Origin of the sequence: Desulfovibrio sp. UIB00, assembly GCF_022508225.1 — a bacterium.
GTDB lineage: Bacteria > Desulfobacterota > Desulfovibrionia > Desulfovibrionales > Desulfovibrionaceae > Desulfovibrio.
This window is the reverse complement of record NZ_JAETXJ010000012.1, coordinates 1-57,671: the sequence shown is the minus strand read 5'-3', so window position 1 is coordinate 57,671 and position 57,671 is coordinate 1. Positions and strand designations below refer to the sequence as shown.

The window sequence follows — 57,671 nt, the reverse complement described above, 5'->3', positions numbered from 1 at the left end:
CCTCGCGCAGGTCGCGCGGCACACCGAACAGGGCATCTTCAGACACGGAGCAGATGGTCGGCACGCTCATGAGCGCCAGCACCAGCGAGGCATTGAGCAGATTCAAGCCTGTGGCTGCGTCCAGAAAATCCTGTAGGAAGGGCGCAAGCACCACCATACCCAGAAAACCCAGCACAACCGAGGGCAATGCCGCCAGCAGTTCCACGAAAGGCTTAATGACGCGCCGCACATTGGGGTGAGCGATTTCCGTCAGGTAAACCGCTGTCAGCACCCCCATGGGCACCGCCAGCAGAGACGAAAGCACCGTCACCGCCAGTGAGGCCACCAGCAGGGGGAATATGCCGAACAATCCCGGTTCCTCAGTGGGATACCACAGGTTGCCGAAAAGAAAATTGAGGAAGGGATATTCGCTGAAAAGCGGCAGGCCTTCCATGAAGAGAAAAATGACAATACCAGCCAGAGCCAGCAGCGAGCTGCCTGCCATGGTGGTAAGGGTGACGCGCACCGCTTTTTCCTTGATGTCTCTGGAGCGCATTGCGCTTTCTCCCCGGCGGGTGCGGGAGGCACATGCCGTCCCGCTCCGCCGATGCTGTGGGTGTAACGCGGTAGTATCTACCTACTTGCCCAGGGGCACATAACCCACTTCAAGTACGTTCTTCTGGCCCTTGCCGGGATCCAGGAGGTAATCCACAAAGGCCTTGGCGCCGCCAGCAGGCGCGCCGTTGGTGAAGACAAAAAGTTCGCGGGCGATGGGCCACTGCTTTGAAAGGGCGGTCTGGGCGCTGGCGGTCACATCATTGACCTTGAGGCCCTTGGTGGACTTGTCGAGATAGCCAAGACCAACATAGCCGATGGCGTTCTTGTTCTTGGAAATGGCCTGCACCACAGCGCCGTTGGACGCCTGCATGAGGGCGGCGGGGTTAACGCGCTCTTCCTTCATGATAAGTTCCTGCCAGCATTCAAAGGTGCCGGAGGACGTATCGCGGGAGATGACAACGATCTTGCCGTCCTGACCGCCAATTTCCTTCCAGTTGGTGATCTTGCCAGCGTAAATGTCGCGCAGCTGGGCAGTGGTGAGGGCGGCAACAGGGTTGGCGGGGTTGACCACAGGTACGATGGCGTCAATGGCAACAACAACTCGGTTGGGGGTCACGCCGTTTTTTTTGGCGGCTTCAACTTCTTTTTCCTTGATGTCGCGTGAGCTCATGGCGATGTCGCACTGTTTTTCAATGAGTGCCTTGATGCCGTTGCCGGAACCGCCGCCGGAAATGCTCAGTTCCACATCGGGGTGGGAGGCCATGAAAGCTTCGCCAGCTTTCTGGACCACAGGAAGCACAGTCGTGGAACCGTTGATGACAACCTGTTGGGCAGCCATGGCCGGAGCGCTAAGGCTCAGAACCGTGAGGGCAGTGGCGAGCAGTTTTCCGATAGACATGGATTTTCTCCTTGGTTTCTAATGTTGGTGCCGGGGCGTTTCCCGGTACGTTTCTCTTTTTGCCCGCCTCTGTTACAGAAATATGACGAAACGAAGAAGACTGCGTGAAGCTGCAATCTGCGCAATTAACATGCTGAAATATTGCAGATTGTTTAAAATGTTTTTCGTCACGCAATTGTAACATGCCCTCCATCAGTTTGGCGCACAAAGCCGCTGTACTCTGTTTGCGTCATAGAGGTGAAACATATGAGCCAGCAAATACTGATAGTTGAAGACGAAGCCGATATTCGTGAACTTTTGCGTTTCAATCTTGAGCGCGAGGGATTCACCGTGCATGAAGCAGCCGACGGCACACAGGGTCTGGCCCTTGCCCGGCAGCACACCCCCGACCTGGTGCTCCTTGATGTGATGCTCCCGGGTGTGGATGGATTTGAGGTGTGCCGCCGCCTTGGGGCGCAGGCTGAAACCTCCCACATTCCGGTACTCATGCTCACCGCACGTGGTGAAGAAGTGGACCGGGTGGTGGGACTGAGCCTTGGCGCTGATGATTATGTGGTCAAACCTTTCAGCGTCCGCGAGCTGATGTTGCGCGTCAAGGCCGTGCTGCGGCGCGGCGGGCGCAAGGTTGAAAGCCCCGTGCTTGAACGCCACGGCATACGCCTGCGCACTGAGGCGCATTCCGCCGAAGTGGAAGGCGAGCTGTTGAGCCTCACAGCAACGGAATTCCGGCTGCTTGAAGACCTGCTGCGGCATGCCGGATCAGTCCGTACCCGGGAGCAGCTTCTCAACAACGTTTGGGGGTATTCCTTTGAAGGCTATGCCCGCACCGTGGATACGCATGTGCGCAGGCTGCGCGCCAAGCTGGGCGAGGCAGCTCCCATGCTGGAGACTGTGCGCGGCGTTGGCTACCGCATCAAGGAATAAGGCGCAGCGACGGGAACAGGGCGGTATGCCTGGCTGATGGCCGACAGTGTCATCGTTTGATCGTTTTGAGGTTGCACATCCTTAAAATGTAATTGCCCACGACAGCATGTTACGAGCGAGAAAAACCATGCTTTCTTTCAGAACACGAATTTTTTGCAGCGTGCTTGCCGCAGCGCTCATTGCTTCGGGAATAGCCGTTTATTACGGCAGGGCTTCCTTTGAGCAGAGCCAGGTTGACGCGGCCCGTGAAAGGCTGCTGCGCGAAACTACGCTGTCTGCCGCCATTCTTGACAAGGCAGGGGCGAACCCTGAGGGCCTGCGCGAGCTGGCAGGCATACTGCAAATGCCGCAGGAACGGCTTTCGCTCCTTGACAACAACGGCAACGTGCTGGCCGACACTGCGCCGGGCGCGCAGCCGGTTTCCAAGCTCGACAACCATGCGGACAGGCCGGAGGTACGGGCTGCCATGCAGGGCGGGCAGGGATATTCCGTGCGTTCGAGCGGTACGCTGGGCACAGATATGGCGTATGCCTCGGTGCGCGTGAATGACGCGCGGCTGCTGCGTATTGCCCTGCCGCTGAACAACCTGCAACAGGAAATTGAAAGTCGCGTAGCTGTATTTACCAGAATCGGCATTGTAACGCTGGTGCTCTCGCTGATTCTCGCGGGCCTGCTCTCCGGCGCGCTGCGCAATTCACTTTCACAGATGGTCTCTGTGGTGGAAGCCATTTCACTGGGGAATTTTCAGCGGCGTTTGCGGCGCATTCCCGGCAGGGAATTTGCCCCGCTGGCTGAAGCCGTGAACCGTATGGCCGAGAATATTGAAGACCATGTGCGCACGGCAGCGGAGCAGACGGCCCAGCTTGAAAGCATACTGGAAACCATGAGCGACGGCGTACTGGTGCTGGGCCCGCACGGGCGCATTCGCCGCTGCAACCGCGCGTTGGCTCGTGAATTTCCTGCTGCGGCATCGGCCTTGGGCGCGCAGGTGGTGGAAGTCATTCCTTCGCCGCAGTTGCAGGCCGCTGTGGATGCCGCCATGGCCGCCTGCCCGGTACCCGTTTCTGCGCCAGGTTCTGCGCACAGTTCTGGGGCAACCCCGGCAGACGCGGTACAAAACAGTGGTGCCTTCGCTGCGGAACACGAGAGCGCTTCTACAGGCGAAGATCCAACACTCAATCGGGAGCAGCGGTATCTGCAACTTGAGCTTTCGTCCGGACAGGTCATGTCGGTTTGCATCTCCCGCCCCTGCGGCCTTGAGCATCTGGGCCAGACCGGCGTGGGCGCGGTGGCGGTATTCCACGATATTACCGAGCTTATGCGCCTGGAGCGCGTGCGCCGCGATTTTGTGGCCAATGTGTCGCATGAGCTGCGCACCCCGCTGACAGCCATTCAGGGCTATGCTGAAACCCTTATCAGCTTGGATGCCTCGCCAGAATGTCGCCGCTTTGGCGAAATCATTCTGAAACACGGGGTTTGCCTTAGCCGTATGGTGGATGATCTGCTCACCCTTGCCCGACTGGAGGGCAAGACAGGCAGTCTGGAACTCAGCCCCATGGATCCGCGCGATGCCGTATCGCAGGCAACGGGTATGTGCCGCGAAGTGCTTGAGCGCCGGAAGTGTTCGGTGGTTGTGGATATCCCCGAAGACTGCCGCGTGATGGCAAGCCAGCCGCATCTGGCGCAGGTGTTCAGAAACCTTATTGAAAACGCGGGACGTTACGCGCCGGAAGGCGGCGATGTGCGCATCAGCGCGCGCGTGAGCGGCCCGGATGTGGTCTTTCGCGTGGTGGATGACGGCCCCGGTATTCCCAAGGCCGATCTGGAGCGCATTTTTGAACGTTTTTATCAGGTGGAGCGGCACAGGGGGCAGGCAACTACCGGTCTTGGCCTGGCCATCTGCAAACACATTGTTGAACGGCACGGTGGCCGCATCCGGGCGGAAAGCCCGGCGCAGGACGGCAGCACGGCCCTTGTTTTCACCCTATCTTCCGTTTACGGAGCGGCACTTTCATGAACGAGCATCTGCTGGCACGCAACGTCAGTGTATACTACGGGCAAAACAAGGCCCTGCACGAAGTAAGCCTGAATTTTGAGCCGCGCAGGGTTACGGCCCTGATTGGCCCCTCGGGCTGTGGCAAATCAACCTTTCTGCGCTGTCTGAATCGCATGAACGACCTTGTTCCCGGCGCGCGCGTAGAAGGCGAAATCCTTCTGGATGGTCAGGACGTGAACCGTCCCGATACAGATGTGGTTTCGCTGCGCTGCCGCGTGGGCATGGTCTTTCAGAAGCCCAATCCCTTCCCTAAAACCATTTACGAAAACGTGGCCTACGGCCTGCGCGTCAATGGCCTGCGGGACGAAAGCCTGATTGCTGAAAAAGTGGAACTTTCCCTGCGCCGGGCCGCCATTTTTGAAGAAGTCAAAGACCGCCTGCAAAGCCCGGCGCTTGGGCTTTCCGGCGGGCAGCAGCAGCGCCTGTGCATTGCCCGCGCCCTGGCTGTGGAGCCGGAAGTGCTGCTTATGGACGAACCCGCCAGCGCCCTTGACCCCATCGCCACGCAAAAGATTGAAGAAAGTATCCGCGAATTGCGCGAATCGCTTTCCATCATCATTGTTACGCACAACATGCAACAGGCGGCCCGCGTTTCTGACTACACGGCATTTTTTTACATGGGCAGGCTTATTGAACACAACGCCACGGATGTCATGTTCACCAGACCGGCCAAGAAGCAGACGGAAGATTATATTACAGGCCGTTTTGGCTAACCGCCTGCTCTCGCAGCCGTCAGGCCGTCATGTTCAGGCGCTGCCAGCGCGCACTTGAGAGCGCGGGCAGTTCACATTCAAGCGTAATTGTTCCGGGAGAACGATCATGCAGCAACAGGCCAATTATTTGCAACAACTGCTCGTATCACTGCGCACCAGGCTGCTGGTCATGTGCGCCAGCGTGGGCATTGCCCTGGAAGACGCCGGCAAGGCCATGGCGGCTGGTGATCCGGGCCGCGCGGCATCAGTCATTGAAAACGATGCCGCCATTGACGCTCTGGAAAATGAAATTGACGAGATGGCCCTGCAACTGCTTGCCCGCACACAGCCCGTTGCCGGAGATCTGCGTTTTGTGGTCAGCGCTCTGCGTATGGTGGTTGATCTTGAGCGCATTGGCGACGAAGCCGTGAGCATGGCCGAGCAGGCTATTTTGATGCAGGACAAGCCTGGCTTTGGGGTGATCCCCCATGTGCGCGAAATGTACTACAAGGCCAGCGAGGCTTTTGACCGCGCCGTGCGTGTGTTCCGTGAAAACAATGCGCAAGACGCCCTGCATATGCTGCGCGGTGATGAAGAAGCCGTGCAAAGCGAAGTGCGCATCATCCAGCAGATTATGGAAAGCCTTTCTGACCCTGATGCCTCGCTGGATCCCTATCAGGCCATGCACATCATACTTGTGACCCGCTCGCTTACACGCGTGTGGCGGCGTTCCATCAACATTGCGGAGCAGGTCTACTTTATCAGCCAGGGCGAAAGCGTGAAGCACAAGAGTGAAGAACGCGGCGAAGGGGCGCGCACTGGCGGCGCGGTCCAGTCAGCTGGTATGGCTGACTTCGCGTCCAGTACCTCGTCGGTTTCCGCCATGCACGCGGACGCAGACGATGCGGCTGATGATGCGGCAGACGATACCGCTGGCCCTGAAGACCGCGCCTGATATCAGACTGTTATTGCAGGCTGAACGCAAAAGCCCCCGAACCTGCGAGGCTCGGGGGCTTTGTCATATCTGATGCAACAAGGCTAGATGAGGTTCTGCTGGCGCAGCACTTCAATGAGTTTTTGTTTGGTGCTCTCGGCCATGGGGCACAAGGGCAGGCGGATTTCCGCTTCCATGCGGCCCATGAGCGCAAGGGCCGTCTTGGCCGGAATGGGATTGCTCTCAAAAAACAGGGCATCGTGCAGGGGGAAGAGCGCGTGATGGATGCGCGCAGCTTCCTTGAGGTCGCCCTTGTTGAAGGCATTGCACATGTCTGCTACGCGCCCTGGCACAAGATTTGAGGTAACGGAAATGATACCCTTGCCGCCAAGCGCCATGAGGGGCAGAGCGGTAAAGTCATCGCCGGAGAGAACGCTGAAGTTTTCGGGGCAGCTTTCAAGTACGCGGCTGCCCTGAATCAGGTCGCCGGTGGCTTCCTTGACGCCCACAATGTTGGGAAAGTCGTGCGCCATACGGGCCAGAGTGGCGGGCAGCAGATTGCAACCCGTGCGACCCGGCACGTTGTAGGGCACCAGGGGCATGTCCACTGCCTGGGCAATGGCCTTGAAGTGCTGGTACAGGCCTTCCTGAGTGGGCTTGTTGTAATAGGGGGTGATGAGCAGCGCGCCGTCGGCCCCGGCCTTTTGCGCAAACTTGGTCAGGCGGATGGCTTCCATGGTGTTGTTGGAACCCGCGCCCGCCAGTACCGGAACACGCCCCTTGACCTGATCTATGCATATTTCAATGACCCTTTCGTGTTCCTCATGGGTCAGGGTGGCGGATTCGCCCGTGGTGCCGCAGGGAACCAGACCGTGAATGCCTTCGCTGATCTGGTGTTCAATAAATGCGCGGTATGCTTCTTCGTCCAGAGCGTTGTTCTTGAACGGGGTTACAAGCGCGGTCAATGCACCTGAAAATTGCATTACAGACTCCTGTGTGTCAGCGCGCTGCAAAAAGCGAACAAAAGCCCGCGCGAAGGTTTGGCCCTCGCAGGCAGGCGGCCCCGCACGGGCCTCAGGTTCGGCAGCGCGTTACGGCCTTACTGATTGATAAATTCTTTCAATTCCTTGCCCGCTCGGAAAAAGGGCAGGCGTTTCGATTCAACAACGACGCTTTCGCCGGTTTTAGGATTGCGGCCAGCGTAGCCTTCGTACTCCTTGATTTTGAAGCTGCCGAAGCCGCGTATTTCAATACGCTCTCCGGAAAGCAGAGATTTTTTCATTGCGTCGAAGAAGGTGTTGACCACCAACGACGCGTCGTCCAGAGGAATGTTGGTTTCGTCGGCCAGTGCCTTGATAAGCTCGCTCTTGTTCATCATGCCTCCGTGACCGCGTTACAAGTTTGCCCGACAGGGCGACAACGTCGGGCATTTATTAGTAATTCAACCCTATACCTTTTCTCAGACAAGGTAAACAGTTTGACAAAAAATCTAGTCCTGAACCGGAACCGGCTGCAAAATGTTGCGCGATCCAAGCCAGTCAAGCATTCCCAGCCTGATGCGCTGCAAGCGCGAGGCCATATTCTGCAAATCCAGCGCAGCGGGGCTGCCCGGAGAGTGCATCATCAGCGGCTTTTGCAGGCAGACTGCCTCTGGCAATTTTTTGTCGGAGCGCACATGCCCCAGCAAAACAGGCTCTATGTGCAGAAAATGTTTGCACGCGCCGGAAAGTTTGTCGAATGAAGATTTTGCCTCGGCCTGGGAGGTGGCCTGATTGACCAGCACCATGAAGTCGCGCAGGCCGTAACGGCTGTTGAGCACCTTGATGAGGGCGTAGCTGTCGGTCAGGGACGTAGGCTCGGGCGTGATGACAACAACACGCACCGAGGCCATGGCGGCAAAGGTCTGCACTGTGCCGGAAATGCCTGCGCCGATATCCATGAAAACAAAATCATATTTGTGCAGCACAGGTTCCAGCCGGGAGAGCAGCAGGTCGCGCGCCTCGGGTTGCAGCTCGGTCAGTTCCGGCACACCAGACGCTGCGGGCAGCACGGCAAAATCCTCACCATCAATCTGGCAGAGCACGTCCGATACATCGGCTTCGCCCAAGAGGGCTGTCTGGAGGTTGCCTTCCGGCGTAATGCCAAGCAGCACGTCAAGGTTCGCAAGGCCCAGATCGCAGTCCATCAACAGGGTTTTAAATCCCTGCTGGTGCAGGGCGCAGGCTATATTGAGCGACATGTTTGTTTTGCCCACCCCGCCTTTGCCGCTCAGCAGGGCAACGCTCAATGTCGTATTTGCCATCAGTTTCCCCCAAAGAAGAGAAATCGTTTTTCGCTGGAATGTACAAGGGTGGTTCTGGCGTCAAGGGCTGCACCACCCGCTATGCAAATGTGGCCGTGTTTCTGGGCCAGAGCCTCGTCCGTGGCCTGTGCGGCCTTGCCCAGCAGGGCCTCGGGGGTTGGTCTGCCCCCCTGATCGGCGCAGGCTATGCCCAAGGCGCAATTGGCCTTTGCCGCATGCCTGCTTTTGCTGGCAATGGGAATTTCCGCTACGCGGACAGCAAAGATTTTTTGAATCTGCTCGGCCATCAGGCGTGCGCGCAGCACGCTGACGCCGGGCAAGAGCAGGGCAAAGCGCCCAAGGCCGGTACAGCCAAGGGTGTCGCATTCCTCGCGGCACTGCCGCAGGCAGTCCACAAGCAGGGTTTCCAGCGCCTGAACCGAGGCCTCGTCCAGATGCGCCTTGTCCAAAATAACAGCTTCAATCACCGCCAGATCGCCCCCGGTACGGGAAAGGCGCAAGAGTTCGCGGCTTATCTGTACCGTAAACATCTCGGCCATGAGCAGGTGGGCAAGGTGCCCGGGGGCATTGCTGGGGCCGCCGCCAAGTTCCGGCAAAAGGCCGGGGCTGGCAGGCAGGGCGCACCAGCGCCCTGTGGGGTAGCGGCGCAAAAATTCCTGCCACCTGCTGACGTTGAAACCCGGCAGCAGCCGAGCCACCAGCACAGATTCGCCGCTGCTGCGCGAAGCTGTACCGTCTGCCTGCCGCAAGGCAAGCAGCTCGTTGGCAAGTGCGTCAAAATCAGCGTTGTTGCTCATGGCGGTGCAGCAGGTAATCGTGTTGGAACTGGTCGATCTGACCGTTCAAAACGCCTTCCACATCTCCGGCTTCGGAGCCGGTGCGGTGATCCTTGACCAGCCTGTAGGGCTGCAAGGTGTACGTGCGGATCTGGCTGCCAAAGGCGATGGCGTCCTTGCCAGCGTATTCCGCCTGCCGCTCAGCATCGCGTTTTTGCAGCTCGATGTTGTAGAGGCGGGCGCGCAAAACGCGCATGGCCGTGTCCTTGTTGTGGTGCTGAGATTTTTCGTTCTGGCACTGGGCAGTAACACCTGTGGGAATATGGGTCACGCGCACGGCAGAACTTGTGGTGTTGACGCTCTGCCCGCCGGGGCCGCTGGAGCGGAAAATATCCACGCGGATGTCGGATTCCTTGATGTCCAGCTCAATATCGTTGCCCACGTCGGGGATCACATCCACAGATGCAAAGGAGGTGTGGCGGCGGCCCGATGAATCGAAAGGCGAAATACGGATAAGTCGGTGGATGCCGCGCTCGCTTTTGAGAAAGCCAAAGGCATGCGGCCCGGCAATGCGCAGGGTAACGCTTTTAACGCCCGCCTCGTCGCCCGGCAGGTAGTCCAGCTCTTCCACTGTGTACTTGTGGCGCGCGGCCCAGCGGGTATACATGCGCAGCAGCATTTCGGCCCAGTCCTGCGACTCTGTGCCGCCAGCGCCGGGGTGGATTTCAAGGATGGCGTCCTGATTGTCTTCCTCGCCGGAAAGCAGCATGACAAGCTCGGTTTCGTCCAGCAGGGCGGCAAGATCGCGGTTCTGCTGGTCAAGGGATTCCAGAGCTTCGGGGTCTTCGCTTTCAGAGGCCAGGGCCAGCCATTCGTTCATGTCGTCGTGGCAAGTCTTGAGGCGGCTGAGACGCTCAATTTCTTCTTCAAGACGCCTTTTTTCCTGCAAAACAGGAGTCAGCGCTTCGGGATTGTCCCATGCGCCGGGGCGGGAAATTTCGTGTTCGATGTCCTGCAGGCGCTTCTGGCTGGCGGCAACGTCAAAGACGCCCCCAGAGGGTGGCGAAACGTTGGGAAAGGGGCTGGCATGCGGCGCGCAGATCACTGAGTTGCAACATTGTGGATACTATGGGGGTTAAGGTGAATGGTCTGAGGCGTAAAACCGCGCAACCGGGAGGATGCACCTCCCCATGCGCGCGGCGTTGACCGCGCAAGACCAAAAAATCAGGAACAGCTGGCGGCTTTGTCGCGATCTTTTGCAAACCTGCCGCCGGGGCCGAGCAGCAGCAGGGCCAGAAATGCCAGGGCTGCCCCGGGCATAAGCCAGGGCGAAATACTGTGGAACAGGCTTGGCGCAGTCACAAGCGCCGCCTTGCCCCAGACGGCCTGAGCCTTGAACTGGCCTCCGTGCATGGTCAGCCGGGCGCGCGGGTCCACCACAACAGAAATACCCGTGTTGGTGCCGCGCAATATCCAGCGGTTCTGCTCCACGGCCCGCAAGGCAGTGAGGTAGAGATGCTGCCGTGCCGCCGGAGTGTTGCCAAACCAGCCGTCATTGCTGATATCTACAAGAATATTTGCCCCATCCGCCACGCGGTTCTGGGCAAGCCACGGGAATATTCCCTCATAGCAGATGAGCATTCCCAGAGCAAGATTGTCCTGCCGCAGCGGGGCGACAGCGGTGCCAGTCTGGTACACGCCAACCCCTTGCAGCAATGCTTCCAGAAATCCCCAGTTGAGCCATTCCGGCAGATATTCGCCAAAGGGAACCAGATGTTCCTTGTCGTAATATCCGACAGTATCGCCCTTGGGGTTCAGTAAAAAGGCCCGGTTGAAAACATCGGGATCTTTTTTGCCTGGGTGGCGCTCGAGGCCCGGCGCACCAAACAGCAGAGGGCTACCGCTGCGGGCCGCCAGCTCGCGAATGCGCGGGGCATGCAGGGCATTAACCTCAAAAAAGAAAGGCATGGCTGTTTCCGGCCACACAATGAGGGGGCGGGCATCGGGTTTTTGCGCAAGGCCCTGATACGTCAGGCCCAGATACAGATCCACAGTCTGCCGCTGAAAAGCGGGAACCCACTTCTGGTTCTGGTCAACGTTGCCTTCCACATAGAGCACATCCACGCTGTCCGGCCCGGTAGGCTCTGTGACCATCGGGTTGGCGTAAAGCCGCCAGCCACCGTAGCACAGCAGGGCAATCGTGAGCACAAGGCCGGGGATCAGGCTTGCGCGGTCGGGGCAGAAGCGCCGGGGCCCGCAGGCAAAGGCAAGGCCGCACAGCAGGGCCGCCATGCTCCACACTCCAGTAAGGGCGTAACCGCCCACCATGTCCGCAGCCTGCACCAGTATGGGCCAGGGGGACAAAGCCCCGGCCATGTCCAGCCAGGGGAATCCCAGGGCAAGGGCATAGATTGCTTCAAGCAGATACCACAAGAGGCCAAGCAGTACGGCCTGCACCCAGGCGGGCCTGTGGCGGAACATATGAGCCGCGAGGGCAAACAGGCCGCCGGCACTGCCAATGCAGGTCACGATGAACAGCGCGCAGGGAACGGCCAGCAGCCAGGGCAGGCCGCCCACGTTGTGTACGGGCAGGGTGAGCCAGTAGAGCGCTGCCATGCCGCCCGCAATGGTGCCAATCCAGCCCATGCGCAAGGCAATGGCGCGGCTTGCGGCCTCCCGGCCAAGCAATGCCAGCGCCACAGGCCACAGGAACACCAGTGGAGGAAAGTTGATAAGATCGTTGGGAAAACCCAGCCACAGACCTAGTGCGGCAGCAAGGCACAAGACCCAGCCGCGCTGCGTGGCCCCTGGCGCTTCAGGACGGAACAGCTTCATGCTTTTGCCGCTTCTTCCTCTTCCGTGGCCGGAGCGGGCGCGGCGTGGTCAGCAGGTTCCATGCGCAGGCGGATAATAAGCTTCCTGTCAGCTTCAAGTACGGTAAAGGCCCAGCCGCGCAGGGTAAAGCGCTCGCCGGGGCCGGGGACGTGCCCCGCCTCCATGCTCAGGTAGCCGCCGATGGTGTCCACCTCGTCAGAATCCAGATCAACGCCCAAGTCTTCAATGTCTTCCAGCAGGGCGCGGCCTGTGAGTTCGTAAACGTTTTCACCGAGGGGGCGGATGTCTTCCTGACGCGGGGCATCGTGTTCGTCTTCAATATCACCCACGATTTCTTCCAGCACATCCTCGATGGTAATAAGGCCGGATGTGCCGCCGTATTCGTCAAGCGCAATGGCAATGTGCTGTTTGCGTGCGCGAAATTCCTGCAGCAGGGTGCGGATGGACTTGGTCTCGGGCACAAAGAAAGGCTCGCGCATGACCCGCGAAACAGCGGGGGCGTGATCCCCCTGATCCAGCAGGCTGCTGAGAACATCCTTGGCGTGGAGAATGCCCACGATATTGTCGCGGGTGTCCTTGTATACGGGAATGCGCGAATGACCAGAGCGCACAATGATGCGCGCCACTTCCTGAAGCGGCATGTCATCGGGAACGCAGTCTATATCGGTGCGGGGGATCATGGTGTCCTGCACCTGAAGATCGTTGAAGCGCAGGATGCCAAGGAGCATGGATTCCTCGTAGGGTTCCACCTCGCCGTCGGCTCGTGCTTCCAGAATGGCTTTTTCGAGAGATTCCTGATCGTCGTGCCCGAACAGTCTGCTCAGGCGCGACCAGATGGTACTGTGACCTTCCGTGCCGCCGTCCAAAATAACCTCCTAGGTTGGCGTACTCACTACGCGCCGCGCGCGTTTGCCTGCGGTGCAACCGCCACGGCAGAATTTTCCTGCTAACGTATTTTCACGTTTTTACTGTCAATATGCCTTAGCCAGTCAGCTTGCGCTGCTGGATATCCATTTGCATCACCCACTGGGTAATGGGCGAAACACCGCTTTTGGGGGTGCTGTGGAACCAGTTGATATCGGCCTTGCCCTGTTCCAGAACCGCCCAGTTGCTGAATTCTGTCCCCAGAACCAGAGCCGGGGTGGGTTCTTTCTGCATGCGGATATTGAGCACGTCACAGGTGCACCAGAATGTGACCACGCGGTCTTCCTTGCTCATCTGATAGATGATGAGACAAAGTAACTGGGAACCTTTGTCGAGGTCAACTGGCTTGTCTTCCAGCGATTCGGTGGGAAAGCGCAGGGCCATGCCTGTGGCGGAAATGTCGGCCACCTGCACAAGCTCGTTTTCCATGCCGGATTTGTAATGCAGCAGGGGTCTGCCGATTTCAGCCGTGTTGCGGGGCATGGGCTTGGCGGGATCCATCTCCCACACGCCGATAACGCGCACCAGATCCTTGGGTGGTTTTACGCGGATGAAATGGCGCTTTTGCCCGGCGTCTATATCCTTTGGCATGGCAAGGAGAAGGCGCGATTTGTCGTACGCGCCCTTCACTTGGACAATCTGGGTCTGGAATTTAAAAAAGGAAGGACCTTCGGGCAGGGTGGCGCGAAAGAATACTTCCACCGGGGTGCCTTCAAGCTCACGTGATACGTAGGAAAGAACTTCCATCTCAAGCTGGGTGGAAAGTATCCTGGCGAGGGTGCCAGCCATGCCCTTGCTGTTGTGGAGTTCCTCAACGTTAAGGTCGAATATTTCGTTCTGTTCCTGCGCAGTCTCAAGCATGCGGCGGATGATTTCCGCACGCTTTGCCGCGTGGCGCATGCTCTGCAACCGGCCTTTGACCGAGACGAGCGTGGCGCAAAGCGCCGCAAGCAGAATGCCGACAACAATAAGAAGTTGGGTGCCCGTCATAGATTCACCGATGTCAACAGTTGTGTGGCGTCATCCCTCACTGCGGGGATGCAGCAGCGCCATTGGGGTATTTTTCAGGGCGCAGCAATCCAAGTTTGTGGAGGTGAACCTCCAGGCATGCAACCGCCGCAGGGGTTACGCCGGATATCCGTCCGGCCTGCCCGAGGCTGCAAGGGCGCACCCTGTCCAGTTTTTCTACCACTTCATGGGATAACCCAGCTACTTTGGCATAATCGAGTTGCGGGGGCAAGGCCGTTGCCTCAAGCTTGGCCGAGCGGGCGATAAGTTCACGCTGACGTGCCAGATAGCCCTCATACTTGATTTCTGTCTGCACGCTCTCACAGGCGCCGGTTCCGGCGGCAGCTCTGGCCGCAGCCAGATCAGCCCCGGTCTCGGCCAGCGCTTCGTGTTGGGTCGCGGTCAGCATGGCTTCAAGCGAGTCCAGGTCAACATCCGGGCGTTTCAGGGCTTCTGCCAGAGTCTTGCCCACAGGCAACTGCGCCTCGGGTGCATCCTCGGGCAATTTGTGCCCGGGTATGCGCTTTTTGCCCAGATATTCCCTGAAACGTTCGGCGGCCTCCTGTTTTATGCAAAACGCGCGCCACTGTTCGTCGCTCACAAGCCCAAGTTCACGGCCAATCCGGGTCAGCCGCGTATCGGCATTGTCTTCGCGCAGCAGCAGCCTGTGCTCCGCGCGCGAGGTGAACATGCGGTAGGGTTCCTGAGTGCCGAGCGTAACCAAATCATCAACAAGCACAGCCATATAGGCCTGATCACGCCCCGGCGTAAAAGGGGCAAGACCACGCATGGCGCACGAGATGTTCAGCGCGGCCCACAGGCCCTGCGCTGCGGCTTCCTCGTAGCCGGACGTGCCGTTGATCTGCCCCGCAAGCCACAATCCCGGCACGGCCTTGGTTTCAAGGGTGGGGCGCAACTGGATGGGGTTGGCGTAGTCATATTCAATGGCGTAACCGGGGCGCAGCACTACTGCGTTTTCCAGCCCTTTGAGGGCGTGAACCATATCGAGCTGCACATCGAGGGGCAGGCTGGTGGGAATGCCGTTGGCGTACACCTCTGAGCTGTTGAGTCCCTCAGGCTCCAGAAAAATCTGGTGCCGCTCCCGGTGCGGAAAACGGGCCACCTTGTCTTCAATGGAAGGGCAGTAGCGCGCCCCGGTGCCCTTGATGACGCCCGTGAACATGGGCGAGCGGTCAAAGCCGCTGCGGATGATTTCGTGCGCGCGTTCGTTTGTCCACGTCACATGGCACGACACCTGTTCCAGAGCTGGGCCGGGGCCGTGAAAGCTGAAGCCCGGAGGCGGCGTGTCGCCCGGCTGTTCCTCGAGCTGCGAATAGTCGATGGATGATTTGAGAATGCGGGGCGTGGTTCCGGTTTTCAGGCGGCCAAGGGTGAGGCCGAGGCTGCGCAGGCTGTCTGAGAGGCCCAGCGCCGGAGCATCGCCCAATCTGCCGCCGGGCAGATTGGTAAGGCCCATGTGGATGCGCCCGTCCAGAAAGGTGCCCGTTGTCAGCAGCACATGGCGCGCTGCAAAGGTCAGCCCCTGGGCTGTGCGCACGCCAGTGACGCAACCGTCATTGGTGGTCACGTCCACCACGGAATCCTGCCAGATGCGCAGGCCGGGCGTGTTGTAGAGCGTTTTTTTGAGCACGCGCTGGTAGGCCTCGCGGTCGATCTGGGCGCGTGTGGCCCGCACCGCAGGCCCCTTGCTCATGTTCAGCACGCGAAACTGTATGCCCGCAGCATCAGCCCACAGGCCCATCATGCCGCCAAGGGCGTCAATTTCGCGCACCATGTGGCCCTTGGCCAGACCACCAATGGCGGGGTTGCACGAGAGGTAGCCCAGCCGGTCGAGGTTGCCGCTGATAAGCAGCACTCTATGCCCCATGCGGGCGAGGGCCACGGCGGCTTCGCTGCCAGCGTGGCCGCCGCCAGCGACAATGCAGTCAAATATGGAATCAGACATGGGCTGCGTTCATGAGGATGTGGGCAAACACCTGCGAATCCTTGATGGTAGCGGTGATGGAGGAGCGTTCGTCCGGTTGGTGGCAGGTGTTTTCAAGACAGCCCCACACGGCGGCGGGCAGGCCCTTTTGCCGCAAAAAAGCAGCAACGGTTGCCCCGCCTATGCCCACGGCCTGTGCCTGAACGCCGTAAATGCGGGCGATGGCGGCCTTGAGCGCAGTAACAACGGTGCCGGTTTGCGGTATGGCCGTGGCGTCCTGCCGCTGCACCACGCTCACTTGTATCTGCACCGTGTGCTTTTCCGCCACTTCGGCGGCCACTTCGCGCATCTTTGCAAGCACGTTGTCCATATCCACATGGGGCAGGAGGCGGCAGTCAATGTAAAAAACATCATTGCCGGGAACGGTGTTGATGTTCGGCACATTGGCCTCATGCTTGCCCGGCACAAAGGTGGAATAGGGCGGGTCAAACAGGGGGTTGGCATCGGCAAAGGCGGAGCGCAGAGCATTATGGCACGAGAGGGCCATGTCCGCCCCCGCCAGAAAAGCGTTGCGGCCCTTTTGCGGCGTGGAGCCGTGGCACTGGATGCCCGTGGTCTGCACCTTGAGCCAGAGCTGGCTTTTTTCTGCGATTTCAATGACATCGCCTTTGGACGAACCGGCGTCCGGCACGATGTAGAGATCGTCGGGATTAAAAAAATGCGGGGCTGTGTTGAGCAGGTGCTCCAGGCCGTAAAGGCTGCCGGTTTCTTCGTCTGCCATGAAAACAAGACCAAGTGAAAGCTCGGGGGTAATGCCCTGAGAGAGCACTTCTTCCGCCAGCAGCAGCATACTGACTATGGCCTGCTGGTTATCTTCCACGCCGCGTCCGTACAGAAAATCACCTTCGCGGCGCACCTGCCAGGGATTGCTGCTCCAGGCTGCGAGGTCGCCCGGAGGCACCACGTCCGTATGCCCGAAAAGCCAGAGGGTGCGGCTGCTTTTGCCGGGGATGCGGGCCACAAGGTTGGGACGCTGACCATCGGTAACGCGCGGGTCCGGCGCGTCAACGCGTGAAAGGGCGGTTACGCCGCAGGCTTTGAGCCAGTTGGTGATGCAGCGCACCTTTTCCATTTCGCCCTGGCCGCCGTTGTCCGGGCCAAGAGCCTGGCATGCCGTAAGAACGGCCTGAAGCTCCGCAACGCGGTCTTCCCGCCCGGCCAGCCCGCGCAACAATGTGTCGAGTGTCTTGAACATGGGTTTTCCCGTATGGCGTTACAACGCGCAAGAGGCTGCTCGCGCAGCCCCTTGAAAAAGTCTTCAGCCCCGGCATGACCGTTGTTGAACCGGCCTGTAGCGATAGGATCGCAAACTGACCGCCAGCGGCATGTCGGAACCGATGTAAGCCTGGTTGGCCTAGCGGCCACCCTTGGCGGCGCGCTTGGACGCCTTCAAAGGGTTGACCTTGGCGGCAGCGGCAACAGAGGCCTTCACGTGCGTGGCAAAGTTGCAACGGCCAGCAGTCCACTTTTTGGCAGGGACAGGGTAGCTGGAGCAGAACTCTTCGCCTTCAAATTCGCGCACGCGGTCACAGCCAGAACACTGTTCAACCACCGGGGAAAGAACAAAACCGTTGACCACCACGCCTTCAGCGGTTTTGGTGGCTTTTTCCAGAGGGGTCATAGCAAAACCTCCATGCGCAGCAGCGCCGTATTGCTAAAATAACGGCGGAATGGCCGCCGCGTTGGAATGGAAAAATATAGTTGAAAGCAATTTTCTGTCAAGTAAAAGAAGTGAAAAATTTTTCAGCCGGGCTGCGGCGCGTGAATCTCGTTCTTCTGCGGGCTGTTGTAAAAAAGCAACCGCTCCGTCTGATCTAACCGCCCAGATAAGCCTCGCGTACGCTGGCATTGGCAAGGAGGTTTTCGGCCCGGTCTTCCATAACAACGCTCCCCACTTCAAGCACATAGCCGCGCGTGGCAAGCTTGAGCGCTGCACGGGCGTTCTGTTCCACCAGCAGCACCGTCACGCCTTTCTTGTTGATGGCCCGCACGGTTTCAAAGATGGAGCGCACCAGCAGCGGGGCAAGGCCCAGCGATGGTTCATCCAACAGCAGGAGGCGCGGCTCGGCCATGAGGGCGCGGCCTATGGCGAGCATTTGCTGCTCGCCGCCGGAGAGCGTACCCGCGAGCTGATCCTTGCGCTCGTGCAAACGCGGAAAAAGATCAAAAATCCATTCCAGCGTGCGCTCGCGGCGAGCCTTGTCTTCAATGCAGAATGCCCCTAGGCGCAGATTTTCCAGAACGCTCATGATGCCGAAAACACGCCGCCCTTCGGGCGACTGGGCAATGCCAAGCCCCACGACCCTGTGGCTCGGCAGGCGCAGCAGGTTTTGTCCTTCAAAAAGGATTTCGCCTTCAAAGGGGCGCACCAGCCCGCTGATGGACAGCAAGGTGGTGCTTTTGCCCGCACCGTTGGCCCCAAGAATGGTGACGATTTCGCCTTCGTCCACCCTCAGGTCGATGCCGTGCAGTACTTCAACACTGCCGTAGCGCACGCGCACATTAGACAATTGCAACAGGGACATGGCTTACCACTTTTCGTCGTCTGCGCCCAGATAGGCCTCAATGACGGCGGGATCCTGCCGCACGTCTTCGGGCTTGCCCTGGGCAATCATGGTGCCGTGTTCCAGCACCACCAGTTTTTCGCAAATTTTCATCACCAGGCGCATGTCGTGCTCAATGAGCAGCACGGTGATACCCCTGTCGCGGATGGCCCGGATGGTATGCACCAGAGCGGCTGTCTCCTGATCGTTCATGCCGCCTGCGGGCTCGTCCAGAATCACGAGGCGGGGGTCGGAGGCCAGGGCGCGGGCTACCTCAAGCAAACGCTGGTTGCCGTACGAAAGGCCGCCAGCGGCCTCGGTGTAGCGATCGGCAAGACCCACAAATTCCAGCTCTTCCATACAGCGGGCAACGGCGGCTCTTTCTTCCTTACGCTGGCCCGGAGTGTGCAGCATGCACGATATCAGGCCGGATTTCATGCGGCAGTGCCGCCCGGCAAGCACGTTCTCCAGCACAGAAAGGCGACCGAAGAGGCGGATGGTCTGGAACGTGCGGGCGATGCCCAGTTCCACCACCTTGTGCGGGCGCAGCCCGGCAATGGATTTGCCGTCAAAAAAGATACGGCCCGATTCCGGCGTATAGTTGCCGGTTATGCAGTTGAACACGGTAGTCTTGCCGGCGCCGTTGGGGCCGATAAGGCCTACAATGCTGCCAGCGTCCACGTCAAAGGTAAGATCATTCAGGGCAATCAGGCCGCCGAACATCTTGCTCATTTCTTCAAGGCGCAGCAGGGTCATGCGGGCCTCCCGTCGCTGGCAGCTGCAGGCGGCACATCCACCTTGTAGCGTCGCTGCCTCGGGGGCAATAATCCCTGAGGCCGCCAGACCATCATAACCATCATGGCAAGGCCGAAAATGAGCATGCGCGCATTGGAAAATTCGCGCAGCACTTCGGGCAGGCCGATGAAAAGAAACGCGCTGATAAGCACGCCAAGCTGGCTGCCGCCGGAAAGAATGACCACCGCAAAGATGATCACGGATTCCATGAAGTTAAACGATTCCGGCGCAATGGTCGTCATTTTTGCGGCATAGAGCGTACCAGCCATGCCCGCCCAGAACGCGCCCAGCACAAAGGCCGCCAGCTTGTAATGGGTGACGTTGACCCCGCAGCCTTCTGCGGCCACGTCGTCTTCCTTGATGAAGTTCAGCGCGCGGCCAAAGCGGGAATGCCACAGGCCGTAGAACAGCAGCAGGCTCGCGCCCACCATGCCCCAGACCAGAAAATAGAACTGCATGCTCTTGACGATCTTGAAGCCAAAAAACATGGGCCGACTGATGCCGAAAATGCCGTTGGCGCCGCCCGTGAGGCCGAAAACATCGTTGATAAGCGCAATGCGCACAATTTCCACAATGCCGATGGTGACGATCAGCAGATAGTCGCCGCGCAGGTGGATGATGGGGCGGGCCACAATGAGGGCGAATATGGCCGCTGCCGCGCCGGAGAGCGGCATGACCCATAGTACAGGCCAATGGCAGACCGTGTTGAGAATGGCGGTGGTGTAGGCGCCCACGGCAAAAAAGGCGGCGTGCCCCATGTGGAATATGCCCGCCTGCCCCAGAATAACGTTGAGCGAAAGGGCCAGCAGGGCGTAGAGGCCAATGCTCACGCACACGTCAAGCCAGTAGGCATTGCAAAAGAGCGGCAACGCGCACAAAAAGAGGCCCGCAGCCGCATACACGGCGAAGTTGCACGGAAGTTTTTTCATAGTTTGTCCGCCGTGCGCTCGCCCAGAATGCCGGTGGGTCGGATAATCAGAATAAGAATGAGCACCAGAAAGGCGATGGCGTCCTTCCAGGCAATGGCTATGTAGCCTGCGGCAAGGGCTTCGATAACGCCGAGCAAAAGCCCGCCCAGCATGGCGCCGGGGATGTTGCCGATGCCACCCAGGATTGCGGCGGTAAAGGCCTTGAGGCCGTACGACCAGCCCATGGTAAAGTCGATCTGCCCGTAATAGATGCCCACCATCAGGCCCGCCGCGCCGCCAAGGCCGGGGCCGATAAGAAAGACCAGCGAGATGATGCGGTCAACGTTGATGCCCATAAGCTGTGCAGCGCCGGGGTCGATGGCCACGGCGCGAATGGCCGCGCCTGTGCGGGTGCGCTGGATAAAGGCCCAGAGGCCGAGCATCAGCACAACGCTGGCGGCAATGACCAGCAGCCGCACGCCGGGCACTTCAAGGCCGAGCATCCTCACCGTAAAGTCGGGGCGCAGATAGTCGGGGTACACGTAGAAGCGCGCGCCGTAGATCAGCATGACCGCGTTCTGGAAAAATATGGAAGCGCCAAGGGCGGAAACCACGGCGGAGAGGCGATTGGCGTTGCGCAGGGGGCGGTATGCCGTGCGCTCAAGCAAAAAGCCAATAATCGCCACCAGCAGGGCCACCATGACAAAAACGGCGGCTACCGCCAAAAACGGATTGAGCGCGCCTGCCATATTGCAGCTGACAAGCAGGGTAAGCCCCAGATAGGCGCCAATGGTAAACAGGTCGCCGTGGGCAAAGTTGATGAGCTTGAGCACGCCGTACACCATGGTGTAGCCCAGCGCCACAAGCGCGTAGATGCCGCCCACGGCCAGGCCGTTCAAAAGCTGTTGGAGAAATTGTTCCATAATGTTCGGCGTTGGTACTCGGCATTTGGCGGGCGACCGGGATACCGGTCGCCCGCCGTAATGAACGCGTCCTCGAGGGGATTGCGCTTTTCGCCGGGGTATTTATGCCCCGGGCGTGTATCTGTGCAACATGGGCGCGGCTAATGACCGCGCCGCATTACTTGGGCTGCAAAACGAAGTTGCCCGTGGCGTCAACCTTGTAGGTGCGGTAGAACTCGCCCACGCGGTCGCCCTTGGCGTCAAAACCAAGGTTGCCGGAAAGACCGGGCATGCCCTTGAGTTCCTTGAGCCATGCGGCCATTTCCTTGGGAGTGTCCTTGCCGGCTTCAAGCGCGCCTTCGATAACCTTGAAAGCATCGCCAGCCAGCACGGCCCACACGGAAACAGGCACGGTATTGTACTTGGCCTTGAAGGCCTTGAGGAATTCCTTGGCTTCAGGCGTGTCCATATCCTGCGGCAGCGGCGGGCTGATGAAGAAATAGCCCGTGGCGGCTTCGTTACCGGCGATCTTGACCAGATCCTGATGGTTTGCGGCATCGCCGCCCATCATGGGAACGTTCCAGCCCATTTCTCTTTTCTGCCGCAACAGCATGCCGGTTTCAGGGTAGTAACCGGTAAAGAACACAAGGTCGGGATTGGCAGCCTTAAGCTTGGTCAGAATGGCGGTGTAGTCGCGCTCTCCGGGGGTAAGAGCATCGTAAAACACCACTTTCATACCGTCTTTTTCAAGCACTGCCTTGGTTTCTTCCGCCAGGCCCTTGGCATACGAAGAATTGTCGTGCAGTAGGGCCACTGCCTTGTAGCCGCCCTTCTTGATGGCTTCGGCGGCAGATTTGCCCTGCGCGTCGTCACGCGGGCAGGTGCGGAAAAAGAGCTTCAAGCCTTTTTCCGTAAGGCGCACGCTGGTGGAGCCAGTGCCGATCTGCACCAGTTCAGCCTCGTCCAGAATGCTCTGACTGGCCTCGGTCACGGCGGAGCCGTAGGTGCCGATAACGGCCACAACACCGGCGGAAGCAAGCTTCTGCGCGGCCAGAGCGGCGGTGCGCGGGTCGCCCGCGTCGTCCTCGACAACCAGCTGAACCTTGCGGCCCTTGATGCCGCCCTTGGCATTCACATCGTCAACCAGCAGGGTAACGATGTTTTTCATATCCAGGCCTTCGGAAGCCCATTTGCCCGTAAGCGGGCACATAAGGCCAACCTTGATGTCACCAGCCAGCGCCGCAACAGGCACAAGCAGGGTAAGGGCCAGAGCCCCAAGCCAACGACCAAGTGCTTTCATGAACTACCCCCGTCAGGTATGCAAATATTGTGAGCAACGAACAAGCTTACCCTAAAAATGAAGAAAGAAAAAGCCCCCAGTATTGCCGGGCCGCGCATTGGCGCAAACAGACGCAACCCGGCAAGGGCAATAAGGCTGCGTTATAACCATGCGGCCTTGCGCGGCAGTTGTAATCAGCTATGAGTACTTGCGGCTGGTTTATACAGCAAAGCAGTGTGAACATTCTCAGGTCGTCACGATAAATTGGACGATTGTAACACGATGCTCACACGATTATTTCAGATTGGTCAAATTCTTCATGTATTATTAGCAAACTAACAAATATGTCGCATTTTGCTCATCGTTAAGACGATAAACCTGAAAACAAAAGTGACACGCGCTCGACAGCCAAAAAATAATGGGATAAGGTAAAACTGTAAAAACAGAGAAGACCTTTATTTTCTTAAATGTTTTTCTGTTGCGGTTTTCGCGGTCAGAGGTTCGGCTGTTTCAGTTTCTCTCTGCGCCCTTTCCGCCGTACCTTCCTGCAAGCATTGCCGCAACTTGGGCCGCCCAGCACTGTCTGGCGGTCAGGCGGCGATTGCGCCCTTCGTCTTTCCGCAGCATTCGCCGTCGCGCTCCATAATGGGCGCCAAGGAGGCCGTATGCGGTTCAGCTTTGACAAGGCAGCTTGCCAGAACACACGCAGGGCGCTGCACCGGGAGTGGCTGCTCGCCAACGAAAGGGGCGACTGCTCCGGCAGCAGCATTTTGTGCTGCAACACGCGCAAATATCACGGCCTGCTTATCGTCAACACGCCGCATGGTCGGCATGTGCTGCTCTCTGCCCTTGAGGAATCGGTGTGCGGCGGCGACAGGGAATTCTTTTTTTCCACCCGTCAGCATCCCGGCACGCTCTATCCCAACGGGCACGAGTATCTTGAAGCCTTTCAGCTCGATCAGTGGCCGCAGAGTACCTATCGGGTGGGCGAAGTCAGCCTGAGCCGCGAGATGCTGCTTGCGCGGGATAAAAGCCTGCTGTTGGTGCGCTATGAACTGCGCGGGCCGGAGGACATCCCCCCGCTTACTCTGCGCCTCAAGCCCTTGCTTGCCTACCGCAATATCCACGCGCTCACGCGGGCTAACCCGGCCCTGCGGGCTGATACCATTGCCGTGCCCGGTGGTTTTTCCATCCGTCCGTATGAGAGCTTGCCGCCCCTGTATATTCAGGCCGCCGGAGATTCAGGCAAGGCTTGCTCGATGGCTGTGAATGCCGAGGGCGCGACGACCAGCGAAAAATGCAGGCAGCATGCCTCCGCCAGTTTTGTGGCCGAGCCGGACTGGTGCCGCAATGTGGAATATTTTGAAGAGCGCGAGCGTGGCTTTGACGACAGCGAAGACCTCTTCATGCCCGGCACGCTTGAAATAGCTCTGCCGTCGTTGCCTCAGGGCGGTTACGTGTATGTGGCGGCTGGCACGGAGGCCTGCGGAGAAAACCTGCGCGCCCTGTGGGAGACGGAAAGCCGCGCCCACACAGATGCCCATCTTGCAGGCGGCGGCCTTGCCGGGCAACTGGCGCAAGCTGGCGGCCAGTTCTGCATAACGACGCCTTCTGGTCGATCCACCGTGATTGCCGGGTATCCCTGGTTTGACGATTGGGGGCGCGACACGCTCATCAGTCTGCCGGGGCTGGCCTTTTACGCCGGACGCGAAGAATTTGGTCTGCGCGTTCTGGCCGAGGTGGGGCGGCATATCCGCAATGGCCTTGTGCCCAACATGTTTTCGGAGTCGGGCGAGCATGCCTACAACACAGTAGACGCATCCTTGTGGTATGCCTTTGCCCTGCAACAGGCGATTGCCATTGTTCCCGATGGTCTGGCCTGGGCGCGGCAACATGCCTGGGATGCCCTGAAAGCCATCATCAAGGGCTACCGCAAGGGGCCGGGCATGGGCATCTTTGTGGATGCCGAGGGCCTGCTGCATGCGGGCGACGCCCACACCCAGCTCACCTGGATGGATGCCCAGGTGAACGGCTGCCCGGTCACGCCCCGGCACGGTTGCCCCGTGGAAATCAACGCCCTCTGGTACAACACTCTTGCCTTTGCCGACAGCCTTGCCGCCGCATTTCAGGAGCCGCTGCTCACGGGCGAGCGGCAGCGAGCCGTCATGCGCGATGCATTTTTGCTCCGCTTCTGGGCAACCGAGGAGGGCGGCTATCTGGGTGACGTGTGGCGCGACGGACAGCTCGACCGGAGCGTGCGTCCCAATCAGATATTTGCCGTGTCCCTGCCGCATGCCGTGCTTGCGGACGATTTTCAACCGCAAGTTGTGGAATGCGTGCGCAACAGGCTGCTCACGCCTTTTGGCCTGCGCACCCTTGCCCCTGACGCAGCCGCATACAAAGGCAGGTACGAAGGCAATGGCGAGAGCCGCGATGCCGCCTACCATCAGGGCACGGCCTGGCCGTGGCTGCTGGGCCATTACACAGATGCGCTGCTGCACACTGCCTGGGATCTGGACGGTGCTGTTCAGGGGTTGCTTGATATGGTTACGCCCCTGTTTTGCCAGCATCTCTGCGAAGCCGGACTTGGCAGCATTTCAGAAGTTTTTGACGGCTCCCCGCCTTATAATCCCGGCGGCTGCACCGCCCAGGCCTGGAGCGTGGCCGAGTGCCTGCGCATGCTCAAAAAACTGCAAAAGGCCGCGCCGGATGTTTACGCCCAATGGGAGCAAAGGGTGGCGCATTGTCTGGCCCATCCCGCATCCGGCGACAAAACCGGCGTATGCAGGGCAACCATGACTCTGGGCGTGTCCGCGCCCGGCAGTGAAGAATAAGGGTTTCGCCATGCGAGTGCTTATGTTTGGCTGGGAATTTCCGCCCCACATCAGCGGTGGCCTGGGAACGGCATGCTTTGGCATGACGCAGGCTCTGGCAAAAAAAGGGGCGGAGATTATTTTTGTACTGCCACGAGTGGAAGGCGGCAGCGGGCAGAACAGCTTTTTGCGTCTGCGGGGGGCCTCCGGAACTCCGGTTGCGGCCCATATTGCGGAAAGTATGACGCAGGCCGGGCATGAACTCTGGGCCAGCAGCATCCGCTGCCTGCCGGTGGAAAGTCCGCTTGTTCCCTACCTCACGCCGAAGGGCTATGCCGAAGCGCTGGAAAATCTGCGGCATGAGCCAGGCAATGCGGCCAGTACGCGCGCCTTTGCACCGCATGCGGGCCATGCCGCCTGCAAAGGCGAAATCACGTTTGAACTGCACGGCGGTTACGGGCCTGACCTCATGGCCGAGGTGCAGCGTTACAGCCGTCTTGCCGGGGCCATTGCCGTGCAGGAGCAGTTTGACGTCATCCACGTGCACGACTGGATGACCTATCCTGCGGGCATGATGGCCAGGGCGCTGACTGGCAAACCGTTGGTGGCGCACATCCACGCTACGGAATACGACCGCAGTGGCCTGAACATCAACGAACAGGTGGCGGGCATAGAGCGCGCCGGGCTGAACGCAGCCGATGTGGTGGTGGCCGTAAGCCGCCTGACCCGCAAAACCGTCATTGACCGCTACGGTGTAGCGCCCGAAAAGGTGGTGGTGGTGCACAATGCCGTTGCGCGGCATGAGGCCGGGCGCTGCTATCTTGTGCCGCAACGCATACGGCATGAAAAGCGCGTGTTGTTCCTCGGCCGGGTGACATTCCAGAAAGGGCCGGAATACTTTATGGAAGCGGCCCGCCTTGTGCTGCAAAAAATCCCCAATGTCCGCTTTTTCATGGCTGGCAGCGGCGACATGCTGCCAGCGTTGATCCGCAGGGCAGGGCAGTTGCGCATGGGGCGGCGCTTCCATTTTGCCGGATTTTTGCGCGGCGAGGATGTGGACCGCATGTTCGCCCTCAGCGATCTTTACGTCATGCCTTCAGTTTCCGAGCCTTTCGGCATAACGCCGCTGGAGGCCATGCTTTACGATGTGCCGGTGCTGCTTTCGCGCCAGTCGGGCGTTTCAGAAGTGCTGGAGCACGCCCTCAAGGCCGATTTTTGGGATACGCGCGACATGGCCGACAAAATCTGCGCCGTGCTGCGTTATCCCTGCCTTGCCGCCGAGCTGGTGAAAAACTGTCGCGAAGAAATGAAATCCATCAGATGGGAAAATGCCGCTGACCAATTGCTGACCATTTACCGGGATGTCCTTGGAGGTCACTGATGCCTGCGCTATGTCTGTGTTTCAATATACATGAACCGTACCAGTTCCGCCGCTACACGGTTTTCGATATGGGGCAGAGCTCCGTTTACGAAGACGATGACCGCAACTGCGAAACCATGCTGCGCGCGGCGCGCCTGTGTTATTTGCCAGCCGCAGAAATGCTGCTCAGGCTTGTGCGCCGCCATGAAGGGGCGTTTGCGGTGTCGTTGTGCGTTTCGGGCACCGCCCTGGATCTTTTTGAGCAGTACGCCCCTGAAGTGACAGAAAGCCTGTGCGCCCTTGCGGCTACGGGCTGCGTGGAATTTGTCGCTGAAACTTCGGCGCATTCGCTGGCCTTTCTGTATTCACGCGAGGAATTTGACAGGCAGGTCAAGGCGCAAAGCGCGCGCATCAAAAAACTGTTTGGCAAAAAGCCCACCACCTTCATGCATACTGAATGCGTGTTCAACAATGACCTTGCCGCCGCCTTGCAGCAGCATGGTTTTAAAACCGCCCTGGCCGAGGGTGCGGATCAGGTGCTTGGCTGGCGCAGCCCCAATTGGGTGTACCGCCCGGTTTCCGCCCCCAAGATGAATCTTTTGCTTCGCAATACGTCCCTTTCCGACGACATGGGGCTGCGCTTTGGCGACAGGGGGTGGAACGACTGGCCGCTCACTGCCGACAAGTTCGCCTCGTGGTGCCACAGCTTGGGCGAAAAAGCGGATGTGATCAATATTTACAATGATTTTCATATATTCGGTCTGCGGCATGGGCAGGATTCGGGCATCTTCGATTTTATGTCGGCCCTGCCCGAGGCCCTGCTGCGCGACAGTCGCTTCAGGTTTGCCACGCCCGGCTCCATTGCCGGAAAGCGCGCTCCAGCCGGAGAAGTGGACGTGCCCCAGTTCGTGTCGTGGGAAGAAAGCGGCCACGACCTGACATCGTGGCTTGGCAACGACATGCAGAAAGACGCCATCCATACGCTTTACAGCCTGGCCGCCAGGGTGAGCGCCAGCGGCGACAAGATGCTGCTGCACGACTACGAGCGCCTGCAAACCGCCGACCATTTCCGGCACATGTCCACCAAGTGGTTTTCCGGCCCAAGGCAGGACAGGCCCAGCCCCTTTGATAGCCCCTATGACGCCTATATTACCTATATGAATGTGCTGGCAGATTTTGAGCTGCGACTTGAAGCCGCAGAACTGGCAGGCAAGGAACTCAAGCCCCGCAGAGCACGCAAGAGCAATGTCCGTTCCGGCACTGGTGCGTCCGTTTAAGCCAATCGGCCTTTCCATAAGGAGAAAACATGAATTTCGATAACAGCACCGTCACGTTGTTTGAGGTCAGTTGGGAAGTCTGCAACAAGGTGGGGGGCATTTACTCTGTGGTCAGCAGCAAGGCATTGCAGGCTGTAGAGCAGTTTGGCGAGGACTATTTTCTCCTTGGCCCGTCCCTGGCTGAAAATGTGGGTTTTGAAGAAACGGACGAGAATATATGGGATTCGCTTCGCCTGGCATTTGCCACAAAGGATCTCAAATGCCGCATGGGCCGCTGGAATATTCCCGGTCGCCCCAAGGCCATTCTGGTGGATTTTGCCAAGCGTTATTCCAGCAACCAGCTTTTGTATGATCTGTGGAAAAATTACGGTGTGGATTCGCTTTCCGGCGGGTGGGACTATATTGAACCCGTCATGTTCGCCACGGCTTGCAGTGCGGTTATTGCGGCCATTCATGAAAGCCGGGTCGAACCCCTTGAAGGACGCAGCGTTGCCCTGTTCCACGAATGGATGTGCGGCGCTGGCCTGCTTTCGCTCAAAAAACTGTCTCCCGGCATAGGCACGGTGTTCACTACCCACGCCACCATGCTCGGGCGCGCCATGGCCGGAACCGGGCGGGATATCTATTCCAACCTGCGCAGCATCAACCCCGCCAACGAGGCCGCAGCCCTGAACATCACGGCCAAGTGGTCGCTTGAGGGGGCCAGCGCCCGCGAAGCGGACGTTTTTACCACCGTCAGCCCCATCACCGGCGAGGAATCCACGGTGCTGCTGGGGCGGCAGCCCGATGTCATCACCACCAATGGTCTGGATATGCGGGTTATCCCCGATTATTCCGTAGAACGCTCCCGCCCGGAGGAACACCGGGCGCGCATAGTGGAGGCCGCCAACCGCTTTCTGCGTTGCGAACTGCCCGCCAACACACGCATTTTCGCCATTTCTGGCCGCTATGAAATGCACAACAAGGGCGTGGACATCTTTCTTGATGCCCTGGCAAAACTTGAGCAGAGCCTGGCTGGCACGGACGCTTCCATTCTGGCCCTGTGCCTTGTCATGGGCGGGCATACGGGCGTTAATACCGCTGCGGTTTCTGGCGACCCCGAGGCCAACGACAACGGTCTGCCCTTTATCTGCACCCATTTTGCCTGGAATGCGCCACAAGATCCCATACTCAATGCCTGCCATCGGTTGGGCCTGAACAACAGGCCGGAAAACAGGGTCAAGGTCATCTTTGTGCCAGCCATGCTCAATGGAGAAGACGGCTTTTTGAATATGCCCTACGATGAAGTCATGTCGGCCTGCGATGTGGGATGTTTCCCCTCCTGGTACGAGCCATGGGGGTATACGCCGCAGGAAAGCGCGGCCTGGGCCGTGCCCACCCTTACCACGGATCTTTCCGGTTTTGGCATGTGGGCGCGCACGCAGTTGCAGGAAGGGGCCGCAGCGTTCAAGGGCGTGTGCGTCATGCCACGCCGGGGCATGAACTTTGAGCAAAGCGCCACAGTGCTGCACGAGCATCTGATCCGCGCCGCCACTTGCGCAGTGGATGATTTGCCCCAATGGCGCGCGGAAGCGCGCGCGCTGGCAGAAAAATCATCGTGGCAGTTCTTTTTTGAAAACTACGTCAGGGCTTTTGAGATAGCTTTCAAAAAGGCCTCCACCCGGATTAACTGTGACTGCGGGCATGCGGCGCTTGCGCGGGTGCTTTCCACATCGTGTTCCGCCACGCCATTTTTGCGGCCCATCATGGCCGTTGCCGAGGTGCCGGAAGAGCTTTCCCGCCTGCGCGACATTGCCCACAATGTGTGGTGGTGCTGGCACGACAAGGCCAAGGCACTGTTCATGGCCCTGAGCCCCTCCCATTGGGAAAGCTGGCGTAATCCGCTCAAGATGCTTGAGCAGGCCGACCCGGAGCGCTTCCGCGATCTGCTGGAAAACGAAGACTACATGAATCTTTACCGTGAGGTCGTCGCCAAGTTTGACGCCTACATGGCCGAACCCATCCGCTCACTCAGCACGGATGTGACGCCAGAAGCCCCCATTGCCTATTTTTCTACAGAATACGGCCTGAGCGAATCCATCCCCATTTATTCCGGCGGGCTGGGCGTCCTCTCTGGCGATCATCTCAAGTCTGCTTCGGACATGGCCATTCCTCTGGTGGGCGTTGGCCTTTTATACAAAAACGGCTACTTCCGGCAGGATATAGACGCAGATGGGCGACAGGTGGCCCAGTATCCCGTCAACAACTTCGGCCTCATGCCGATTTCGATGGTGTACGATGCGGACAACCAGCCAATCTATGTGCAGCTTGAACTGCCGGGACGTCTGTTGTTTGCAAGGGTGTGGAAGCTGGCTGTGGGCCGCATAAACCTGTACCTCATGGATACGGACACCCGCCGCAATACGGACGAAGACCGCCGCATTACCGACAAGCTCTACGAGGCAAACCGCGAGGTGCGCCTGCTGCAGGAAATGCTGCTGGGCATGGGCGGTATGCGGCTGCTGCGCACGATGCACATAATGCCAAGCGTTTTTCATATGAATGAAGGGCATTCGGCTTTTATGGCCATGGAACGCCTTCAGGAATGCCTGAGCATGGGCATGAACTATACTGAGGCAACTGTGCGGGTGCGCTCCAACACGGTGTTTACCACGCATACCCCTGTGCCTGCTGGCAACGAATCGTTTTCTCTGGAGCTGATGGAACGGTATTTCAGCGGAATTGCGGCCAACCTTGGTTTGTCCTGGCAGCAGTTTGTGCAGCTTGGGCAGATAGAGGGCGGCAACAGCAATTCCTTTGAAATGACGGTTCTGGCTCTGCGGCATTCGTGCTGGGCCAACGGTGTGAGCCGTTTGCACGGCGTTGTTTCGCGCCACATGTGGAACAACCTCTGGAAGAGCCTGCCTGTGGCGGAAACGCCCATCGGGCACGTTACCAACGGTATTCACGTGCCGTCCTACGTGGGCAGCTGGATGCATGAACTGCTGCACCAGTATCTTGGTTCTGGCTGGATGCAGTCGCCTCCCGGCTCCGGCGTATGGGACAAGGTGGACCATATCCCTGACGAGGCCTTCTGGGCGGCCCGCATGCACCAGAAGGAAGCCCTGCTTGACGACCTGCGCCGCCGGATTCCGGAATTTATCCAGAAGTTCCATCTGTCATCGGATGAACGCAAGCGCATGGAATCCATGCTCAAACCAGATACCCTCATCATTGGTTTTGCCCGCAGATTCGCCCCCTACAAGCGCGCCACGCTGATTTTTGCAGACCCGGACAGGCTGGCCCGCATACTCAGCAATACCAACCGCCCTGTGGTGCTGGTATTTTCCGGCAAGGCGCATCCTGCGGACGAGGCGGGCATCAACATGATTCAGGAAGTGCTGCGCATGTGCCGGGACGAGCGCTTTCTGGGCCGCATCTTCTTTGTGGAAAACTACAGCCTGGCTGTGTCGCGCATTATGGCGCAAGGCTGCGACGTTTGGCTGAACACGCCGCGCAGGCCGCACGAGGCCTCGGGCACCAGCGGTATGAAACTGCCAGTCAACGGCGGCATCAACCTGAGCATTTCTGACGGCTGGTGGTGCGAGGGCTACAACCGACAGAACGGCTGGACCATTGGCCCTGTGGTTTCCACAGAACTGCCCAGCAGCGAGCAGAATGACTACGCCGATGCCGAGGCCCTCTATTCACTGCTGGAAAATGCGGTTGTCCCCCTGTATTTTGAGCGCAATGCAGAAGGTCTGCCCCTGGAATGGGTTGCCACGGCCAAGCGTTCGCTCAAAAGCCTCACGGCCATGTACAGCAGCAACCGCATGCTCAACGATTATATCCGTCAGTTTTATCTGCGGGCGGCGCGCCGGCGCAACATGCTGCGCGATAACAACTGGGAGGCCTGCCGTGCGCTTGCCGCCTGGCAGAATGATTTGCCTGCGCGTTTTGGCACGGTCAAGGTGGACGAACTGACCATCAGCGGTGTGGAAAACAACACCATGGTCTGCGGCGAACCGGTGAGTGTGCAACTGCGCATGCATCTTGGCGAAATGAAGCCGCAGGAAATACTGGTGCAGCTTGTGATCGGGCAGGCGCTCATCAACGGCAGCTTCCGCGACAAGCCGGAAATCCTGCGTCTCGAGCCAAGAGCAGAAGAAAACTGCAAGGAATGCATGCGCTATACCGCAAGCTACATTCCAACATTCAGCGGGCATTACCGATACGGCGTGCGCATCATGCCCGTGCATCCGGCGCAGGCTTCGCCACTGGAAACGGATAATATTCTCTGGGCCTAGTGTGTTACCGCTCTTTGCGGGATGAAAGCGCAGTTCTGCCGCGCTCCGTGTTTGATACGGGGCGCGGCAGTTTTTATCAGGCGGAGCAAAGGGGTGGCAACAAGCCTTATTGCAGAGGGTCGCCCTGCTCTGCATCGCCAGTCATTTCTTTATAAAAAACGCACCTGTTTCTGCCCAGTTTTTTTGCCGCATAGGTGGCCTTGTCTGCCTTATTGAACAGTTCTGCATAGGTTGTGCCGTCCCGTGGACTGCACGCCACGCCAACGCTGGCGGTCAGGGTGAGGCATGAGTGCTGGTCGCAGCACTGGGTGTGCAGCTGTTCCACAAGTATGTGGGCACGCTCGCGTATGCCAAGCAGCGACATTTTTTCTGTACAGAAAACCAGAAACTCATCGCCGCCGATGCGTCCCACAATATCCACGCCACGGAAATTACGGCGGATGATCTGGGCCATGTCAAAGAGGGCCTTGTCACCCATGGCATGGCCGAATCGGTCATTGACGCCCTTGAAATTGTCAAAATCAACCATGAACATGGCGTAGAATTGCGGCAGGGGGGATTCGTGCGTTTCCAGAAATTGCGATACGGCTTTCTCCGTAGATATTTTGTTGCGCATGCCGGTGCCGCCGTCGCGTGTGGCCTGGGTGCGTAATTGCAGCTCCAGAGATTTTTGCTTGTCGATATCAGTAATAATGCCAATAGAATAGATAGGGGAACCCTGGGTATTGGCTATGTTGGAGGCCTCAATGCGAAACCAGCGGTATTCCCCATCAGCATCACGTAACCTTGCCTCAAGAGTGCATTTATGTTGGTGCGGCGCAAGGCGCACTTCTTTTTGAAAAGCCACCAGGCGTTCCTGATCGTCAGGAAACAACGGGATGGCCGGGTCGTTCTCCAGGATATTGAAAACAGCGCCAAAGGTGTGCAACCATTGGGCCGAACAGGAAAAATAGCCGTTGACCAGATTTTGCTCAAAAATGTTGATGTCGTGCTGCTCCAGAATGAACTGGTACCGTTCATCGGATATGCGCTTGGAAAGCGCCGCTTCTTTATTGCGGGTAATGTCAAAGACAATGCTTTGTATGTACGATCGGCCGTGCTCAATGTTGACCACAGACCCTTTGTGGTACAGCCAGATCAAGGCTCCGCTCTTGGTGCGGGTGCGGTATTCCACGTCTATGGGCTGGCTGTTTTTCATCTGCTTGCGCATGGTGCGCAGCGTTGTTTCACGGTCTTGCTCATATACTGTGGCGGCAAAACTGTTGCCGTATGTTTTTTTAAATTCTGCCTCTGTAAATCCGAGCATTTTTACATAATTGGGGCTGACAAAAAGGAATGTGCCGTCAGGGCTGAAAAATTTGAGCACACCGCCGGACATGCTGGTGATGATGGAGCGGTAATCCTCTTGCTGGCGGCGCAGCTTGCGGGAGGAGTTGCGCTCAAGCAACAGCAGGAATGTAAGGATTATGCCAGCCAGAATCACCAGCCGCCAGACAAGTTCGTTGGTGATGAGCGATTGTTTTGAAGCAGCCGCATTGCCTGCTTGCTGCGGGACAAGGGAGACCATGCGCCAGCCAAAACGTTCAACAGGCGTTGTGGCGATGAAAAGCCCCGTGGCTTTGTCAAAAAAAGTCACGGACTGCTGTGCGCCGTCTGCAAATTTTTGCCGCAGTATGTCCGTAACGCTCGAGGGAATCCCACATGTGGTGAACGAAACAAAGAGGTCATCCATGACCTTGCCGGGGGGCGGCGACCAGAAGAGGGGCTGGCCTGATTCGTCAAAAACCATGTTGTAGGTGTTGTTGCTGAACGCCCACGTTTCCATATTGCTTTCTATGGCTTCTGCCGGGAATTCGCTGATAAGAACCGCCTGTACGTTGCCGTGGGCAACCAGCGGATTGCCAATGACCAGAAGACGCGGGCTGGTGGTGCCGCCAGCGGTGGCAACATGGGTCAGGCCCAGACGGGTGCGTAAAAAGATCGGGTCATTGCTGTAGTCTGCCTGGGCGCCTCCGCCGTCAAAACCCTTGCCTTCTGCATCGACAATGCTGAAACGCCGCACGCCGTGGGCGTAAAACAAGGGGGCAAGTCCAAGCACGTATTCTCTGCTGACGTGATATTCCTGCTGCGCCAGATACTTGGTCATGCCGCTCATTTCCATCATGCTGTTACGAACAGCCTGATAAAAATTGTTGCCCGCGCGGGTGTTCACTTCGGCAAGGCGCGTAAGCGTAGTGGAAGAGATGTTTGATGTAACATCGCTTGCGTAATCATGAATAAAAAAAATGGGGGCAAGGAACAGGAGAACAAGAACGGCAAATGATATGAGAGGCTTGGAGGTATCTGACATGTCTCATTATCCGTGGTGTTTGAACCCGGGTAGGCCGTTGAGACGAAAGAACCCCTGGGCATTGCCCGGGAGTTTGTATCTGCACGGTGCGGCAAAAGAGCCGCTGAGTATCAGTTGCTGCCGCTCCAGCTGTATCGGGGGAGTCTCTGTATCACTACTAAAGGCTGGGAAAGGGAAATTTCTGCTGTCTGTACTTTTTCTGTTATGCGTAAGGAAAGTGCAGCCAATATCAGTAGTCATGATATTTTCTACAGTTTACGTGCGGTTTCCAGATGTTGTCAATATATATAGTCTGGATAATGTTGTTTATTTGTGCCGATTTGTAACATGATGGATTAACAGTTTAAAATATTGTTGAGACCCCATTTGCAATGGCGGGATGCGTCTACCCCATGTGCGGTAATCACATGTCAGCCTGGCAAAAACAGCAAAAGGCCCTGCAAAAGCAGGGCCTTTTCTATGCATAACCACTTACAGCAAGATGTTTGCCCGGCAGACCGCCGAAGCAGGTGCTCCTGGCTGCAGAATTGCAAATTAGGCGAGCTTGGAGAGCAGGGTTTCCTTGATGGAATCAATGCTGCCTTCGCCATTCAGTTCGATGTATTTGGTCTTGCCAGCGCCGGCGAGGTCTTTGTAGAAGTACGCGGCGGCAAGGGTGCCATCGGTGGTGTTGTAGTAAATGTCATGACGCTTGTTGATGGCGCCTTCGTCCTGGTCGTCGGAGCGGCTGGAAAGCGCGCCGCCACAGACGCGGCAGACATCGCCGTTGGGCTTGATGGCGTCAATAAAGATGTTGTTGGGGTGGTTGTTGTTATTCTTGCAGAGGCGGCGGCCCATGATGCGGTTTTTGGCCACTTCGCGGGGCAGAAGAATCTCAACCACGTAGTCAAGCTGCATGCCTTCTTTCTGGAGGGCGTCCCACAGCTTCTGGGCCTGCACGGTATTGCGGGGGAAGCCATCAAGCAGCCAGCCCTGCTGACCCTTGGTCTTCAGGGTTTCCAGCACCATGGGAATGGTGATGTCATCGGGCACGAGATCGCCGCGATCGATGTAAGCCTTGGCTTTTTTGCCCAGCTCGGTGCCGCCGCCGATGTGTTCACGGAAGATGGCCCCGGATTCGATGTGGGCGAGGTTGTACTTCTGCTTGATCAGGTCACCCTGAGTGCCTTTGCCGCTGCCGTTGGGGCCAAAAATAAGGATATTCACTGGTACTCTCCTTGCCGGAACCGAGTTAGTTTGTGCAAAAAAGAACACAACTGGCACCCTATCCCCTAAAATAGGCCCTGTCAACGGGTGCTGGGAAGAATGCTCGACATGTTGCAGCCCACGGGCCGCTGCCTACCGAAAGAGCTTCCAGGTGCCTTCCACCACGCCGCCAAGCACATCAACAAATCCCTGGGTGATGCCACCAATGGTGTTGAGCAGCAGCTTGCCAGCGCCAATGGATGTTTTGCTGTTGTCCAGGCTGCCATAAAGACGCATGGGGAATTCTGGAAGATTCTTCATGTTTACGGTAAAGTTACAGTCTAGAGTCTCACTGTTGAGGTCTATCCATCCACCGCCGGTAACAGTGAGGTCCTGCCCCTTGAGATAAAAATCACCACTTTTTGCAATGCCGTTGGTGATTGCGCCGGAGCTGCCCGCAGCGTCAAAGCGGGTGGGTTTGCCCTTGAGCTGACCGTCTTTGTCGCGCGACTGATAAAAGCCGTTATGAACGTTGAAGCGCCATTTGCCGTTCAGCCGCGAGGGCAACTGGTTTGCCCCTGTCAGCTCCGCATCAACCTCGGAGCTAATGCTCGCGCGCCCGCCAAGGGCCGCGCTGCCACCGCGATCCTTGCTTGCTGCGGCAAGGTCAAAGCCCTCGATGGACAGGGCATTGGCAAACCCCATCCCCTTGTTGAAACGCATTTCACCATGCGCAGACACGGGCGAGCCATAAAATTTGCCGCCCTGACTTTCATAGCGCAGGGTTCCGTTCTCCATTTTGGCTTTAAGGCGCAGGTCATCGGTGCGCAGTTTCCACAGGGTGAGCTGGCCAACGTGCGCTTCGCCCTCAGCGGAAAATGCCCGCATGAAGCGCAGATCCCACGGTTTGCTGTCGGTCTTTTTTTTGCTTTTGCCGCCGTCCGCCTGCCCGGCGGCCTTGTCGCCCACGTAGCGGTCAAGATCAATTTGCGGAGCGGAGAGCTTGAATCGCAGGGCCAGTTCCTTGCGCCAGTCAAGGCTGATGCTGCCGGAAATATCGTTTTGATCCACCTTGGCGCGGAACTCTGACAGCGCCAGGGATCCGCTATCGCCCTTGAAGGCAGTGTCCAGCTCGATCCTGCGCAGAGGTTGCGGCACATTGGGGTTGGCAGCGCCAAGCAGGCGCAGCGTTTTTGTGCTGTCCGGGATAAAGGCGGAAACCTTGCCCTGCCAGACCATGCCGTCCTTGCCCATGCCCAGTTGCCCCGCGCCGGAAATGTCCGCCCCAAGGGCGTTCATGTGCATGTCTGTGGCCGAAAGCTGGTTGCGCGCAGCCTGACAACTGAATTTGCCGCTGATTTGCGTTTGCAGACCCTCTGGCTGAAAGGATTTTTCCGGGCTGAGGCTCAGGCTGATGGTGCCGGGCAGGTTTTGAAAATCCATGTTGCCGCCGCCCTGACCATCGCCGCTGAACCAGAGCCTGCCGTTAAGGCCCACGCTGGCGTCAATGCCTTCATCTTCAATGGTGGCGGTCCACTGGCCTTCAAGGCCCAGGCGGCTTTGCTCCCAGGCCGCCGTGCGGGCTTTAAGGCTCAAATCAAGCGCTTTAAAGCCCACTGCGCCGGGGGAGGCCTTGCCTGGGATATTGTTCGGCGGGCGCAACTGGCCTTTTTCAGCCCGGGCGCTTACCGTGCCGCGCAATTTGCCCAGAAAAACATCCAGCTCCCGCCCCTGGCTCATAACGTCCACATCACCGCGCAGCTTGCCACCGCTCACGGGCATGACCGGGAGGTCTTTTGCCAGATTCTCGCCGTTAACGTCGCGCATGTGCAGGCGGATGGCGTAGGGGGTATCCGGGTGACCGCCCATGATGGTGTCGCCCTTGACGCTGCCGCCGTAAAGAGTGCCGTCAACAATCAGCAGCGTGTCTTCAAAGTGGGTGACCTGGTCAACCAGCCCCTGCTTGATGACGACCAGCGCATCATTGATTACGATGGGGCCGTAGTTCACCCGGGTTGCAGCCAGCCGGATGTTGTAATCAAGCCCGATTTCGCCGGGCACCACAGGCTTGCCGGGCATGGGAGTGAGTGGCCCGTGGCCGTATCGCGGTTCGGCAGGCAATACCCCCACCGATTCAGGGATGGCGCGCCCCAGATTCACAGTCTCGGCCTTGAGATCCAGCAGCAGTTCAGGCCTGGCCCAGCTCGCAACGCCGCCGGAACCCAAAAAGCGGCTGCCAGCGGCGGTTACGTCAATATGCGGAACGCGCAGCCCTTTGCCGTTCACTGAAAAATCAAGGGTGCCCAAGGTTACTTCGTCCAGCGCAACCTGAAGGCCGGGCGCCAGATTACGGGCAAAGCCCAGCCATTCCGTCAGGCTTGCGCGCTGCAGTTGCAGACGTCCTTCAATACTGAAAGTGTCCGGTCCGCCCAGAAGCAGCAGGCCGTTGACGGTCACATCATCCTGCCCAAGCCGCAGGCGCAGATTTTCTAGGTTGATGCCTTGATCTTCCTTGCTGCGTTGGGCCACAGTGCCGGTAACGTGGGCAGGCAGCAGCACTTCATCCTTGCGCAGTTCGCCTTCAAGGTCGCTGGTCAGGCTCCAGCCATTGGCATCAGCCTTGAGGCCGAGCGCAAAGTTGAGGCGGGCCAGCCAGTTGGGCAGCTGCACGGTGCCCTTGACCGCCAGTTGCGGCGTTTTTGCCAGGGGGGCCGAGAGGTCAGTCTTGCCTTCCAGATTGAGGTGCTCAACCTTGGCTGGCGTTTGACCTTCTGGCTGTAGAACCGCTGTGGTGCAAAAAAAGTTGCCCTCAAGGCGTGTGCCCGAGGCGGTTTCCAGGTCGCATTGCAACCCGTTGGCCGTCACTTGCGTTTTGTCCGCGCCGATGATGTCCACTTCGCCCTGTGAAACAGCCAGTCTGAACCGACCCGGCAAAATGCCCGGCAACAGAGCCGCGCCTCCAGTGTTGTCCCCGGCAAGCCGGGACAGCCATGATTGTATGGAATTCTGCGCAGGGGGCAGCTCTTGCGCGGCAGCGCTTTGCGAGGGAACCGCCGCATCTGTTGCGGCTGGGATCGCTGCTTCCTGCGTCGGCGGTGTGCTGGCCTTTGCCGCAGAGGCTGCGGTAGGCTGAGGGACGGATTTTGGGGACGCTTTTTTGGGGGATGCGCTCCTTTCTGGCGCGGCCTGAGCTGCAACGGGCTGGGCGGCTTCGGCATTGTCAGGGAACAGAAAGGGCAGGCTGAGAGCCACGGGCAGTTCGCCCTTGAGGCGGGGGCGCAGCAGGGTGATATTGCGGGGCAGCAGTTCGCCGCGCAGCAGCGCCAGAAAGTCGGGCCGGAGTGTGGCGTAGGCAACGGTAAAACTAAAGCTCTTGCCCTCAACGCTGGCATTGCTGACAGCCAGGGATGGCAGCGGCAAAAGAGCCACATTGACCGATTCAACGGTAATATTCAGGCCGGTGCTGGCGGCAATCTGTTCAATATAATGTTGCGCCAGCGCCTCGGGATTGCGTTGCAAAAGCCAAAAGACCGCCGCCGACATAGCCGACAGGGTTAACAGAAGCGCCAAAAAAATGCGCGTGATAAGGCGAAGTCGGCCAGGGTTGAGCAGCATGTGCATTCTCGCGTCTTGACGCCTTGGGGCGTCGAGGCTAGGTTTTGAACCTATTGCAAATCGGGCCTGTTGGCAACTGTCAGGCAGGAGATGCCAAGCACCGTGCGCAGTTAGCGCAAAACCACATTACTGTTGCCGGGGGCGCATGAAGCGGCTTTTGTGGATAGGCAGTCCTTTTTTCAGCGACGCCCTTTCTTCCTGCGGCTGGGATGCTGTGGCCCGGCACAATTTTGAGCATGCCGCCGTGTTTGGCTGGCATGATCTGGTGCGTATTGCGGGTTTTGAGCCAGACGTGCTGGTAGTTGCCGACAAAAGCCGTGCTCCCTATGTGCTTGGCGTAGAGGATTTTCCGTGCCTCACTGTGTTCTACAGCGTGGATTCTCACATCCATTCGTGGCAACCGTATTACGCCCAGGCTTTTGATGTCTGCATTGCGTCTTTGCGCGATCATTTGCCGCGTTTTGCAGGGGCGTATCTGCCCGCAGATCGGGTGTGGTGGTCTCCTGCCTTTGCCTGGGCTCAGGATGCGCCCGAGCCTCAGACTGCCAAGGATATGGACTGCGTGTTTGTTGGTACGGTCAATGCCAATCTGCCGTGCCGCACGGCCTTTCTGGAAAAGTGCCGCAGCGGATTGCCGGAATTGCAGATTGTAACCGGCTCCTACCGCCATTTATATGCAAGGGCGCGGGTGGTGCTGAACCACTGCGAGCACGGCGACCTGAATTTTCGGGTTTTTGAGGCCTTGGGCTGCGGCAGTTGCCTTGTGACTCCACGTATCGGGCACGGGCTGACGGATATTTTTGCCGAGGGCGAGCACATGCTCTGCTATGGGGCGGATACGGCGGACAATGGCAGTACTGTGGACGCTGCAACCGCTGCTGGCGAGGCCGTGGCGCAGGTGCGCTATCTGCTTGAGCATCCGGATGTTGCTGCGCGCATGAGGCAGGCCGCGCTGGCCTGCATAGACGGAGGCCACAGGGCGGTGCACCGCGCAAGAGCTTTCAGCGACAGAGTGCGCGCCCTCCTGACCAGCGACCCTCAGTGCGTTGCGCGCCGCAGGGGCAGGGCCGTAGCCATCCGCAAGGATTCCCTGAGGTTGCCCTATCTGCATTGGGCCGAGGAGTTGCGCAGTACCGGATTGAGCGAGGCCTATCTTGCGGCTGCCAAGGGAGAATTCGGGCTGACGGGGCGGGAATGAGCAATAAAAAACGTTGAGAACGGGTATTCTCAACGTTGATGAGCTTTAATTTCTGCTGTTTCTTCCTGAAGAAGCGGGAATACCCACTGCCGGGTCAAAGTGCAGATCCAGCGCCGGATCTACATCGGGTGCAATGCTGACGTTCTGGGCGGGTTCATCAAAGCTCAGATGCAGCAGGGGGTCTTGCGCTGGCTGCGGGGCAGGGCGGGGCGCAAGATGGGCGGCTCCCCTGGGGGAGAACGCAGCCTCGGCTGGTTCCGTCACGTCCAGCGCGTCAAGGCGCGATTCCAGCGAGCGCAGCAGCACACGCATCTGTGCGTGTTCTTCGTGCAGCGATCTGCAAAGTTTTTCCTGGCTGCGCAGCATGTGGTACAGCACAGCCAGTATTCCGAAGAAGCACAAAAAAATGAAAAGCATGATGGAAAACATGGCAGGCCTCCAAAAATACGGGCCGGGAAGGCCCGGCCAGCAGTTTTTATATACGTTCAACACTTCTTGGGCAAGGAGCTTTTATGGCCGCGCAACACATTGAACCGCATCTTGTAATGGCAGACGAGCGCGGCAATATCTATGACGATCCCGATCTGCTCATGGTCTGTCGGCGAGGCGCGCAGTGGGGGCTGCCGCGTCCGGACGAACTGATTCCCCTGCCGGAGGAAAGCGAGTTCTTTCTGTTGCCTGGCAGGCAGGCAGTGGGCCTTGACCCCGAAACCGGGCACATCGCGCCTCCTGAAGGCGAGGCCCAGCTTGCCGTGGCGGCCTTTGCCGCACCCGGCTATACGCTTTCGGCCCATCCAGCCTATGAAAGCGGCGAAAACGCACCCATGTTGCCATTGTTTGCTTACGGGGCCGTGGGCTTCGCCAGAGGGCGTTTCTATATCTGCGCCCGCAGGGTGGATACCGAACCACGGCAGATTTTCAGCAATATTCCGCGCGGACGCATTGAACAGGGTGCCCGCGCCCTGCTGCGCGATTACCCCAAGAACAGGCTTATCCGGCATATCATGGATAACTGCGTGGCGCGCTACGATTGCCCTGCGGCCCGCAACTTTGCTCTGGGCCGTTACGAGGCCCCGCTGCCATCGTCCCGCGCTTGCAACGCCAGCTGTATTGGCTGTATTTCAGCGCAGGAGAAGGACTCGCCCATTCAGTCAACGCCGCAGTGCCGCCTTGCCTTTACGCCCAGCCCCGAAGAACTGGCCGAGGTCATGCGCGTTCATTCCGGGCGCGAAACCCGTACCCCCATTTATTCCTTTGGGCAGGGCTGCGAGGGCGATCCGCTCATGAATCCTGATCTGCTGGTGGAGAGCGTGCGCCAGTTCCGCGCGGGCGAAGGGCCCGGCACTGTCAACTGCAACACCAACGCCTCCCGGCCCGAGGCTGTGATCCGCCTTGCCGAAGCCGGGCTGACCAGCATGCGCGTGAGCCTGAACAGCGCTCGGAGCGGCCTTTATGATCGCTATTACAGGCCATCCGGCTATTCCTTTGACGATGTGCGCGCTTCCATTCGCGAGGCCCGCAGCCGTGGCATATGGGTTTCTCTGAATCTGTTGGTCTTCCCCGGCGTTACGGATACGGAAGAAGAACTGGACGCCCTGGCGCGTCTGGTGGGCGATAACGGCGTGAGCATGATCCAGTGGCGCAACCTCAATATTGATCCCGAATGGTACTTCAAGCTCATGAGCGGTGGCGAAGGGCAACAGAAGCTGGAACTCTCGCCCAGCATGGGGCTGACATCGTTCATGAAGCGCCTCAAAAAGCTTTGCCCTTGGCTGCGTTACGGCTATTTTAACCCCTATCTTGGGGAAAAGGCCGAACTTGCCGCGCCTATGCCGGGAGAGTGGAGCATGCCAGCCCCGCGCGCCAGAGAAGCGGCGACGGAAGATGGTCTGGACGCCGGGGCGGATGAGGACTCGCACAACGGAGCAGACAGCGAATAGTTTGCGTAATCTGACAGACAACATTTTCGGAACCCTGCGAGTTGCGCGGGGTTCCGATTTTTTTTCATCTTTTTTCATTTTTGTGATCAATGTCACTTCTTTTCCTTGCTGGCAGTGCTGAGGTTAAGTTGCGCAGGGTGTGATTTCTGCACAATCTGCTCGAAAAATGCCGGACGTGGCCAGCAGGGATGCAGCAAAAAAAGTCTTGGTGATTCTTTCCCTTGACAGGCGAATCGAACATCCCTATCCATTTAGAAAATGAATTTCATTTTTAAATAAGACGCAACGAAGGAGAATGTCATGAGTAAGGTACTGATTGTTTTTGGTTCCAGCACCGGCAATACGGAAAGCATCGCCCAGAAGCTTGAAGAACTGATTGCTGCTGGCGGGCACGAAGTCAAGCTGCTCAACGCGGCGGACGCCTCGGCAGAAAACCTGGCAGACGGTTACGATGCCGTGCTGTTTGGTTGCTCGGCCTGGGGCATGGAAGACCTGGAAATGCAGGACGACTTTTTGTCCCTGTTTGAGGAATTTGACCGCATCGGGCTGGCTGGCCGCAAGGTAGCCGCATTTGCCTCCGGCGATCAGGAATACGAACATTTTTGCGGCGCGGTACCTGCCATTGAAGAGCGCGCCAAGGAACTGGGCGCGAACATCATTGCAGAAGGGCTCAAGATGGAAGGCGATGCCTCCAACGACCCCGAAGCCGTGGCCTCGTTTGCCGAGGATGTGCTCAAGCAGCTGTAAAAGTCTGCTGCGCACGGCGTTAAGCCTTTCGGCTGCGTCATATGGGCCCGCTGTGTTTCAGGTCAGTGTCATGTCTGCGCCTGAGGCCAGCGGGCTTTGCAACTCTCCGCCGTGTCCCATGCTCAGGTTGCACTGGTGCACAGACAACGCATTGTACCTCTTGCCAAATCCTTACGTCGAGTGCACAATTATTGTTCGCAAAAGCGAAACGTAACGGACAAGCGAGGAGTTCATGGCAATTCTTGTTTGCGGCGGTGCCGGATATATTGGTTCCCACAATGTGCGCGCCCTTTTGGAACGTGGCGAAACGCCTGTGGTACTCGACAATTTTCTTACGGGGCACCGTGGTTCCGTTCCGCAGGATGTGCGTCTTTATTCCGGCGACATGCGTGATCCGGCATTGCTTGATGCCGTATTTTCAGAGCAACCCATTGAGGCCGTGCTGCACTTTGCCGCCTGCTCTCTGGTGGGTGAGAGCATGGAGCAGCCGCTCAAGTATTTTCAGAACAACATACATGGTATGATGGTACTGCTTGAAGCCATGGCGCGGCATGGGGTGGACAAGATCGTGTTTTCGTCCACGGCTTCGGTCTATGGCGAACCTGATGTCGTTCCCATACCCGAGCACGCGCCTCTGCGGCCCACCAATCCCTATGGCGAAAGCAAGCTCGCCATGGAGCGCATGATGCACTGGGTGGGTAGGGCGCACGGCATACGGTCTGTCATTTTGCGTTATTTCAACGTTGCTGGCGCATGGCCTCAGGGCCTTATTGGTGAGGATCACAGGCCGGAAAGTCACCTTATCCCCATCATTCTACAGGTGCCGCTGGGCAAAAGGCCACATGTCACCATTTTTGGCGATGATTATCCCACGCCGGACGGTACCTGTATTCGTGACTATCTGGACGTGATGGAACTGGCCGATGCGCACCTGCGCGCCGTGGATTACCTGCGTGGTGGTGGCGGCAGCGAAGTGTGCAACCTGGGCAACGGCACGGGATTTTCTGTGCGGCAGATGGTAGAAGCCGCGCGCCGTGTGACCGGACGCGACATTGCCGTCAGCATCGGCGCGCGCCGCCCCGGTGATCCGGCGCGGCTCATTGCCTCCGCCGAGCGCGCCGCCGAGGTGCTGGGCTGGACAGCCCGCGCTGATATCGACAGCATCATTGCCTCGGCCTGGAGCTGGCATTCGCGCAATCCCGAGGGGTTTGCCGAATAAGGTGCCTGTTTGCGCTGCAATTGTTTTGCGCCTGTCCGCTCTGCGGGTGGGCGTTTTTTTGTAGGGCGCATCGAAGGCAGGCCGTGCATCCCCCTCGACATGCCTGGTCTTGTGCTTATGTAAAATGCATGCGCTGCCTGCGCCGGGAGGAACCCATGCCCAGATCCGGACGAACGAGTTGTCTCCTCATTTGTACATTTATGCTGTTGGCTCTGCTGCCGGGTCTGCCGCTGGCGGCCTTTGGAGCTTCGCCTACAGCTCCGGAGGTTTCGATGCAAAACACGTATCCCATGCCGCCGCTTTCAGGACTGGAGGCGGATGTGCTGTTGCGCAAGGCCACAGAGCCGCCCTATACGGGCAAATATGTTAACAACCATGAGGCGGGCACCTATATCTGCCGCCAGTGCGGCATGCCGCTCTACCATTCGGACGACAAGTTCGAGTCCGGCTGCGGCTGGCCCAGCTTTGATACGGCTGTGCCGGGCGCGGTGCGCCGTGTGCCCGATGCAGACGGTCGCAGGGTTGAGATTATTTGCGCCAACTGCGGCGGGCATCTGGGACATGTGTTTGAGGGGGAAGGATTCACCGAAAAGAACACGCGCCATTGCGTCAATTCGCTGTCCATGAGTTTTGCCCCTGCGGGCAGCGATGCGGAAAAAGCGGCTCTGGCGCGGCTGGCAGCAAAAAAGGAAACCTCCGCTGCCGGGGGCGTTCCGCTGGCGGCTACAGGCGCTTCAGGCCAGAATGCGGCCTCTGGAGGATGCACGGCCACAGCCATTGTGGCTGGCGGCTGCTTCTGGGGGGTGGAAGACGCTTTTCAGAAAATACCGGGCGTGTGCGAGGCGATTTCTGGTTATACGGGCGGTCACACGGTCAACCCCAGTTATGAAGACGTGTGCCGGGGCGATACCGGCCATGCGGAGGCCGTGCTGGTGCGCTATGATCCCTCGCGCGTGAGTTACGAGCAGATTTTGCGCCGTTTTTTTGAAATCCACGATCCCACACAGCTCAACAGGCAAGGGCCGGACTGGGGCGAGCAGTATCGTTCAGCGGTCTTTTATCAGGGCGCGGAACAAAAGGCCGTGGTCGAAAAGCTGGTGACGCACCTGCGCGAGCTTGGCTACAGGGTGGTTACGCAGATTGCGCCCGCAGGGCCTTTTTATGAGGCAGAGGCCTACCATCAGGATTTTGCCCGCCGCACAGGGCGGGGCGTGTGCCATATGTCTGTGCCGCGCTTTTCGCAACGAGTGGATGGAACTCCGGTTAAATAAAAGGTTCAGCTGAACGTAGCGGCCCGCCATTTTCACCCGTTGTACACAGACAGGCCCGTTTCAGGTGGCGGAGCGTTTGCTCTCCCTGAAACGGGCCTGAATTTTTTTGAATCGTCGCAGCTAGCGCAGAATCTGGGCTGTGGAGGCGCAGGGCAGGCCAAAGGCTTCGGCCACGCCAGCAAAGGTGCACTGTCCATCAACCGTATTCAGGCCGCGCTCAAGGGCGATATTGTCGCGGCAGGCGTTTTTCCAACCTTTGTCCGCCAGTTCCAGGGCAAAGGGCAGAGTGGCGTTGGTCAAGGCATAGGTTGACGTGACCGGCACGGCCCCAGGAATGTTGGCAACGGCATAGTGGATGACGCCGTGTTTTTCATAGGTGGGTTCGTGGTGGGTTGTGGGCCTGCCCGCCGTGGTTTCAAACGAACCGCCCTGGTCAATGGCCACGTCCACCACCACGCTGCCGGGGCGCATGGTTTTGATCATGGCTTCTGTCACCAGTTTGGGGGCCATGGCGCCGGGAATAAGCACGGAGCCGATAACAAGGTCGGACTCCTGAACTGCCCCGGCGATATTGTATTCGTTGGAAGCAAGGGTCTGGACGCGGGAAGAGAAAATGTCGCCCAGATAGCGCAGGCGGTTCAGGTTGTTGTCCAGAATGGTAACTTCCGCGCCAAGGCCCATGGCCATTTTGGCGGCTTCCGTACCCACGGTGCCGCCGCCCACAATGGCGACCCTGGCGCGCTGCACGCCAGCCACGCCGCCCAGCAGCATACCCGCGCCGCCTGCCTGTTTGGTCAGAATGTAGGAACCCATCTGCACGGCCATACGGCCCGCAACTTCAGACATGGGGGCCAGCAGCGGCAGGCTGCGATCCTTGGGCTGCACGGTTTCGTAGGCAAGGCCCACCACCCCGGAATTAAGCAGGGCGTCGGTGAGTTCCTTGTCCGCCGCAAGATGCAGGTAGGTAAAGAGCAGTAGGCCGGGGCGAAAATATTTGTATTCGCTGGGCAGTGGCTCCTTGACCTTCATGATCATTTCAGCCTTGGCCCATACATCTTCCACTGGCAGCATACTTGCGCCAGCCTTGGCAAATTCGTCATCGCCAATACGGCTGCCAAGCCCTGCGCCGCTTTCTACCAGAACCTTGTGCCCGTGGTCAGTGAACGCCTTGACCCCGGCGGGCGTGATGCCCACACGGTATTCATCGGCCTTGATCTCCTTGGTGACGCCAATAATCATGGATAGTCCTCGCAAGCTTATGGTTGTGGCGTAATCGGCAATACCGGTCACGCTGGGGGCATGCTTCTTCCATGGTCTGGGGCGCAGGGGGGATGACGCCTTGCGGGCGGCCTGATCCGCCCGATATGAAACCGTATATTTTTTCCCGTTTATCAGCAATAAAATTGCGATGTTTTGCGGAGTCTTCTTACAGACAATCGCACAAGGTGCGTTCGCGCAATGATTTGAGCCGGATGCCGCCGTTGAGGATTTCGCCCCGCAGTTCGCGCAGGCGGCGATCCATATCCGGGGCAAGATTCTTGCCAGCCCCAGCCTTGAAAGGCTCCATGGACGTAATGTCCACACCGCCGTTTTGCAGGTCGCGCACCATGATTTCCTTGCCTGCAAAGTGGCCGGAGGCCGCAGCGGCTATGATGTCGTAGGCGGCCGTGTTTGGGTGCTTGAGAATGGAGGTGAGCACATGGCCGGGCAGCAGGTTGTCCTTGTCGGTGTCCAGCCCCACGGCATATGCGTTGCGCGCCTTAACCTCCTGCAAGGCCGGGCCGTTGCCCATACCACATGCCAGAACCAGAATGTCCGCACCCTGGTCGAGCAGATTTTTCGCTGCGGCGCGGCCAGCCTCCGCATTGGCAAATGAACCTGTAACCACGTTGACGACACGTACTTCTGGATCAATCACGCGCGCGCCCTCGGTGAATCCTCCCAGCAGGGAGCGCATGGCGGGGCAGTCTTCACCCGTTATCCAGCCGATAATTTTGCGTCCGCTTATGCCGGGCATGTCGGTCTGGCGGGCAAGCATGGCCGCAGCCGCCCCGGCAAGATAGGCCGCCTGCTCATCGGCAAATGTTACGGACATTATATTTGGCGCGCGGATGCCGGCATCAATGCAGCCAAACATGGTGCGGCGAAAGTTGGCGGCGTTGTTGCGCAGCACTTCGTGCAGACCGTTGGAAGCCACCAGCACCAGATCATTGTTGCCCGCAGCAGTTCGGAACATTTCCTGAAGCGCCGCCTCGTCATGCCCTGGCTGGGCGGTAATCACAGAAGCCTTTATGCCCAGCTCGCGCTCGGCCTGCCTCAGGCCGTCCACAAGACTGTCGTTCCAGTCGTTATCGCCCGTGGGCGTTTCCAGCAGAAGGGCCACGCGCAGGGGGCCTTGGGGTTTTTCGGCGCAATGGGCTGGCTGGGCAAAGCCAAGGCAAAGGAAGAGCAAAAAAGCCAGCATAAGGGAAACAGGGCGGAGTGAGAACATGGATTTTCCTTGAAGTGGATGTGCGGGCAGAGGAATCTATTTTTTTAGGTTTTTGGCAGGCTGAGTGCCCTTTTTTTGCCATGCGCAATATATCTCTGTGGCTTTTGCGGCGCAAGAGCATCTGCTGGCAGGCACTGCGCAAATAAATACAAAAATTTTTTATGTGTTTAATTTTGGTCGCAGGAGGAGAGCGCTTTTTCTATCTTGTCAGTTTCATTTAGCTTATTTTTCAGGCAACAGCCCAATTTATAGTTTGATTAATCAAACAAGTGCGTGTACACACCTTGACTTGCGAATGTGAAATAAATAACGTGTTGCTTGTGAACAAAGTAACATGAAGTGCAGGATTGTTATTGCGATGATCCTGCTGAAATTATTGAAAATTATTGCAAGGAAGGTTCCCATGTCTGTTGATGCACAGCCCCGCTGGTTTGATGCCCAGGCCATTGGCACAGCTCTGGAAAGGGAAACAGCACCTGACGCCGCAGAGCTTCGGGATATCCTCAACAAGTCGCTTGAATTGCAGCCTTTAACCTTGGCGGAAACGGTCGCCCTCATGCGCGTGCAGGACGGCGTGGGCGTTGGCCGCATTATGGCTGCCGCCGATGAAGTCAAGCAAAAGGTTTACGGGGACCGTATTGTACTTTCCGCCCCCCTGCACATCTCCAACCACTGCGGCAGCGAATGCCTGTATTGCGCCAACCGCAAAAGCAACAAGGCCGTTGAGCGCAAGTACATGACCTCGCCTGAAATGCGCGAGGCAGCCCTCAAGCTCATTCGGCAGGGTCACAAACGTATTTTTCTTGTCAGCGGTCAGTTGCCCAATGCGGATATTGAATATCTGGCCGAGGCCATCAGCATTCTGTACACGGCTTTTGACGGCGTGGGCGAGGTACACAGCGTCAACGTGAACGTGGGTGCTCTCGAATCACATGAATATGCCGCCCTGCTTGAATCGTATGTGGGCACCGTGCTGATCTATCAGGACACCTACCACGAGGCCAGCTATCGCGCGGCTCACATCTCTGGCCCCAAGAGTGATTACTACGCCCGGCTGAACGCCGCCGATGTCGCCTTTCAGGCGGGTGTGCCGGACGTGGGCGGCGGCCTGATGCTGGGCCTTGGTCCCTGGCAGTATGATCTGCTGGGTATTGTGCAGCATCAGGCGCATTTGCTGCGGGCCTATGATACCGGTTGCCGCACCCTGAGCCTGCACCGCATGCGTTGCGCCCCCGGCAGCAACATGCAAACGCCCCATCCCGTGAGCGACGCCGACTACCTGCGGTGCGTGGCTATTGCCCGGCTGGCGGTTCCCTACGCGGGCATTATCCTCACCACCAAGGAACCTGCGGGCCTGTGGCGCGATGGCTGTAGCGCGGGCGCTTCGCAGCTGCTCACTGGCAGCGTTGCCAACCCCTACGGCAACTGGATCGACAATCCCGAGCACAAGGTTCCCTTCCCCATTGGCGAAGACTGCCATGTGGATGAGGTGGTGCGTTTTCTGTTGGAAGAAGCCCGCCATCTGCCGTCATTTTGCGCGGCCTGCCCCCGGTTGGGGCGCACGGGCGAGGAGTTCCTTTCCATGGTGCGCGAATGCGGCATGAAAAACCAGTGCGGCCCCAACTCTGCGGCATCGTTCCTGGAATTTCTGCTGCACTACGCTACGCCCTACACGCGCTTGATTGGCGAACAGCTGTTGGCCGAAAAAATGGAAAGGATGACCACGGGTGAGCTTGGCGCGGCCAAAAGGTTGCTGACCAAGGTGCGCGCTGGCCGTATTGACGAATTCATCTAACAGAGCGCTTGCAGATAAAACCCTCAACGGCAAGCGTACTCTGTTGTTAACGCAAAAAGGCGGGCTTTATGCCCGCCTTTTTGCGTGTTGACAGCGTCAACACAGTCGGAAATCAGGAGCCGGTTGCGGCTTTGCCGCACCGATAGCGACTGGTTTCCGTGTATTCCGCCCGGCGGCTTTGCTGACGCTGGCGGCGCAAATGCCGCAAAGCGGCGTTTGATCAGTATCAGTCGGGCTTTATGCCCGCCTTTTTGCGTGTTGACAGCGTCAACACAGTCGGAAATCAGGAGCCGATTGCGGCTTTGCCGCACCGATAGCGACTGGTTTCCGTGTATTCCGCCCGGCGGCTTTGCTGACGCTGGCGGCGCAAATGCCGCAAAGCGGCGTTTGATCAGTATCAGTCGGGCTTTATGCCCGCCTTTTTGCGTGTTGGCGTTGTCAGGTTGTGTCAGCCGTCTGCTCAACTCCGGCCAGTCAGCCACCTAAGTGAAGAAAAACCAGGTCAACAGAGCGAACAGCGGCACAAGGATGCAGACCGACCACAAAATGTAGCCAAAAAATCCAGGCATACGCACGCCCTGATCTTCCGCGATGGCCCGCACCATAAAGTTTGGCGCGTTGCCTATGTAGCTGCATGCGCCCATAAAGACTGCGCCAGCGGAAATGGCCGCCAGAGTTTCGGGCATATGGTACATGAGCGTTTGCGCATCACCACCAGCGGTATTGAAAAAGACCATGTAGGTCGGGGCGTTATCCAGAAAACTGGAAAGAACGCCCGTCAGCCAGAAGTACATGGCATTGACAGGCTGCCCATCGCGCGAGACCAGTTCCACCAGCGGGGCCAGCGCGCCGGAGGTCCCTGCCTTGAGAATGGCCATGGCCGGGATCATGCTGACAAAAATACCAAAGAACAGTTGGGCCACTTCTTCAATGGGCCCCCACGTAAAGCCGTTCAGTTCGCGGCATCTGCGGCTGGTATAGCGCATGGAAAGCCACGCCAGGCAGAGCAGGGCGGCATCGCGCAGCACGTTTTGGGCTTCCAGCGGCACGCCGCCCACCGTGGCTATGGTTCCCAGCGGGAACAGGCCGGAAAGCAGCACGGCAGTCACCACGCCCAGCAGGAACAGCAGGTTGATCTTGCCGTCAAGTCCGAGTTTTTCCTGGCTGTGCATTGCCTGCCCCGGTCTTGCGGGCGCGGCTTCAGCAGGGTTGATCGGCGGTACGGGGCGGCCTTCTTTGTTATAGAGCACCATGTCCAGAACAAAATAGATTGCCAGCAGGGCGGTGGAAAGGCTCAGGGTCTTCAAAAACAGGTGCGAGGTTGTCCAGAAAAAGTCCACGCCCTTCAAAAAACCCAGAAACAGCGGCGGGTCGCCCAGCGGCGAGAGTGAGCCGCCGATGTTTGCCACCAGAAAAATGAAAAATACCACAGAATGCACGCGGTATTTGCGGTGCGCATTGGCCCGCAGCAGTGGGCGCACAAGCAGCATGGCTGCCCCTGTGGTGCCCATCCAGCTTGCCAGCACAGTTCCTATGGCAAGAATGCCCAGATTCACTGGCGGCGTGCCTGTGAGCGAACCTTTAAGGCGCACTCCACCTGCAACCGTGTACAGCGAAAAAAGGAGTACAAGGAAGGGCACGTAATCCAGCAGGATGATGTGGCAGAATTCATAGAAGGTCACGCCTGGGCCATAGACAGCTAGGCATGGCACAAGAAAGGTGAGCGCCCAGAAAATGGAAATCTTGCCCCGGTGATGTTCCCAGAAAATATGGGCGGTCAGCGGCAGTATGGCTATGGAAAGCAGCATGCCCGCAAAAGGGATGATCCACCATGCGGAGAGGGTGCCGGGAACTGTAAGATGGTCGGCGGCGGCAAGAGCCGTGTAGGGAGTAAGCAGCAGTGCGCTCAGAGCATATGCAGAGAGGCGGAGTAGATTCATGTTGCTCCTGAAAAAAAGTGAATGGATTGCAGGCCGATAAGAAAAATCGACCAAGACTGGTGTGCTAAATATACCCTAATTGGCATTGTCCGTCCATCCCGGCAGATCGGCGCACTTGCCTGAAAGGCCGTTTTCTGCCACACAAGGGCAGCAATCAATTACAATGTGTAAGGAATCAGCCATGCCCAAAGAACCCACGGCACGGCGCAAGGCCCGCTTTCTGGAAGTGCTGAGTCACCGCCAGCCGGACCTTACGCTGGTGCTTGCCAATATCCACGACCCGCACAACGTTTCGGCCATTTACCGTTCGTGCGATGCCTTTGGCGTCAGCCGCGTGCACCTGTATTATACCAACACGGCATTTCCCGCTTTGGGGCGCAAAACATCGGCCTCGGCCCGCAAATGGGTAGAAACCGAGCGCCACAAAACCTGCGAAGGCATGATGGCAGAGCTGCGCGGTCAGGGGATGCAGGTGCTTGCCACCTCGTTTACAGAAAAGGCCCGCCCCATGCGGGAATGGGATTTTACCCGCCCCACGGCTGTGATTATGGGCAACGAGCACAGCGGCGTTGAGCCGGAACTGCTCGCTGCCGCAGATGGCGAGCTGTACATTCCCATGTACGGCATGATCCAGAGCTTCAACGTGTCTGTGGCTTCAGCCATCATTCTTGCAGAAGCAGCACGCCAGCGCGAGGCCGCAGGCATGTACGCCACCCCTCGCTTTGATGAGGCAACTCTCGCAACCCGTCTTGGAGAGTGGCTGGAAAAATAGCGATAGCCCGAACTGGCCGATATCCGGCCACGAAAGCCCGGGCCGCCCGCGCGGCGTTTGCGGGCGATACTTGGGGTTTCCGCAGCATGTAACTATTCGCCAAGAATAGTCATGAACAATCCCGCGCTGATCTGTCAGGCCTATGCCTTTGCCACTGTTGTACTGTGGTCGACCGCCTATGTGTACACCAAGGTTGCGCTGGCATTTTTTACTCCGGGGCCGCTGGGCCTTTTGCGCTGCGCTGTGGCGTCGCTGGCCTTTGTTGGCATCTTGCTGGCAAGGGGCAGGGCGCGCGGGGGATTTTTTGTTCCTTCTGCCCGGCATCTGCCCCTGTTTGCGGCAGCAGGGCTGAGCGGCTTTACACTGTATCTGCTGGCCTTCAATGAGGGTTCCATTACCCTCAACCCCACCACCAACTGCATTGTCATTTCCACGGCTCCCATTCTGACGGCGGCGTTGGCGCGTCTGTTCTTCAGCGAGCGTTTGCCCGTGCTGCGCTGGCTTGCGCTTGCGCTGGCATTTGGCGGCGTGGTGGTAATGAACGGCGGCGGGCAGGGATTTATGCTGGCCCCCGGCATGGGCTGGGTGCTGGTGGCCGCAGTGCTCATAAGCCTGTACAATATTACGCAGCGCGCCTTGTCGCGGCACTACGGCTCCATGGAAATCGCCGCCTGGAGTTTTTTTGCGGGTACGCTGTTTTTGCTGTACTGCCTGCCGCAAACCATTGCCCAGGTGCAGGCTGCGCCCGCCAGAGCGCTGTGGCTTGCGCTTTTTCTGGGGATTTTCCCCAGCGCCGCAGCATACCTGCTCTGGACAAGAGCCCTTGCCCTGGCCCCGCGCACAAGCCTTGTGACCAACTACATGTTCCTGACGCCCTTTTTGTCCATGCTGCTTGATTTTGCGGTGACGGGCGGGCTGCCTGATGCCTCCACCTTTGCGGGCGGCGCGATCATCATGGGGGCTTTGTTGCTGTTCAGCCTTGCGGGCAAGCGGGGCTAAACGGTTCTTTTACTTTCTGGCTGTCTTGGAGAATAAAATAGCTATGTAAGCTGTTGCCGCCACGCTGACTTTTTACACAAAAACAAGGCCCGTTTCCGCAGGAGATCTCCGGCAGAAACGGGCCTTTCCCTTGCGGGAACCCAACCCTGATTTTTATGCTGGGCCGCTAATCGGTGTGCGGCTGCACCAGCTTTTCAAAACTTTTGCCGTTCCACTGAAAGCTTACGTCATTGTCTACCGGAACATGGGCCATGCCCGTACTGGTCCAGAACATGGGCTGCGCCTTGAGGCCGCCAAGGCCAAGGCAGATCATGACCGTAGCCTGAACATCGGGCGGCATTTTGCGCCCGGGGGCAAAAAAGACGCTTATGTCCGGCTCTTGCGGGGTGTCCACCGGCACGGCGCGGCCGGAGGCGTCAACCCGCCATAGCTCAAGGGTGCACACAGCGCCGCCCAGAGTGCCGAATGCGGCAAGTACGGAGCCGTCCGTAGCGTTGCGGAACAGGCGCAGGGCAACGGCTGTATCCCTGAACGGCATGGAGGCGAACACCAGAACGTCTTCCGTTTCTCCGGCGATCTCCCAAAATTCCGAATGCCCGGCGGAAAGCAGTTTTTGTTTTTCCTGCGGGCTCAGGCCTTCAGGAGTGTTTTCAAAAATACTTTCGGGCAGCAGTGCAAAGATACTGCGGGCAGTGACTTCGCTTTCGGCGGCCTGCACAGAATCCGACAGTGCGGCAAGCAACAGAACAATCAGTAAACAATGTATATGACGCGGCATACATCCTCCCGCAGACAGATGGTTGCAGAAACAGACGTGCTGTAAAAATTTTTATACCGCTTTCGGCAAGGCTTGTCCATGCACGCAGGCAAAGGATTGCGCGATACGGGGTGGTTGGGGGCTGAGGGTGCATTTTGCAGCGGAGGGGGCGCGCAAAAATACGCAGGCTCTGCCCTTGCCAATGCCCCTTGGGCCGCTTACATATGCTTTCATGAACACAAGCAAGCCCTGCATCCACATCGAAAAGGCCCGCCAGCACAATCTCAAAAACATAAGCCTGGACATCCCCCGCGATGAGCTGGTGGTGATTTGCGGCCCGTCAGGTTCCGGCAAATCAACGCTGGCGTTCGACATCGTGTACGCCGAAGGCCAGCGCCGCTATGTGGAATCGCTGTCTGCCTACGCCCGCCAGTTTTTGCCCCAGATGGACAAGCCGGACGTGGAAAAGATCGAGGGGCTTTCGCCCGCCATATCGCTTGAGCAGCAGAGCGTTTCGCGCAACCCGCGTTCAACCGTGGGAACAGTCACGGAAATTTACGACTTTCTGCGCGTGTTTTTTGCCCGGCTTGGGCGCATGTATTGCCCCCAGTGCGGGCGGCCCATCGAGGCGCGCGCCGCTGATGAAATCATTGGCGATATCATGGCTCTGCCGCAGGGCACCAAGTTTATGGTCATGGCTCCGCTGGTGGAACTTCAGAAGGGCACGCATCAGGACAAGTTCAAAAAGCTCAAGGCCGAAGGCTTTGCCCGTGTGCGCGTCAACGGCGAGTTTTACACCTTGGACGATGTGCCCACGCTGGACAAGAACAAGAAGCACTCCATTGATCTGGTGGTTGACCGCCTGGTGAACAAGGAGGGCATTCGCGGGCGTCTGGCGGATTCTGTTGAGCTGGCCCTGCGCTATGGCGAAGGGCGTCTTGTGCTGCACGAGCCGGACAAGGCCGCCGCAGGGCAGGAGGCAGACACAGTGCACTCCACCACCTCGGTATGTGCGCACTGCCGTATTTCGCTGCCCGCACCCAGCCCGCAGCTGTTTTCGTTCAACGGGCCGCAGGGCGCCTGCCCGCGCTGCGTAGGCCTTGGCGGCGTGGATTATTTTGAACCCCGCCTCATTGCGCCCAATATGGGGCTTTCGCTGAATACGGGCGCGCTGTTGCCCTGGGCCACGGACAAGATGTTCAGCCGCTATGAGGACGCCCTCAAGGCTCTGGGCAAGCGCTTCAAATTTCAGCTTTCCACGCCGCTGGAGCAGTTTAGCGAAGACGCGCTTTCCGCCCTTTTTTACGGCGAGGATGAACAGGGCCGCCCCGCGCGCGCCTCGTTGGGCCTGCGCCGTAACTGGATGGGCGGCAGCGTGGCCCTTGGCGCTGGCGGCGATTATCAGAGCGAGCATTTTTCTGACGCACTGCGCGCGCAGGGGCAGGTGGGCGTGAGCGAAAAACGCTGGCCCGGCGTTATTCCTCTGCTTGAAAGCGGCATGCAGTATGGCGATGCATGGCGCGAGGCGCTTTCGCGTTTTCGGCAGACCATGGACTGCCCCGACTGCCACGGAGCGCGGCTGAACACCAACGCGCTCTCCGTGCGGGTGGACGATCTGAATATCGCGCAGTTCTGCAACCTTTCGGTCGAGCGCGCGCTGGAATGGCTTGAAAAACGGGAATTTACGGGACGACATGTGGTCATTGCCGAGCCGCTTATGAAGGAACTGACCCACCGCCTGTCGTTCATGCGCAGCGTGGGGCTTGAGTATCTTTCGCTGGGGCGCTCCATGTCCACTCTTTCCGGCGGCGAGGCCCAGCGCATCCGTCTGGCATCGCAACTCGGTTCAGGCCTTGTGGGCGTCACCTACGTGCTGGACGAACCCTCCATCGGCCTGCATCCGCGTGACAACGAGCGGTTGCTGGGAACCCTGCGGTCGCTTCAGGCGCGCGGTAATACCGTGCTTGTGGTGGAGCATGACGAAGCCACCATCTGCGCGGCGGATACGGTCATTGAACTTGGCCCAGGCTCCGGCTCGCAGGGCGGCGAAATCATGTTTCAGGGGCGGGTGGACGACCTGCTCGGCAAGGCGGACACGCTCACTGCCCGCTATTTGCGTGGCGATGACGTGATCGCCCTGCCGGACGAACGGCGTGAAGGGCAGGGGGCGCTGGTCATGCACGGCATCACCACCAACAACCTGCGCGATATTGACTGCCGCATCCCTTTGGGCGTGCTGACCTGCGTGACCGGTGTTTCCGGCTCCGGCAAAAGTTCGCTTGTGGTGGATACGCTCTACAAGCATGTGGCCCTGAACCTTGGCCTGCGCGTGGATCAGCCCGGCACCATCGGCGGGCTGGAATACGAAAAAGGCTCTGCGCCTGTGGAACGTATTGTGGCCATTGACCAGACGCCCATTGGGCGCACGCCGCGTTCCAACCCTGCCACTTACACCAAGATTTTTGACGAGATTCGCAATATTTTTGCCATGACCCAGGACGCCCGCAAACGCGGCTACAGGCCGGGGCGTTTCAGCTTTAACGTGCGTGGGGGGCGTTGCGAAGCCTGCGGCGGTGATGGGCAGATTCGCGTTGAAATGCACTTCTTGCCCGACGTGTACGTGACCTGCGATGTGTGCAAGGGCAAACGCTATAACCACGAAACCCTTGAAGTGCGCTACAAGGGGTTGAACATCGCCGAGGTGCTCGACCTCACCGTACATCAGGCCCGCCAGCTCTTTGAAAACTATCCCTCGCTGGAGCGCCGCCTTGCCGTGCTGGAAGAAGTGGGGCTGGAATACCTGCGACTTGGGCAGCCCGCCACCACGCTTTCGGGCGGCGAAGCACAACGCATCAAGATTTCGCGCGAACTGGGCAAGCGATCCCTGCCAGGAACCATGTATATTCTTGACGAGCCGACTACTGGCCTGCACATGCACGAGGTGGGCAAGCTCATCAAGGTACTGCATGCATTGGTGGACAGGGGAGCCAGCGTGGTGGTTATCGAGCATAATACAGACATGATTCTGGCATCCGACCATGTGCTGGATATGGGCCCCGGCGGCGGCGAGAACGGCGGCCAGATCGTCTCTGCCGGAACGCCCGAGGCCATCGTTGCCGACCCCAATTCCGTCACCGGGCGCTTCCTCATGCAGGAGAGGCTGGACAGGCTCAAGCGCAGACGGGAATAACATCCTAAGATAAAACAAACAGTCAGACTGCCGTAGCCCTGTTGCATAGCGGCTTGTCGGGCGCATCCGGTTTACCGGATGCGCCTTTTTTTTTTGTATGTAGAAAACTCCCCGCTAAGCGGGGAGTTCCAAAAAGGCGAAGCCTATC

At 58.5% G+C, this 57,671-nt stretch carries 44 protein-coding genes (1 of these 44 running past the window's edge); 17 read left to right on the top strand and 27 right to left on the bottom strand.

Annotation, left to right across the window (positions count from 1 at the left end):
* Together pstC and JMF94_RS14340 are read right to left on the bottom strand one after the other, a co-directional pair.
* Positions 1-535, bottom strand: partial view of a phosphate ABC transporter permease subunit PstC gene (gene pstC / locus JMF94_RS14345; protein WP_240825936.1) — the 5' portion only. Its footprint begins 356 nt before the window's first position; only the first 535 of its 891 coding nucleotides appear in the window; its start codon is at positions 533-535; its stop codon lies beyond the left edge, outside the window.
* 81 nt (positions 536-616) lie between these two features.
* Complete coding sequence (locus JMF94_RS14340) at positions 617-1,435, bottom strand: PstS family phosphate ABC transporter substrate-binding protein (RefSeq protein ID WP_240825935.1); 819 nt, start codon at positions 1,433-1,435, stop codon at positions 617-619.
* Between the two features lie 246 nt (positions 1,436-1,681).
* Between JMF94_RS14340 and JMF94_RS14335 the strand changes: the two genes are divergently transcribed.
* The 4 genes from JMF94_RS14335 (at position 1,682) to phoU (ending at position 6,062) form a co-directional block, all read left to right on the top strand.
* On the top strand, positions 1,682-2,359 hold the full coding sequence (locus JMF94_RS14335) for a response regulator (RefSeq protein WP_240825934.1): 678 nt from the start codon (positions 1,682-1,684) through the stop codon (positions 2,357-2,359).
* 127 nt (positions 2,360-2,486) lie between these two features.
* Complete coding sequence (locus JMF94_RS14330; protein ID WP_240825933.1) at positions 2,487-4,376, top strand: ATP-binding protein; 1,890 nt, start codon at positions 2,487-2,489, stop codon at positions 4,374-4,376.
* Complete coding sequence (gene pstB / locus JMF94_RS14325; RefSeq protein WP_022659457.1) at positions 4,373-5,128, top strand: phosphate ABC transporter ATP-binding protein PstB; 756 nt, start codon at positions 4,373-4,375, stop codon at positions 5,126-5,128. Before JMF94_RS14330 ends, pstB begins: the two co-directional genes overlap by 4 nt.
* 106 nt (positions 5,129-5,234) lie before the next feature.
* The gene (gene phoU / locus JMF94_RS14320) at positions 5,235-6,062 is read left to right on the top strand and encodes a phosphate signaling complex protein PhoU (protein ID WP_240825932.1); all 828 of its coding nucleotides are present in this window, start codon (positions 5,235-5,237) and stop codon (positions 6,060-6,062) included.
* Positions 6,063-6,145: 83 nt separating this feature from the next.
* Here the strand turns inward: phoU and dapA are convergent, their stop codons facing one another.
* The 16 genes from dapA to JMF94_RS14240 all read right to left on the bottom strand — a co-directional run bounded on the left by dapA (position 6,146) and on the right by JMF94_RS14240 (position 22,339).
* On the bottom strand, positions 6,146-7,024 hold the full coding sequence (gene dapA / locus JMF94_RS14315; RefSeq protein ID WP_240825929.1) for a 4-hydroxy-tetrahydrodipicolinate synthase: 879 nt from the start codon (positions 7,022-7,024) through the stop codon (positions 6,146-6,148).
* A 116-nt stretch (positions 7,025-7,140) separates the two neighbouring features.
* Positions 7,141-7,416, bottom strand: coding sequence for an HU family DNA-binding protein (locus JMF94_RS14310; protein ID WP_022659461.1), 276 nt, complete (start codon positions 7,414-7,416; stop codon positions 7,141-7,143).
* Between the two features lie 114 nt (positions 7,417-7,530).
* Positions 7,531-8,343 (bottom strand): MinD/ParA family protein, encoded by an 813-nt coding sequence (locus JMF94_RS14305; RefSeq protein ID WP_240825927.1) that lies wholly within the window; start codon positions 8,341-8,343, stop codon positions 7,531-7,533.
* Positions 8,343-9,140, bottom strand: coding sequence for a GGDEF domain-containing protein (locus JMF94_RS14300; protein ID WP_240825925.1), 798 nt, complete (start codon positions 9,138-9,140; stop codon positions 8,343-8,345). The genes JMF94_RS14305 and JMF94_RS14300 overlap by 1 nt, the downstream gene beginning before the upstream one ends.
* Positions 9,124-10,237, bottom strand: a protein-coding gene (gene prfB, locus JMF94_RS14295) for a peptide chain release factor 2 (RefSeq protein ID WP_240825923.1) whose coding sequence is annotated in 2 segments (ribosomal slippage) — positions 9,124-10,161 and positions 10,163-10,237 — 1,113 coding nt in all. Because the reading frame shifts where the segments join, the coding sequence is not laid out codon by codon here. Before prfB ends, JMF94_RS14300 begins: the two co-directional genes overlap by 17 nt.
* Positions 10,238-10,343: 106 nt before the next feature.
* Positions 10,344-11,954 (bottom strand): apolipoprotein N-acyltransferase, encoded by a 1,611-nt coding sequence (gene lnt, locus JMF94_RS14290; protein WP_240825921.1) that lies wholly within the window; start codon positions 11,952-11,954, stop codon positions 10,344-10,346.
* Entirely contained in the window at positions 11,951-12,820 is an 870-nt protein-coding gene (locus JMF94_RS14285) for a hemolysin family protein (RefSeq protein ID WP_022659466.1), read from the bottom strand. The genes lnt and JMF94_RS14285 overlap by 4 nt, the downstream gene beginning before the upstream one ends.
* 115 nt (positions 12,821-12,935) lie before the next feature.
* Positions 12,936-13,868, bottom strand: a complete 933-nt coding sequence (locus JMF94_RS14280; protein ID WP_240825919.1) for a hypothetical protein — start codon at positions 13,866-13,868, stop codon at positions 12,936-12,938.
* A 37-nt stretch (positions 13,869-13,905) separates the two neighbouring features.
* Positions 13,906-15,852: a tRNA uridine-5-carboxymethylaminomethyl(34) synthesis enzyme MnmG gene (mnmG, locus tag JMF94_RS14275; protein ID WP_240825918.1), complete on the bottom strand. Its 1,947-nt coding sequence runs from the start codon at positions 15,850-15,852 to the stop codon at positions 13,906-13,908.
* A complete protein-coding gene (locus JMF94_RS14270; RefSeq protein ID WP_240825916.1) occupies positions 15,845-17,086 on the bottom strand; it encodes a M20 family metallo-hydrolase in 1,242 nt (413 codons plus the stop codon). The genes mnmG and JMF94_RS14270 overlap by 8 nt, the downstream gene beginning before the upstream one ends.
* A gap of 159 nt (positions 17,087-17,245) precedes the next feature.
* A complete protein-coding gene (locus tag JMF94_RS14265) occupies positions 17,246-17,512 on the bottom strand; it encodes a PxxKW family cysteine-rich protein (protein WP_022659470.1) in 267 nt (88 codons plus the stop codon).
* Positions 17,513-17,705: 193 nt separating this feature from the next.
* Positions 17,706-18,416 carry an ABC transporter ATP-binding protein gene (locus tag JMF94_RS14260; RefSeq protein ID WP_240825915.1) on the bottom strand — a complete coding sequence of 237 codons (711 nt, stop codon included), beginning with the start codon at positions 18,414-18,416 and terminating at the stop codon, positions 17,706-17,708.
* Between the two features lie 3 nt (positions 18,417-18,419).
* Positions 18,420-19,190: an ABC transporter ATP-binding protein gene (locus tag JMF94_RS14255; RefSeq protein ID WP_240825913.1), complete on the bottom strand. Its 771-nt coding sequence runs from the start codon at positions 19,188-19,190 to the stop codon at positions 18,420-18,422.
* Complete coding sequence (locus JMF94_RS14250) at positions 19,187-20,158, bottom strand: branched-chain amino acid ABC transporter permease (protein WP_240825911.1); 972 nt, start codon at positions 20,156-20,158, stop codon at positions 19,187-19,189. The genes JMF94_RS14255 and JMF94_RS14250 overlap by 4 nt, the downstream gene beginning before the upstream one ends.
* A complete protein-coding gene (locus JMF94_RS14245; protein ID WP_022659474.1) occupies positions 20,155-21,060 on the bottom strand; it encodes a branched-chain amino acid ABC transporter permease in 906 nt (301 codons plus the stop codon). The genes JMF94_RS14250 and JMF94_RS14245 overlap by 4 nt, the downstream gene beginning before the upstream one ends.
* Positions 21,061-21,217: 157 nt before the next feature.
* Positions 21,218-22,339, bottom strand: a complete 1,122-nt coding sequence (locus JMF94_RS14240) for a branched-chain amino acid ABC transporter substrate-binding protein (RefSeq protein ID WP_192113273.1) — start codon at positions 22,337-22,339, stop codon at positions 21,218-21,220.
* Between the two features lie 644 nt (positions 22,340-22,983).
* Here JMF94_RS14240 and JMF94_RS14235 point away from each other — a divergent pair.
* The 4 genes from JMF94_RS14235 to glgP are packed head-to-tail and all read left to right on the top strand — an operon-like array spanning position 22,984 to position 32,054.
* On the top strand, positions 22,984-25,152 hold the full coding sequence (locus JMF94_RS14235; protein WP_240825910.1) for an amylo-alpha-1,6-glucosidase: 2,169 nt from the start codon (positions 22,984-22,986) through the stop codon (positions 25,150-25,152).
* 10 nt (positions 25,153-25,162) lie between these two features.
* A complete protein-coding gene (locus JMF94_RS14230) occupies positions 25,163-26,512 on the top strand; it encodes a glycosyltransferase family 4 protein (RefSeq protein WP_240825909.1) in 1,350 nt (449 codons plus the stop codon).
* Positions 26,512-27,768, top strand: a complete 1,257-nt coding sequence (locus JMF94_RS14225; RefSeq protein ID WP_240825908.1) for a glycoside hydrolase family 57 protein — start codon at positions 26,512-26,514, stop codon at positions 27,766-27,768. The genes JMF94_RS14230 and JMF94_RS14225 overlap by 1 nt, the downstream gene beginning before the upstream one ends.
* A gap of 29 nt (positions 27,769-27,797) precedes the next feature.
* Entirely contained in the window at positions 27,798-32,054 is a 4,257-nt protein-coding gene (gene glgP, locus JMF94_RS14220; RefSeq protein WP_240825907.1) for an alpha-glucan family phosphorylase, read from the top strand.
* A 106-nt stretch (positions 32,055-32,160) separates the two neighbouring features.
* On the opposite strand, the gene JMF94_RS14215 is transcribed toward glgP, so the two are convergent.
* The 3 genes from JMF94_RS14215 to JMF94_RS14205 form a co-directional block, all read right to left on the bottom strand.
* Complete coding sequence (locus tag JMF94_RS14215; RefSeq protein ID WP_240825906.1) at positions 32,161-34,404, bottom strand: diguanylate cyclase; 2,244 nt, start codon at positions 34,402-34,404, stop codon at positions 32,161-32,163.
* A 534-nt stretch (positions 34,405-34,938) separates the two neighbouring features.
* Positions 34,939-35,610 carry an adenylate kinase gene (locus JMF94_RS14210; protein WP_240825905.1) on the bottom strand — a complete coding sequence of 224 codons (672 nt, stop codon included), beginning with the start codon at positions 35,608-35,610 and terminating at the stop codon, positions 34,939-34,941.
* Between the two features lie 132 nt (positions 35,611-35,742).
* Entirely contained in the window at positions 35,743-39,132 is a 3,390-nt protein-coding gene (locus tag JMF94_RS14205) for an AsmA-like C-terminal region-containing protein (RefSeq protein ID WP_240825904.1), read from the bottom strand.
* Between the two features lie 217 nt (positions 39,133-39,349).
* Between JMF94_RS14205 and JMF94_RS14200 the strand changes: the two genes are divergently transcribed.
* Positions 39,350-40,402 carry a glycosyltransferase gene (locus JMF94_RS14200; protein ID WP_240825903.1) on the top strand — a complete coding sequence of 351 codons (1,053 nt, stop codon included), beginning with the start codon at positions 39,350-39,352 and terminating at the stop codon, positions 40,400-40,402.
* Between the two features lie 45 nt (positions 40,403-40,447).
* On the opposite strand, the gene JMF94_RS14195 is transcribed toward JMF94_RS14200, so the two are convergent.
* Positions 40,448-40,831: a hypothetical protein gene (locus JMF94_RS14195; protein ID WP_240825902.1), complete on the bottom strand. Its 384-nt coding sequence runs from the start codon at positions 40,829-40,831 to the stop codon at positions 40,448-40,450.
* A gap of 83 nt (positions 40,832-40,914) precedes the next feature.
* Here JMF94_RS14195 and JMF94_RS14190 point away from each other — a divergent pair, with 83 nt between their 5' ends.
* The 4 genes from JMF94_RS14190 to JMF94_RS14175 all read left to right on the top strand — a co-directional run bounded on the left by JMF94_RS14190 (position 40,915) and on the right by JMF94_RS14175 (position 45,579).
* Positions 40,915-42,342, top strand: coding sequence for a radical SAM protein (locus JMF94_RS14190; protein ID WP_240825901.1), 1,428 nt, complete (start codon positions 40,915-40,917; stop codon positions 42,340-42,342).
* A 300-nt stretch (positions 42,343-42,642) separates the two neighbouring features.
* Positions 42,643-43,089 carry a flavodoxin gene (locus JMF94_RS14185; protein ID WP_240825900.1) on the top strand — a complete coding sequence of 149 codons (447 nt, stop codon included), beginning with the start codon at positions 42,643-42,645 and terminating at the stop codon, positions 43,087-43,089.
* 232 nt (positions 43,090-43,321) lie between these two features.
* Complete coding sequence (gene galE / locus JMF94_RS14180; RefSeq protein ID WP_240825899.1) at positions 43,322-44,308, top strand: UDP-glucose 4-epimerase GalE; 987 nt, start codon at positions 43,322-43,324, stop codon at positions 44,306-44,308.
* Between the two features lie 272 nt (positions 44,309-44,580).
* A complete protein-coding gene (locus tag JMF94_RS14175; protein WP_240825898.1) occupies positions 44,581-45,579 on the top strand; it encodes a bifunctional methionine sulfoxide reductase B/A protein in 999 nt (332 codons plus the stop codon).
* 120 nt (positions 45,580-45,699) lie between these two features.
* Here JMF94_RS14175 and ald read toward each other — a convergent pair whose 3' ends face one another.
* Positions 45,700-46,818: an alanine dehydrogenase gene (gene ald, locus JMF94_RS14170; protein WP_240825942.1), complete on the bottom strand. Its 1,119-nt coding sequence runs from the start codon at positions 46,816-46,818 to the stop codon at positions 45,700-45,702.
* A 187-nt stretch (positions 46,819-47,005) separates the two neighbouring features.
* The gene (locus tag JMF94_RS14165) at positions 47,006-48,070 is read right to left on the bottom strand and encodes a BMP family ABC transporter substrate-binding protein (RefSeq protein ID WP_240825897.1); all 1,065 of its coding nucleotides are present in this window, start codon (positions 48,068-48,070) and stop codon (positions 47,006-47,008) included.
* 403 nt (positions 48,071-48,473) lie between these two features.
* On the opposite strand from JMF94_RS14165, the gene JMF94_RS14160 reads away from it, so the two are divergent.
* A complete protein-coding gene (locus tag JMF94_RS14160) occupies positions 48,474-49,865 on the top strand; it encodes a radical SAM protein (protein ID WP_240825895.1) in 1,392 nt (463 codons plus the stop codon).
* A gap of 23 nt (positions 49,866-49,888) precedes the next feature.
* On the opposite strand, the gene JMF94_RS14155 is transcribed toward JMF94_RS14160, so the two are convergent.
* Both JMF94_RS14155 and JMF94_RS14150 read right to left on the bottom strand, forming a co-directional pair.
* A complete protein-coding gene (locus JMF94_RS14155) occupies positions 49,889-50,347 on the bottom strand; it encodes a hypothetical protein (RefSeq protein ID WP_240825893.1) in 459 nt (152 codons plus the stop codon).
* Positions 50,348-51,805, bottom strand: coding sequence for a sodium:proton antiporter (locus tag JMF94_RS14150; protein ID WP_240825891.1), 1,458 nt, complete (start codon positions 51,803-51,805; stop codon positions 50,348-50,350).
* A gap of 181 nt (positions 51,806-51,986) precedes the next feature.
* Here JMF94_RS14150 and JMF94_RS14145 point away from each other — a divergent pair, with 181 nt between their 5' ends.
* Together JMF94_RS14145 and JMF94_RS14140 are read left to right on the top strand one after the other, a co-directional pair.
* A complete protein-coding gene (locus JMF94_RS14145) occupies positions 51,987-52,577 on the top strand; it encodes an RNA methyltransferase (protein ID WP_240825941.1) in 591 nt (196 codons plus the stop codon).
* 111 nt (positions 52,578-52,688) lie between these two features.
* Positions 52,689-53,576, top strand: a complete 888-nt coding sequence (locus JMF94_RS14140; RefSeq protein WP_240825889.1) for a DMT family transporter — start codon at positions 52,689-52,691, stop codon at positions 53,574-53,576.
* 166 nt (positions 53,577-53,742) lie between these two features.
* Here JMF94_RS14140 and JMF94_RS14135 read toward each other — a convergent pair whose 3' ends face one another.
* Positions 53,743-54,354: a hypothetical protein gene (locus JMF94_RS14135; protein WP_240825888.1), complete on the bottom strand. Its 612-nt coding sequence runs from the start codon at positions 54,352-54,354 to the stop codon at positions 53,743-53,745.
* Positions 54,355-54,565: 211 nt separating this feature from the next.
* Here JMF94_RS14135 and uvrA point away from each other — a divergent pair, with 211 nt between their 5' ends.
* Positions 54,566-57,523, top strand: coding sequence for an excinuclease ABC subunit UvrA (uvrA, locus tag JMF94_RS14130; RefSeq protein WP_240825887.1), 2,958 nt, complete (start codon positions 54,566-54,568; stop codon positions 57,521-57,523).
* Positions 57,524-57,671: the final 148 nt, after the last annotated feature.

Excerpts from the sequence above, each read along its gene's own strand:
- JMF94_RS14340 (WP_240825935.1), bottom strand. The coding sequence starts at position 1,435 with ATGTCTATCGGAAAACTGCTCGCCACTGCCCTCACGGTTCTGAGCCTT.
- JMF94_RS14335 (WP_240825934.1), top strand. The coding sequence starts at position 1,682 with ATGAGCCAGCAAATACTGATAGTTGAAGACGAAGCCGATATTCGTGAA.
- JMF94_RS14330 (WP_240825933.1), top strand. The coding sequence starts at position 2,487 with ATGCTTTCTTTCAGAACACGAATTTTTTGCAGCGTGCTTGCCGCAGCG.
- pstB (WP_022659457.1), top strand. The coding sequence starts at position 4,373 with ATGAACGAGCATCTGCTGGCACGCAACGTCAGTGTATACTACGGGCAA.
- phoU (WP_240825932.1), top strand. The coding sequence starts at position 5,235 with ATGCAGCAACAGGCCAATTATTTGCAACAACTGCTCGTATCACTGCGC.
- dapA (WP_240825929.1), bottom strand. The coding sequence starts at position 7,024 with ATGCAATTTTCAGGTGCATTGACCGCGCTTGTAACCCCGTTCAAGAAC.
- JMF94_RS14310 (WP_022659461.1), bottom strand. The coding sequence starts at position 7,416 with ATGAACAAGAGCGAGCTTATCAAGGCACTGGCCGACGAAACCAACATT.
- JMF94_RS14305 (WP_240825927.1), bottom strand. The coding sequence starts at position 8,343 with ATGGCAAATACGACATTGAGCGTTGCCCTGCTGAGCGGCAAAGGCGGG.
- JMF94_RS14300 (WP_240825925.1), bottom strand. The coding sequence starts at position 9,140 with ATGAGCAACAACGCTGATTTTGACGCACTTGCCAACGAGCTGCTTGCC.
- lnt (WP_240825921.1), bottom strand. The coding sequence starts at position 11,954 with ATGAAGCTGTTCCGTCCTGAAGCGCCAGGGGCCACGCAGCGCGGCTGG.
- JMF94_RS14280 (WP_240825919.1), bottom strand. The coding sequence starts at position 13,868 with ATGACGGGCACCCAACTTCTTATTGTTGTCGGCATTCTGCTTGCGGCG.
- mnmG (WP_240825918.1), bottom strand. The coding sequence starts at position 15,852 with ATGTCTGATTCCATATTTGACTGCATTGTCGCTGGCGGCGGCCACGCT.
- JMF94_RS14270 (WP_240825916.1), bottom strand. The coding sequence starts at position 17,086 with ATGTTCAAGACACTCGACACATTGTTGCGCGGGCTGGCCGGGCGGGAA.
- JMF94_RS14265 (WP_022659470.1), bottom strand. The coding sequence starts at position 17,512 with ATGACCCCTCTGGAAAAAGCCACCAAAACCGCTGAAGGCGTGGTGGTC.
- JMF94_RS14260 (WP_240825915.1), bottom strand. The coding sequence starts at position 18,416 with ATGTCCCTGTTGCAATTGTCTAATGTGCGCGTGCGCTACGGCAGTGTT.
- JMF94_RS14255 (WP_240825913.1), bottom strand. The coding sequence starts at position 19,190 with ATGACCCTGCTGCGCCTTGAAGAAATGAGCAAGATGTTCGGCGGCCTG.
- JMF94_RS14250 (WP_240825911.1), bottom strand. The coding sequence starts at position 20,158 with ATGAAAAAACTTCCGTGCAACTTCGCCGTGTATGCGGCTGCGGGCCTC.
- JMF94_RS14245 (WP_022659474.1), bottom strand. The coding sequence starts at position 21,060 with ATGGAACAATTTCTCCAACAGCTTTTGAACGGCCTGGCCGTGGGCGGC.
- JMF94_RS14240 (WP_192113273.1), bottom strand. The coding sequence starts at position 22,339 with ATGAAAGCACTTGGTCGTTGGCTTGGGGCTCTGGCCCTTACCCTGCTT.
- JMF94_RS14235 (WP_240825910.1), top strand. The coding sequence starts at position 22,984 with ATGCGGTTCAGCTTTGACAAGGCAGCTTGCCAGAACACACGCAGGGCG.
- JMF94_RS14230 (WP_240825909.1), top strand. The coding sequence starts at position 25,163 with ATGCGAGTGCTTATGTTTGGCTGGGAATTTCCGCCCCACATCAGCGGT.
- JMF94_RS14225 (WP_240825908.1), top strand. The coding sequence starts at position 26,512 with ATGCCTGCGCTATGTCTGTGTTTCAATATACATGAACCGTACCAGTTC.
- glgP (WP_240825907.1), top strand. The coding sequence starts at position 27,798 with ATGAATTTCGATAACAGCACCGTCACGTTGTTTGAGGTCAGTTGGGAA.
- JMF94_RS14215 (WP_240825906.1), bottom strand. The coding sequence starts at position 34,404 with ATGTCAGATACCTCCAAGCCTCTCATATCATTTGCCGTTCTTGTTCTC.
- JMF94_RS14205 (WP_240825904.1), bottom strand. The coding sequence starts at position 39,132 with ATGTCGGCGGCGGTCTTTTGGCTTTTGCAACGCAATCCCGAGGCGCTG.
- JMF94_RS14200 (WP_240825903.1), top strand. The coding sequence starts at position 39,350 with ATGAAGCGGCTTTTGTGGATAGGCAGTCCTTTTTTCAGCGACGCCCTT.
- JMF94_RS14195 (WP_240825902.1), bottom strand. The coding sequence starts at position 40,831 with ATGTTTTCCATCATGCTTTTCATTTTTTTGTGCTTCTTCGGAATACTG.
- JMF94_RS14190 (WP_240825901.1), top strand. The coding sequence starts at position 40,915 with ATGGCCGCGCAACACATTGAACCGCATCTTGTAATGGCAGACGAGCGC.
- JMF94_RS14185 (WP_240825900.1), top strand. The coding sequence starts at position 42,643 with ATGAGTAAGGTACTGATTGTTTTTGGTTCCAGCACCGGCAATACGGAA.
- galE (WP_240825899.1), top strand. The coding sequence starts at position 43,322 with ATGGCAATTCTTGTTTGCGGCGGTGCCGGATATATTGGTTCCCACAAT.
- JMF94_RS14175 (WP_240825898.1), top strand. The coding sequence starts at position 44,581 with ATGCAAAACACGTATCCCATGCCGCCGCTTTCAGGACTGGAGGCGGAT.
- ald (WP_240825942.1), bottom strand. The coding sequence starts at position 46,818 with ATGATTATTGGCGTCACCAAGGAGATCAAGGCCGATGAATACCGTGTG.
- JMF94_RS14165 (WP_240825897.1), bottom strand. The coding sequence starts at position 48,070 with ATGTTCTCACTCCGCCCTGTTTCCCTTATGCTGGCTTTTTTGCTCTTC.
- JMF94_RS14160 (WP_240825895.1), top strand. The coding sequence starts at position 48,474 with ATGTCTGTTGATGCACAGCCCCGCTGGTTTGATGCCCAGGCCATTGGC.
- JMF94_RS14150 (WP_240825891.1), bottom strand. The coding sequence starts at position 51,805 with ATGAATCTACTCCGCCTCTCTGCATATGCTCTGAGCGCACTGCTGCTT.
- JMF94_RS14145 (WP_240825941.1), top strand. The coding sequence starts at position 51,987 with ATGCCCAAAGAACCCACGGCACGGCGCAAGGCCCGCTTTCTGGAAGTG.
- JMF94_RS14140 (WP_240825889.1), top strand. The coding sequence starts at position 52,689 with ATGAACAATCCCGCGCTGATCTGTCAGGCCTATGCCTTTGCCACTGTT.
- JMF94_RS14135 (WP_240825888.1), bottom strand. The coding sequence starts at position 54,354 with ATGCCGCGTCATATACATTGTTTACTGATTGTTCTGTTGCTTGCCGCA.
- uvrA (WP_240825887.1), top strand. The coding sequence starts at position 54,566 with ATGAACACAAGCAAGCCCTGCATCCACATCGAAAAGGCCCGCCAGCAC.